Annotated in this window: 56 protein-coding genes, 1 pseudogene and 1 other annotated feature (2 of these 58 cut by a window edge); of the genes and pseudogenes, 28 read left to right on the top strand and 29 right to left on the bottom strand. The window is 42.3% G+C overall.

The genetic code is table 11. The features are described from left to right. From PR833_RS03125 to metG, 3 genes are all read right to left on the bottom strand, one after another. Positions 1–490: the 5' portion of a CidB/LrgB family autolysis modulator gene (locus PR833_RS03125; protein WP_004917940.1), read on the bottom strand. The gene continues 206 nt to the left of window position 1, outside the view; the window shows 490 of its 696 coding nt (coding positions 1–490); the start codon lies at positions 488–490; the stop codon falls past the left edge of the window. Next, a complete protein-coding gene (locus tag PR833_RS03120; RefSeq protein ID WP_014657800.1) occupies positions 484–957 on the bottom strand; it encodes a CidA/LrgA family protein in 474 nt (157 codons plus the stop codon). Before PR833_RS03120 ends, PR833_RS03125 begins: the two co-directional genes overlap by 7 nt. Positions 958–1,112: 155 nt before the next feature. Beyond that, on the bottom strand, positions 1,113–3,140 hold the full coding sequence (metG, locus tag PR833_RS03115; protein WP_004917944.1) for a methionine--tRNA ligase: 2,028 nt from the start codon (positions 3,138–3,140) through the stop codon (positions 1,113–1,115). Between the two features lie 225 nt (positions 3,141–3,365). On the opposite strand from metG, the gene apbC reads away from it, so the two are divergent. The 3 genes from apbC to htpX all read left to right on the top strand — a co-directional run bounded on the left by apbC (position 3,366) and on the right by htpX (position 6,303). Continuing rightward, complete coding sequence (gene apbC, locus PR833_RS03110; RefSeq protein ID WP_004917946.1) at positions 3,366–4,478, top strand: iron-sulfur cluster carrier protein ApbC; 1,113 nt, start codon at positions 3,366–3,368, stop codon at positions 4,476–4,478. 238 nt (positions 4,479–4,716) lie between these two features. After that, positions 4,717–5,277, top strand: a complete 561-nt coding sequence (locus tag PR833_RS03105) for a LemA family protein (protein ID WP_272525873.1) — start codon at positions 4,717–4,719, stop codon at positions 5,275–5,277. A 69-nt stretch (positions 5,278–5,346) separates the two neighbouring features. Beyond that, entirely contained in the window at positions 5,347–6,303 is a 957-nt protein-coding gene (gene htpX / locus PR833_RS03100) for a zinc metalloprotease HtpX (protein WP_053110312.1), read from the top strand. 311 nt (positions 6,304–6,614) lie between these two features. On the opposite strand, the gene PR833_RS03095 is transcribed toward htpX, so the two are convergent. Then, positions 6,615–7,400: an AraC family transcriptional regulator gene (locus PR833_RS03095; protein ID WP_004917951.1), complete on the bottom strand. Its 786-nt coding sequence runs from the start codon at positions 7,398–7,400 to the stop codon at positions 6,615–6,617. 386 nt (positions 7,401–7,786) lie between these two features. Between PR833_RS03095 and PR833_RS03090 the strand changes: the two genes are divergently transcribed. From PR833_RS03090 to asmA, 9 genes are all read left to right on the top strand, one after another. Continuing rightward, entirely contained in the window at positions 7,787–10,207 is a 2,421-nt protein-coding gene (locus tag PR833_RS03090) for a DMSO/selenate family reductase complex A subunit (RefSeq protein ID WP_272525872.1), read from the top strand. Further along, the gene (locus tag PR833_RS03085; protein WP_014657804.1) at positions 10,204–10,845 is read left to right on the top strand and encodes a DMSO/selenate family reductase complex B subunit; all 642 of its coding nucleotides are present in this window, start codon (positions 10,204–10,206) and stop codon (positions 10,843–10,845) included. Before PR833_RS03090 ends, PR833_RS03085 begins: the two co-directional genes overlap by 4 nt. Next, complete coding sequence (locus PR833_RS03080; protein WP_272525871.1) at positions 10,842–11,744, top strand: dimethyl sulfoxide reductase anchor subunit family protein; 903 nt, start codon at positions 10,842–10,844, stop codon at positions 11,742–11,744. Before PR833_RS03085 ends, PR833_RS03080 begins: the two co-directional genes overlap by 4 nt. Positions 11,745–11,755: 11 nt before the next feature. Further along, positions 11,756–12,328, top strand: coding sequence for a molecular chaperone TorD family protein (locus PR833_RS03075; RefSeq protein WP_040132939.1), 573 nt, complete (start codon positions 11,756–11,758; stop codon positions 12,326–12,328). 218 nt (positions 12,329–12,546) lie between these two features. After that, positions 12,547–12,798, top strand: a complete 252-nt coding sequence (locus PR833_RS03070) for a uridine kinase (RefSeq protein ID WP_225829591.1) — start codon at positions 12,547–12,549, stop codon at positions 12,796–12,798. A 277-nt stretch (positions 12,799–13,075) separates the two neighbouring features. After that, positions 13,076–13,231, top strand: coding sequence for a hypothetical protein (locus PR833_RS03065; protein ID WP_174822166.1), 156 nt, complete (start codon positions 13,076–13,078; stop codon positions 13,229–13,231). A gap of 399 nt (positions 13,232–13,630) precedes the next feature. Next, positions 13,631–14,275 (top strand): uridine kinase, encoded by a 645-nt coding sequence (udk, locus tag PR833_RS03060; protein ID WP_004917981.1) that lies wholly within the window; start codon positions 13,631–13,633, stop codon positions 14,273–14,275. Between the two features lie 51 nt (positions 14,276–14,326). Next, complete coding sequence (dcd, locus tag PR833_RS03055; RefSeq protein WP_014657808.1) at positions 14,327–14,908, top strand: dCTP deaminase; 582 nt, start codon at positions 14,327–14,329, stop codon at positions 14,906–14,908. 123 nt (positions 14,909–15,031) lie between these two features. Next, positions 15,032–16,879, top strand: a complete 1,848-nt coding sequence (asmA, locus tag PR833_RS03050) for an outer membrane assembly protein AsmA (RefSeq protein WP_004917985.1) — start codon at positions 15,032–15,034, stop codon at positions 16,877–16,879. A gap of 73 nt (positions 16,880–16,952) precedes the next feature. Here the strand turns inward: asmA and PR833_RS03045 are convergent, their stop codons facing one another. Next, on the bottom strand, positions 16,953–17,501 hold the full coding sequence (locus PR833_RS03045; RefSeq protein WP_053110310.1) for a hypothetical protein: 549 nt from the start codon (positions 17,499–17,501) through the stop codon (positions 16,953–16,955). A gap of 173 nt (positions 17,502–17,674) precedes the next feature. Beyond that, the gene (locus PR833_RS03040; protein ID WP_004917989.1) at positions 17,675–19,249 is read right to left on the bottom strand and encodes a TerC family protein; all 1,575 of its coding nucleotides are present in this window, start codon (positions 19,247–19,249) and stop codon (positions 17,675–17,677) included. Positions 19,250–19,493: 244 nt separating this feature from the next. Here PR833_RS03040 and gndA point away from each other — a divergent pair, with 244 nt between their 5' ends. Further along, positions 19,494–20,900, top strand: a complete 1,407-nt coding sequence (gene gndA / locus PR833_RS03035) for an NADP-dependent phosphogluconate dehydrogenase (RefSeq protein WP_014657811.1) — start codon at positions 19,494–19,496, stop codon at positions 20,898–20,900. 136 nt (positions 20,901–21,036) lie between these two features. On the opposite strand, the gene PR833_RS03030 is transcribed toward gndA, so the two are convergent. Further along, a complete protein-coding gene (locus PR833_RS03030; protein ID WP_004917993.1) occupies positions 21,037–21,321 on the bottom strand; it encodes an Imm53 family immunity protein in 285 nt (94 codons plus the stop codon). A 703-nt stretch (positions 21,322–22,024) separates the two neighbouring features. Between PR833_RS03030 and PR833_RS03025 the strand changes: the two genes are divergently transcribed. Together PR833_RS03025 and PR833_RS03020 are read left to right on the top strand one after the other, a co-directional pair. Beyond that, positions 22,025–23,215 carry a multidrug effflux MFS transporter gene (locus tag PR833_RS03025; protein WP_014657812.1) on the top strand — a complete coding sequence of 397 codons (1,191 nt, stop codon included), beginning with the start codon at positions 22,025–22,027 and terminating at the stop codon, positions 23,213–23,215. Positions 23,216–23,335: 120 nt separating this feature from the next. Next, a complete protein-coding gene (locus tag PR833_RS03020) occupies positions 23,336–23,971 on the top strand; it encodes a CatB-related O-acetyltransferase (RefSeq protein ID WP_036943574.1) in 636 nt (211 codons plus the stop codon). Between the two features lie 53 nt (positions 23,972–24,024). Here the strand turns inward: PR833_RS03020 and PR833_RS03015 are convergent, their stop codons facing one another. The 10 genes from PR833_RS03015 to hisG all read right to left on the bottom strand — a co-directional run bounded on the left by PR833_RS03015 (position 24,025) and on the right by hisG (position 32,238). Beyond that, positions 24,025–24,267, bottom strand: a complete 243-nt coding sequence (locus PR833_RS03015; RefSeq protein WP_014657814.1) for a glycine zipper domain-containing protein — start codon at positions 24,265–24,267, stop codon at positions 24,025–24,027. Between the two features lie 90 nt (positions 24,268–24,357). Then, a complete protein-coding gene (locus PR833_RS03010) occupies positions 24,358–24,789 on the bottom strand; it encodes a YbaK/EbsC family protein (RefSeq protein WP_223854886.1) in 432 nt (143 codons plus the stop codon). Positions 24,790–25,154: 365 nt separating this feature from the next. Next, complete coding sequence (hisIE, locus tag PR833_RS03005; RefSeq protein WP_004918003.1) at positions 25,155–25,766, bottom strand: bifunctional phosphoribosyl-AMP cyclohydrolase/phosphoribosyl-ATP diphosphatase HisIE; 612 nt, start codon at positions 25,764–25,766, stop codon at positions 25,155–25,157. Next, positions 25,760–26,536, bottom strand: coding sequence for an imidazole glycerol phosphate synthase subunit HisF (hisF, locus tag PR833_RS03000; protein ID WP_004918004.1), 777 nt, complete (start codon positions 26,534–26,536; stop codon positions 25,760–25,762). The genes hisIE and hisF overlap by 7 nt, the downstream gene beginning before the upstream one ends. Further along, positions 26,518–27,255, bottom strand: coding sequence for a 1-(5-phosphoribosyl)-5-[(5-phosphoribosylamino)methylideneamino]imidazole-4-carboxamide isomerase (gene hisA / locus PR833_RS02995; protein WP_272525870.1), 738 nt, complete (start codon positions 27,253–27,255; stop codon positions 26,518–26,520). The genes hisF and hisA overlap by 19 nt, the downstream gene beginning before the upstream one ends. 5 nt (positions 27,256–27,260) lie before the next feature. Next, positions 27,261–27,854, bottom strand: coding sequence for an imidazole glycerol phosphate synthase subunit HisH (gene hisH / locus PR833_RS02990; RefSeq protein WP_004918008.1), 594 nt, complete (start codon positions 27,852–27,854; stop codon positions 27,261–27,263). After that, positions 27,854–28,921, bottom strand: coding sequence for a bifunctional histidinol-phosphatase/imidazoleglycerol-phosphate dehydratase HisB (gene hisB, locus PR833_RS02985; RefSeq protein WP_004918009.1), 1,068 nt, complete (start codon positions 28,919–28,921; stop codon positions 27,854–27,856). Before hisB ends, hisH begins: the two co-directional genes overlap by 1 nt. A 21-nt stretch (positions 28,922–28,942) precedes the next feature. Further along, positions 28,943–30,013 (bottom strand): histidinol-phosphate transaminase, encoded by a 1,071-nt coding sequence (gene hisC / locus PR833_RS02980; protein ID WP_004918010.1) that lies wholly within the window; start codon positions 30,011–30,013, stop codon positions 28,943–28,945. Between the two features lie 9 nt (positions 30,014–30,022). Further along, positions 30,023–31,333 (bottom strand): histidinol dehydrogenase, encoded by a 1,311-nt coding sequence (gene hisD / locus PR833_RS02975; RefSeq protein ID WP_272525869.1) that lies wholly within the window; start codon positions 31,331–31,333, stop codon positions 30,023–30,025. Positions 31,334–31,338: 5 nt separating this feature from the next. Next, the gene (gene hisG, locus PR833_RS02970) at positions 31,339–32,238 is read right to left on the bottom strand and encodes an ATP phosphoribosyltransferase (protein ID WP_004918014.1); all 900 of its coding nucleotides are present in this window, start codon (positions 32,236–32,238) and stop codon (positions 31,339–31,341) included. A 41-nt stretch (positions 32,239–32,279) separates the two neighbouring features. Continuing rightward, positions 32,280–32,408, bottom strand: a sequence feature (His leader region). A gap of 245 nt (positions 32,409–32,653) precedes the next feature. Here hisG and PR833_RS02965 point away from each other — a divergent pair. After that, complete coding sequence (locus tag PR833_RS02965) at positions 32,654–33,481, top strand: SDR family oxidoreductase (protein ID WP_040132945.1); 828 nt, start codon at positions 32,654–32,656, stop codon at positions 33,479–33,481. Here PR833_RS02965 and PR833_RS02960 read toward each other — a convergent pair. Continuing rightward, entirely contained in the window at positions 33,474–34,097 is a 624-nt protein-coding gene (locus PR833_RS02960) for a glutathione S-transferase family protein (protein ID WP_014657819.1), read from the bottom strand. The genes PR833_RS02965 and PR833_RS02960 overlap by 8 nt on opposite strands. A gap of 159 nt (positions 34,098–34,256) precedes the next feature. Here PR833_RS02960 and PR833_RS02955 point away from each other — a divergent pair, with 159 nt between their 5' ends. After that, positions 34,257–35,462: a serine hydrolase gene (locus PR833_RS02955; protein WP_004918021.1), complete on the top strand. Its 1,206-nt coding sequence runs from the start codon at positions 34,257–34,259 to the stop codon at positions 35,460–35,462. Between the two features lie 201 nt (positions 35,463–35,663). On the opposite strand, the pseudogene PR833_RS02950 reads toward PR833_RS02955, so the two are convergent. Beyond that, positions 35,664–35,846 (bottom strand): annotated as a pseudogene (locus PR833_RS02950) (IS256 family transposase); the annotation flags it as partial. 313 nt (positions 35,847–36,159) lie between these two features. Between PR833_RS02950 and PR833_RS02945 the strand changes: the two are divergent. The 3 genes from PR833_RS02945 to PR833_RS02935 all read left to right on the top strand — a co-directional run bounded on the left by PR833_RS02945 (position 36,160) and on the right by PR833_RS02935 (position 38,492). Further along, a complete protein-coding gene (locus PR833_RS02945) occupies positions 36,160–37,581 on the top strand; it encodes a hypothetical protein (protein WP_272525868.1) in 1,422 nt (473 codons plus the stop codon). Between the two features lie 184 nt (positions 37,582–37,765). Beyond that, positions 37,766–38,149 carry a hypothetical protein gene (locus tag PR833_RS02940; protein ID WP_004918027.1) on the top strand — a complete coding sequence of 128 codons (384 nt, stop codon included), beginning with the start codon at positions 37,766–37,768 and terminating at the stop codon, positions 38,147–38,149. Positions 38,150–38,204: 55 nt separating this feature from the next. Then, positions 38,205–38,492 carry a hypothetical protein gene (locus PR833_RS02935; RefSeq protein WP_004918029.1) on the top strand — a complete coding sequence of 96 codons (288 nt, stop codon included), beginning with the start codon at positions 38,205–38,207 and terminating at the stop codon, positions 38,490–38,492. A gap of 249 nt (positions 38,493–38,741) precedes the next feature. Here PR833_RS02935 and PR833_RS02930 read toward each other — a convergent pair whose 3' ends face one another. The 3 genes from PR833_RS02930 to ybjG form a co-directional block, all read right to left on the bottom strand. Further along, complete coding sequence (locus PR833_RS02930) at positions 38,742–40,112, bottom strand: L-serine ammonia-lyase (RefSeq protein WP_036943586.1); 1,371 nt, start codon at positions 40,110–40,112, stop codon at positions 38,742–38,744. A gap of 123 nt (positions 40,113–40,235) precedes the next feature. Continuing rightward, entirely contained in the window at positions 40,236–41,552 is a 1,317-nt protein-coding gene (locus tag PR833_RS02925; RefSeq protein ID WP_014657823.1) for a serine/threonine transporter, read from the bottom strand. Between the two features lie 857 nt (positions 41,553–42,409). After that, a complete protein-coding gene (gene ybjG, locus PR833_RS02920; protein ID WP_004918034.1) occupies positions 42,410–43,018 on the bottom strand; it encodes an undecaprenyl-diphosphate phosphatase in 609 nt (202 codons plus the stop codon). 182 nt (positions 43,019–43,200) lie between these two features. Here ybjG and PR833_RS02915 point away from each other — a divergent pair, with 182 nt between their 5' ends. Next, a complete protein-coding gene (locus tag PR833_RS02915; protein ID WP_004918036.1) occupies positions 43,201–43,620 on the top strand; it encodes a secondary thiamine-phosphate synthase enzyme YjbQ in 420 nt (139 codons plus the stop codon). Between the two features lie 233 nt (positions 43,621–43,853). On the opposite strand, the gene PR833_RS02910 is transcribed toward PR833_RS02915, so the two are convergent. Beyond that, positions 43,854–44,117, bottom strand: coding sequence for a GrxA family glutaredoxin (locus PR833_RS02910; protein WP_004918038.1), 264 nt, complete (start codon positions 44,115–44,117; stop codon positions 43,854–43,856). A gap of 310 nt (positions 44,118–44,427) precedes the next feature. On the opposite strand from PR833_RS02910, the gene PR833_RS02905 reads away from it, so the two are divergent. The 4 genes from PR833_RS02905 to PR833_RS02890 all read left to right on the top strand — a co-directional run bounded on the left by PR833_RS02905 (position 44,428) and on the right by PR833_RS02890 (position 47,157). Further along, positions 44,428–44,760: a DUF1418 family protein gene (locus tag PR833_RS02905; RefSeq protein WP_004918040.1), complete on the top strand. Its 333-nt coding sequence runs from the start codon at positions 44,428–44,430 to the stop codon at positions 44,758–44,760. 129 nt (positions 44,761–44,889) lie between these two features. Continuing rightward, entirely contained in the window at positions 44,890–45,387 is a 498-nt protein-coding gene (locus PR833_RS02900) for a YbjN domain-containing protein (RefSeq protein WP_004918042.1), read from the top strand. A gap of 11 nt (positions 45,388–45,398) precedes the next feature. Next, positions 45,399–46,526: a 23S rRNA (uracil(747)-C(5))-methyltransferase RlmC gene (gene rlmC / locus PR833_RS02895; RefSeq protein ID WP_072502941.1), complete on the top strand. Its 1,128-nt coding sequence runs from the start codon at positions 45,399–45,401 to the stop codon at positions 46,524–46,526. A 322-nt stretch (positions 46,527–46,848) separates the two neighbouring features. Further along, on the top strand, positions 46,849–47,157 hold the full coding sequence (locus tag PR833_RS02890) for a hypothetical protein (protein WP_272525867.1): 309 nt from the start codon (positions 46,849–46,851) through the stop codon (positions 47,155–47,157). Between the two features lie 143 nt (positions 47,158–47,300). Here the strand turns inward: PR833_RS02890 and artM are convergent, their stop codons facing one another. The 6 genes from artM to PR833_RS02860 form a co-directional block, all read right to left on the bottom strand. After that, on the bottom strand, positions 47,301–47,969 hold the full coding sequence (gene artM, locus PR833_RS02885; protein ID WP_004918049.1) for an arginine ABC transporter permease ArtM: 669 nt from the start codon (positions 47,967–47,969) through the stop codon (positions 47,301–47,303). Continuing rightward, on the bottom strand, positions 47,966–48,706 hold the full coding sequence (artQ, locus tag PR833_RS02880) for an arginine ABC transporter permease ArtQ (RefSeq protein ID WP_004918050.1): 741 nt from the start codon (positions 48,704–48,706) through the stop codon (positions 47,966–47,968). Before artQ ends, artM begins: the two co-directional genes overlap by 4 nt. A 12-nt stretch (positions 48,707–48,718) precedes the next feature. Further along, positions 48,719–49,462: an arginine ABC transporter substrate-binding protein gene (artJ, locus tag PR833_RS02875; RefSeq protein WP_004918052.1), complete on the bottom strand. Its 744-nt coding sequence runs from the start codon at positions 49,460–49,462 to the stop codon at positions 48,719–48,721. A gap of 18 nt (positions 49,463–49,480) precedes the next feature. Further along, positions 49,481–50,209 (bottom strand): arginine ABC transporter ATP-binding protein ArtP, encoded by a 729-nt coding sequence (gene artP / locus PR833_RS02870; RefSeq protein WP_004918053.1) that lies wholly within the window; start codon positions 50,207–50,209, stop codon positions 49,481–49,483. A 105-nt stretch (positions 50,210–50,314) separates the two neighbouring features. Then, positions 50,315–51,790 carry a DUF2867 domain-containing protein gene (locus PR833_RS02865; RefSeq protein WP_014657826.1) on the bottom strand — a complete coding sequence of 492 codons (1,476 nt, stop codon included), beginning with the start codon at positions 51,788–51,790 and terminating at the stop codon, positions 50,315–50,317. 142 nt (positions 51,791–51,932) lie between these two features. Continuing rightward, a complete protein-coding gene (locus tag PR833_RS02860; RefSeq protein ID WP_004918058.1) occupies positions 51,933–52,832 on the bottom strand; it encodes a lysine exporter LysO family protein in 900 nt (299 codons plus the stop codon). 397 nt (positions 52,833–53,229) lie between these two features. On the opposite strand from PR833_RS02860, the gene PR833_RS02855 reads away from it, so the two are divergent. The 3 genes from PR833_RS02855 to macB all read left to right on the top strand — a co-directional run. Then, positions 53,230–54,894, top strand: a complete 1,665-nt coding sequence (locus tag PR833_RS02855; protein WP_004918060.1) for a DUF2813 domain-containing protein — start codon at positions 53,230–53,232, stop codon at positions 54,892–54,894. A gap of 81 nt (positions 54,895–54,975) precedes the next feature. Continuing rightward, positions 54,976–56,079: a macrolide transporter subunit MacA gene (gene macA, locus PR833_RS02850; protein WP_004918062.1), complete on the top strand. Its 1,104-nt coding sequence runs from the start codon at positions 54,976–54,978 to the stop codon at positions 56,077–56,079. 1 nt (position 56,080) lies between these two features. Next, positions 56,081–57,671, top strand: the 5' portion of a protein-coding gene (gene macB, locus PR833_RS02845; RefSeq protein ID WP_272525866.1) for a macrolide ABC transporter ATP-binding protein/permease MacB. It continues 353 nt past the right edge of the window; only the first 1,591 of its 1,944 coding nucleotides appear in the window; it begins with the start codon at positions 56,081–56,083; its stop codon lies beyond the right edge, outside the window.

Below are 57,671 nucleotides of genomic sequence, written 5' to 3'. Positions count from 1 at the left end.
CGTGACCAAACATGGCTCCTAGTATCCCGACAAAAATGACACAGGCGGCGCTAATAGCAGGGATCCCACCAATGGAATCAGCAACCGCCATGGCAATCGGCGTTGTGACGGATTTCGGTAAGACAGAGGCGGCGATATCCGGTGTTGCGCCGAGCCATAAAGCAATTGCAGTACCTGTAAACATAGCAACTAGGCTACCTGCTAAACAGATACTCAATAATGACTTCCATTGCGCTCGAATTTGGTGCATCTGCTCGTATAGAGGGAAAGCTAATGCAACAACAGCAGGTTGCAATAAGTCATTTAAGATCTTACTTCCCGCAAAATAGTGTTCATAAGGCGTATTGGTGAAAATCAGTAATGGAACAATGATGGCGATTGCGACTAACAATGGATTCAATAAAGGCAGTTTTAATTTTACTGACAATTTTCTCGCAATATAAAACACAATAATTGTTAGTGGTAACGACCACCAGATATGTTCTAGCATTTGTCATTCCCCTTATTTTGTTCAGTATCGCTAGTCACGCTGATAGTGTCTTCAGGCGGGAGGGGAACTTCATCAGGTTTAACCCCAACAATTTGGCGCTCTTTATGGATATAGTGGGAGCTAAAAGCCACCACAACCATGACGATTAGCGTGCTAATAAAACAAGAAACGAGAATAGGAACCAGTTGCTGACTTAATTGACCATAATAATTCATGATGCCGATACCTATTGGTACAAACAGCAAGGTCATATTTTTGAGAAGAATGGAACAACCAGGTTGCGCCCAGTGGGCTGGGATAATTTGTAGAGCTAGCAACATAAACAGTATTAGCATACCGATGATGCTACCGGGAACAGTAAATGGAAGCAGTGTTGATAACAGGTTCCCAACGATCAGACAGAGATAAAGCAGCGCAAAAGCGCGCAAATACTGCCATCCGGTTATCAGCACATATTTTAATGACATGAGACTCGTCCTATTATGCTAAGTGTATTCATCATACAATTAACTTTATAATTGTGCTATAGATCACAGTTAAAACTGCATAAAAAAAGCGGAGAATTCATCATTCCCCGCTTTTCGCTTAATAATTAACTCTTTCCCGTTTGGGAACCGTTATTTTATTTTACTTGCATACCCGGTTGAGCACCGCTGTCTGGGCTTAGCAGGTAAATATCTTTACCACCAGGGCCTGCAGCCATCACCATACCTTCAGACAGACCAAAACGCATTTTACGTGGTGCCAAGTTTGCCACCATCACGGTCAGTCGACCTTCTAATACTTTTGGATCAGGGTACGCACTGCGAATACCAGAGAACACTTGGCGAGTTTCACCGCCAATATCCAATTGCAGTTTTAATAGCTTGTCAGAGCCTTCAACAAAGTCGGCTTGTTTGATAAGCGCGATGCGTAGATCGATCTTGGCAAAATCATCAAAGGTAATCGTCTCTTGGATTGGATCATCGGCCAGTGGACCTGTTAACACCTTAGCTGGCTTAATGCTCTCTTTAGAGGCTTCCACCATAGCTTCGACTTTCGCCATTTCAATACGCGTAAATAGCGCCTTAAATGGCGCAACATCGTGGTGAGTTAACGGCGTGGTGATAGAATCCCATGTAAGCTCGATATTGAGGAAAGCCTCTGCACGTTTTGCCAGCCCTGGTAAAATAGGTTTCAAGTAAGTCATCAAGACACGGAATAAATTGATGCCCATTGAACAGATATCTTGAAGCTCTTGATCTTTACCTTCTTGTTTAGCGACAACCCAAGGGGCTTTTTCGTCGACATAACGGTTAGCTAGATCGGCGAGAGCCATTATTTCGCGCACCGCTTTACCATATTCACGACTTGTATAGGCGTCACCAATAATTTGTGCCGCGTCAATAAATTGTTGATAGAGCGCAGGATCTGCGATGTTATCGGACAATTTCCCGCCAAAGCGTTTTGCAATAAAGCCCGCATTACGTGATGCTAGGTTAACCACTTTATTGACGATATCGCTGTTAACGCGTTGAACAAAGTCTTCTAAGTTCAAGTCGATATCATCAATGCGCGATGAAAGTTTCGCGGCATAGTAGTAGCGTAGGCAGTCGGCATCTAGGTGATCCAGATAAGAACGCGCTGTGATAAAGGTACCACGAGACTTAGACATTTTGGCGCCGTTAACGGTCACATAGCCATGAACAAATAGGTTAGTTGGCTTACGATAACCACTGCCTTCAAGCATTGCAGGCCAGAATAAGCTGTGGAAATACACAATATCTTTACCGATAAAATGGTAGAGGTCGGTCTTTGAATCTTTATTCCAAAATTCGTCAAAATTGATATTGCCACGTTTGTCACACAGGTTTTTAAATGACCCCATATAACCAATTGGCGCGTCTAGCCACACATAGAAGTATTTACCCGGTGCATCTGGAATTTCAAAACCAAAATAAGGCGCATCACGGGTAATATCCCACTGCTGTAAGCCTGATTCGAACCACTCTTGCATTTTGTTGGCGACTTGCTCTTGCAGGGCACCTGAACGAGTCCACGCTTGTAGCATGTCACTAAATGCAGGCAGGTCGAAGAAGAAGTGTTCAGTATCACGCATCTCTGGTGTCGCACCAGAAACTACGGAACGTGGGTTAATCAGCTCTGTTGGGCTATAGGTCGCACCACAAACCTCACAGTTATCGCCATATTGATCTTCTGCTTTACAGGTTGGGCAAGTACCTTTTACAAAGCGATCGGGTAAGAACATGCCTTTTTCAGGATCGTAAAGCTGTGAAATAGTGCGATTTTTGATAAAACCGTTGTTTTTAAGCTTGTTATAAATGAGCTCGGATAACTGTTTGTTTTCTTCACTGTGTGTTGAGTGATAGTTATCGTAGCTAATCGCAAAACCAGCAAAATCGTCCTGATGCTCTTTGTTCACTGCTGCAATCATATCTTCAGGAGAAACACCTAATTGCTGAGCCTTCAGCATGATTGGTGTGCCGTGCGCATCGTCCGCACAGATAAAGTGAACTTCTTTGCCGCGCATTCGCTGATAACGGACCCAAATATCAGCCTGAATATGTTCCAGAATATGACCGAGATGGATTGAACCGTTAGCATAGGGTAACGCACAGGTTACCAGTAGTTTATTCGCGACTTGAGACATAGTAACTTTCTTACTTCCATTATTGAAAAGGGACTTTGATGTTAACCGATCAATTGTTTCGCGGCTAGGGTAATAAAATATTAATCCGTAATTTATGTGAAAAAGGAATTTTTTACTCTTAGTGGCTTTTCGTTAGTAAGGCGGTCACTATTTTGATGGTTCTCTGTTATGATAAATAGCAGTGAAAGAACGATAGTGTTAAAAATATAAAATAAAGGAGCCGGGATGAACGATAAATCCCCCGAGCAGAACAATCCAGAACTGCTGACTGAAAAAGTCTCCACCGTTTTGGCTTCATTTACACACCCAACACTGAAGCGTAATCTGATTTCTATCAAAGCATTACATCACTGTGCAATGTTGGATAATGTGTTGCATGTTGAACTAGTTATGCCATTCGTATGGAAGGGGCCTTTTCAGACTCTGATCAGCGAAAAAACGGCGGAACTGAAACAAGCGACTGGCGCTCATGCGGTTGAGTGGAAATTGCGTCACGATATTACCACGTTAAAACGGGCAAATGATTTGCCGGGTATTAACGGTGTTCGTAACATTTTGGCCGTCAGTTCCGGTAAAGGTGGGGTCGGTAAATCCAGTACCTCTGTCAACTTAGCGTTGGCACTTGCCCAAGAAGGGGCGAAAGTCGGTATTCTTGATGCGGATATCTATGGCCCATCGATCCCAAATATGTTGGGAACCACCATGGAGCGACCAACTTCACCAGATGGTCAGCACATGGCTCCGATTATGGCCTACGGTCTTGCGACAAACTCTATTGGATACTTAGTCACCGATGATAATGCAATGGTGTGGCGCGGGCCAATGGCAAGTAAGGCGCTAATGCAGATGCTACAAGATACCTTATGGCCTGATTTAGATTATTTGGTTATCGATATGCCACCGGGAACGGGGGATATCCAATTGACACTGTCACAAAACATTCCTGTTACAGGTGCTGTTGTTGTCACTACGCCGCAAGATATTGCGCTGGTGGACGCAATGAAAGGGATTGTGATGTTCAAAAAAGTCAATGTACCCGTTCTTGGTATCGTCGAAAATATGAGTGCACATATCTGTAGCAATTGTGGTCATGTGGAACCTATTTTTGGCACAGGCGGCGCAGAGAGACTCGCTGAGAAATATAACACGCAATTGTTAGGGCAAATTCCTTTACATATTTCTCTACGTGAAGATTTGGATCGTGGTCAACCTACTGTGATGCGTGATCCTGAAGGGGAATTTGCGGATATCTACCGTGAAATTGCCTCAAATATCTCTTCATTGATGTATTGGGAAGGGGAAAAAATCCCGACCGAGATCTCATTCCGAGCAGTTTAATATCGGTCTCTATTTGAAGGGGGTATTTCAGTTTTCTGGGATAGCCCCTTATATTTCAATCTACTAACCATACGCCTTATCGACCAATCCCTTTCCAACTTTTCTTATTTGTTATTTGCGTATTTCTCTATTTCATTATGATAGCGTAGAATGTTTACTATCTGTTTTTTATTAATGCTTACTCGTTAGGGCTTTGATATTGCATTTTTTTCCTATGGCGGATGCCTAAAAGGTGATTATGAAATTTTTAATTTTGATTGTCGTATTAGTATTGATTGTTATCTACTTTTATAACCGAATTGTGGCAATGCGTGAGGCTGTTATATCGAGTGAAACTGAGATTTCGGTACAATTAGACCGCCGTGGAAAAGTATTTGATAGTTTACTAGCAACGGTCAAAAAATATTTAAGCCATGAGTCAGAAGTTTTCAGTAAAATTACTGAATTAAGAACTCTGGCGAAAACAGCAACAGGGGCTCAGGCGAAAGAAGCGGAAGATGCCTTGTCTAAAATGGTCTCTAGTGGTGCGATTAATGTTGCAGTAGAAGCGTATCCTGAGCTGAAATCTGATGCCATCATGGCTAATTTGCAAGAGGAGATCGTCTCCTCTGAAAATAAACTGTCATTTGCCAAACGCGGTTATAACCGAGCATTGGAAGCGTATAAAGCCTATATTGCCTCAATGCCAGCCGTTTTTATCGTTAACCTCATTCCGAGTTTAAAAATTGATAAAGATTATTGGCGTCTTGATGAAGAAGCCATAAAAAGTGAAGAGTCCCGCCGTATTAACTTTGATTAACGATAACAAATCCATTGTATTTATCAGGGGGCCTTATGCTCCCTGAAAAGTTAGGCAGGGTATAGTGTTATGGATTATAGAAACGTCATACGCAAAAACAATATCCGTACACGATTAGTCGTGGTGAGTTATATCTTCATTATGCTGATTGTTGGATTATTAGTGGATACAGCGACACATCCTGATGAGTGGGGTGGTTTTTTTGAAAATATGCTGGCATTTGCGACCTTTAAACGCTTTCCCGTTGCTACATTAATTATTTTAGGACTTACTTTTTTAGGATTAATTTATATTCATTTTCGCGGACACAAAATGATGTTAGCGGGTATGAATGCTAAAGAGATTACTGCGGAAAATGCCAGTACCGCGGAAGAAAAGCAGCTTTATAATATATTAGAAGAGCTAAGTTTAAGTGCGACTTTACGTTATGTGCCGCGTTTGTATATTTTAGATAGCGACGAGCCAAATGCTTTTGCTGCGGGTTGGAGTGCTAAAAATGCGTTGGTTGGTGTTACGCGTGGTTTATTACAAACGCTCAATCGCCATGAAATTCAAGCGGTGATGGCACATGAAGTTGGCCATATTATTCACGGCGATTCTAAATTGACATTGTATGTTGGTATCTTGGCGAATGTGATTTTGACCATCACAAACATAGTTAGCCAAATTTTTATTCGTACGGCAGGACGTAGCCGAAATAGTGCATCCAATAAAGCACAGGTGGTTTTATTAGCGCTTAATTTTATTCTGCCGTGGATAACGCAAATTCTCTATTTTTATCTTTCACGAACGCGCGAATATATGGCAGATGCGGCAGCCGTTGATTTAACAACCGATAACCAAGCAATGATCAGCGCCTTACGAAAAATCTCCGGTCAGCATGAGAAAACAGACTATGATCATTCGAGTATTGGAGATGCTTATCGTAGTGCGGCCTATATTTTTAATAAGGGGGATTCCGTGTTTTCGACCCATCCTTCGATTGAAAATCGTATTGCTGCCTTAGAGGGGCGTAAAACATTTTAATTGTGTCTGCTGTAGGTTGATAAATAACGGCATGCCTACAGCAGGGATCTAATTGCAATTGAATTTTCCTTTCAGGCTATTTCTTCTTAATATTTAGTGTTTTTTTAGTTATCGGGGTTATACCAGAAGAGTGTTCTGCACAAGTTTCCCTGATAACACAGACATATCGCTAACATCCACCGCGCCCAATGGCACAAACCTTAAATAACCGTCTGCGGCTAAAATTGAGCGCATCCTCATTATTATTTAGTTGTAAAAAATCGTGGGGAAAATATCGGCAAAGGTTGAATTTGTATTTGTCAAAAAACAAGTTAAAAATGGTGGATATCCGAATCGTCATTTTTAAAATGAGAAGGGGATTGCCCCATCTGTTTTTTAAACATAATTGAGAATGCTCCTGCACTGTTGTAACCTAACTCATAAGCCACTTCGGTAATCGATTTCCCGGACAAAATATGGGAAAGCGAGTTCAGTAGGCATGCCTGCTGACGCCATTCTGAAAACGACATGCCAGTCTGGGTACGAAAGAAACGGCTGAAGGAGCGCTCGCTTTTGTGCAGCTGTTCTGCCCACTCCCCCGGTTGCGAAGTAATAACCGGTTTGCGCATAAACTCACGGCATAGGCGGCCGAGCTTTTCATCTCGCGGGATCGGGGCGAAAAACGGCAGTGGGGGCATACGTGCCAGTTCGCAAAGAATCAGCTGCATCAGCACCCCGTCACGCCCCTGAATATCATATTCCGCAGGGATGTCCACTGCTTCCAGCAGTAACTGACGCAGCAGCGGAGAGACACTCACCACCTCACAACTGACGGCGTGGCGCGGCTTTGCTGCTGGTTCGATATACAAACTGCGTGTGCTGACATTCAGCATCCGAGTTTCATGGGCGACCTGTTCTGGGATCCACACTCCGCAGGAAGGTGGGATCACCCATTCACCGTCTGCGGTGCTGATTTCAATCAGTCCGGTGGCCGGATATAAAAATTGTGCCCGACGGTGCGCGTGGTATTCCAGTAGGGTATCGGGCAAATAATCTGTACCGAGAGCAATGACATCCCGCGCGATATTATCCACGCTTTTTAACGGAATATTTCTCATGAAGGCCGCGCTCCCTATCTAACGGAAAGAAAAATTAGAGGGTGTTATATCAGATCCTGTTACCGTAAAACAGGTCTTTTATGGCAATAACAGAACTGAGTGCCATATCTGTATTTTTACGGCAACAAATATAAAACGTTCAGTTAACAGGAGCAGGGATCAGGCCGGAATTCAAATGCCGTTGTCTGATTTTCGCATGGCGGCAATATATTAATCCATTACTATTTTGCTGCCGCCATTCTGTTTATACAGACTTTAATTATTACCGGCTATTAAGCGATTGCCGGTGGCGTAATGTTATTTCCGGTCATTTGAAATTAAATAATATTTATTATTTCCTGATTTTTAAATGCCGCACTGTATTTCTCACTCAGGGTAAATCCATTATGAGTCATCAATCCGGTCACGATAATGAAAAATCCGGCACTCTCGGCGAAATAAGCCGACGCCGTTTCATACAGGCCAGTTCTGTATTATCTGCGGTGCCGTTTCTGGCATCCGAAAGTATTGCATCCGTTCCGTCCGATCCTACACAGATTCCTGTTCATCAAACGGATGACGGGGTTCGCATTGTACCGACATGCAGCAGTTTTGACTGCGGTGGGAAATGTGATATCCGGGCACATATCAAAGACGGAAAAGCCATCCGCATCAGTACCCGACCGGATGCGGAACTGAATGAAGATATGCCGATCATGCGGGCTTGTGTGCGCGGACGTGGTTACCGGAAATTTATTTATCACCCAGACCGCCTGAAATACCCGATGAAGCGGGTCGGTAAGCGCGGTGAAGGGCGTTTTGAGCGCATCAGCTGGCAAGAAGCAACCAGCCTGATCGCCGCAGAATGGCAACGTATCAGTGACACATACGGCCCTGCGTCACGGTTTGTTAGCCTGAGTACAGGCGTGACCGGCGGGATTTTTTCCGGTGCGAATATGCTGCGCCGTCTGTTTAATCTGACGGGCGGGTTTCTGGAAAACTACCATTCCGTCAGTAACGGTAACACCATGGCAGCCACGCCGTATACCTACGGCACCGCCGCCAGCGGCAGCACACTTGATACCCTAGAAAATACCCCACTGGTGATCCTGTGGGGGCATAACCCGAACGAAACTATTTTCGGGCACAGTAACCACTATTTTCAGAAGATGAAAAAGAACGGCACTCGGTTTATTGTGGTCGATCCGCGCTATTCCGATACCGCCTCCTCATTGGCTGATCAATGGATCCCGATCCTGCCGACGACAGATAACGCCATGATGGATGCGATGATGTATGTCATCGTCACAGAAAATCTACATGATCAGGCGTTTATTGATAAATACACGCTGGGTTTCAGCGAAGAGCAGATGCCGGAAGGTGTAGCGGATAATGAATCACTGGTGGCCTATCTAACGGGTAAAAAAGACGGCATAGCCAAAACCCCAGAATGGGCAGAGAGAATCACTAAAGTTCCGGCGGAAACTATCCGTCAGCTGGCGCGTGAATATGCCACAACCAAACCGGCGGTGCTGATGCAGGGCTGGGGACCACAGCGTCATATCTGCGGTGAACGCAGTGCGCGCGGTGCAACGCTGCTGGCAACCATCACTGGTAATGTCGGCGTGCGTGGCGGCTGGGCGGCAGGTTACGGCATGGCACTGAATCCGGAACTGCGCAAAACCATCGCCGGACCAAAGCTGTTTGATAACCCAGTAAAAGCCAAAATCAACATCACCAACTGGGTGCAGGCGTGTGAGGACAAAAATCTGGTCACGCCGGGTAACGGACTGAAAAATGCAAACAAACTCGACACCGAAATCAAAATGATTTTCTCAATGGCGGGTAACTATTTGACCAACCAAAATACCGATATTCTCCATGCCGCAAAAGTGCTGGAGGATGAATCGAAAGTCGAATTTATTGTCTGTAGCGATCTCTATCTTACCCCGAGTGCGAAATATGCGGATTTGCTACTGCCGGAAACCAGTTTTTTGGAACGCTGGAATATCGGTGGCACTTGGAGTTACGGCGATTACCTGATCCTATCTGAAAAAGCAATTGAACCGGAATTTGAACGTCGTACCGATTACGACTGGCTGTGCGACGTAGCGGAAAAACTGGGGGTTCGTGATGCATTCACCGAAGGGCATGAGACAGATCGTGACTGGATAGAATTCCTCGTCAATGATGCAGCACAAAAGCGCCCAGAAGATAATATTCCGACGTTTGATGAGCTGCTGATAAAACGCCGTCATTTGTTAACTCATCGTCCACATACCCAAAATGTGGCTTTTGAAAAAAATATTCAGGATTTTGAGAACAACCCGTTCCCGACTCCGTCCGGCAAAATCGAGATTTTCTCCAAACGCCTGTATGACATGCACAATCCGGACATTCCCGCGCTATCTCATTATGTTCCAGCCATCGAAGGACCGGAAGATAGCCTTACCGCGAAATACCCGTTACAGCTGATCACTTGGAAAGGTCGCAACCGCGCGAACTCCACTCAGTTCGCTAACCCGTGGTTGCAAGAAGTGCAGCGGCAGGAGCTGTGGATCAATCCCTTAGATGCGGCGGATCGCGGTATCAGTGACGGTGAAAAAGTGAAAGTACATAACGATCGCGGTATCACCATGATCCCTGTAAAAATCACACAGCGCATTATGCCCGGTGTGGTTGCATTACAAGCCGGAGCTTGGTGGCTGCCGGACAACAATGGCATTGATCAGGGCGGATGTGCCAACGTGCTCACCTCGTCACGCCGTACCGCGCTTGCCCACGGCAATGCGCACCAAACATTATTGGTTGAGGTGGAAAAAGCATGAGCAAATTCATCGTTTATCCGGCAGTCAGCAGCAAACAGTTAGGTTTTTATATTGATTCCGCCCGCTGCTCCGGTTGTAAAGCGTGTCAGGTAGCGTGCAAGGACAAAAATAATCTTGATGTCGGCCGCCGCTTCCGTCGGGTGTATGAAATGACCGGCGGCGGGTATAGCCGCAATCAAAACGGCGCACTGATTAATAACGTGTTCGCCTATACGCTTTCTATTTCCTGTAATCACTGTAAAGACCCGATCTGTGTGCGCAACTGTCCGACAACTGCGATGCATAAACGCGAAGGGGATGGCATTGTGATGGTCAATACTGATAAATGTGTTGGCTGTGGTGCCTGTGCGTGGTCGTGTCCGTACGGCGCGCCGCAGATGAATCCGGAAACAAAGCAGATGTCGAAATGCGATTTTTGTATCGATCTTCAACAAAAAGGTGAACAGCCAGTATGCGTTAGCACCTGTCCACTCGGGGCGATTCAGTTCGGCCCAATAGACGAACTGAGGGCGAAATACGGCGACCTTGATTACGTGACTGGGCTACCAGATCCGTCAATAACTCATCCGAATCTGGTGATTAACCCGCACTGGGGCGCGAACTTTGATGATATGAACAGTGAGAGAAAAGAAAAATGAATGAGTGGTCACTTTTAATTTTCACTTACATGATGAATGCGGCGGTGGGGCTGTGCGTTGTGAGTGGGGTATTTGCCATGCATTTCAGCCATCGCCTCCCGACAGACAGCTTTAAGCGTTTTATGATGCTGATGATTTTTATTATCTGCGGTATTGCGGGTGTGGGATCTGTTGCATCAATTACTCACCTCGGCGTGCCACTCAATGCGCCGAATGCCATTAATAACGTATTCAGTGCTTGGCTTAGCCGTGAAGTAGTGGTTACCGCATCATTTGTTGGCGTATTGGGTATCAGTTTTCTCTGGTTGTGGAAGACGGACAAATTTTCTTTTCTGTTATATGGTGGAGCGATGGCGATCGGGCTGTTCGATATCTTCTGTATGGCATCGATTTACCGTTATACCTCGATTCTGACTTGGAATGATATCAATACCTATCTGATGTTTTACGGTACGACGCTGACACTTGGTGCAGTGCTGTTTATTCTGCTGGTGGTGATAGTTGAGAAAACCGGACACAGAGTTGGGATTGCACTGCCCGCTGATACATTGTCATTATCACAGCTGTGGCTGTTGTGGGGGATGATGGCGGTAAGCCTAGCTGGTCGTCTGCTGTATCAGCCATTTTATGAGCATTACCTGACCCTCACACAGTTGACTCATAAATCCATTACATTTCCGCTGTCACCGATTGATGCGTATGACAGTATCGCCGAGCTGCGGATTGGTGTCCTAGCGGCAGCCACAATTGGTGTGGCACTCTGCTGTATATCTCTTGTTCGAGCGCAGAAAAAAGCACATAACGGCGTACCGGTCTGCGGTGGGTTTATCACCGGCGGTTTACTGACTATTGCGGCAGAATTTATGTTGCGTTATGTGTTCTATTATATTCATATCTGAAGGGAGATGTAATGAATAAGACAGCTCACTATGCGGCCGCGTTTAATGTACTGGGGATCTGCTATCTGTTCCCGCCGGATGATGACAGCAACCGGATGGCGATGCGTCTGTTTACCCTGCCGGGATTTGCCCAGCAGTGGCCGTGTGAGGTGGATAGTACACTCTGCATGCAACTGAGCCGCACGGCCGCTGAGGGGGCGGAGGTACTGAAATCGGCATGGCAATCTCTGTTCGTCGGGCCAGGGTCGTTACAGGCGCCACCTTGGGGCTCGGTGTATCTCGATGCGGAAGGATTGTTGCAGGGGGATTCGACTCTTGCGCTGAGCGCTTTTCTAAAACAGGAACGGCTAAAACTAAATACCCCGTATCCGGAACCCGCAGATCACATCGGGCTGATTTTGTTTCAGGCGGCGGTACTGGCATCTGAAATGCGAGAAGTGGCGGTTAATACACTGCTCAGTCAGCACCTGATGAGTTGGTTGCCGCGTTATTCGCAGCGTCTGGACACGCACGGAAACAGTCCGTTTTACTCCGCACTGACCCGACTGACAGTGACCACCGTGCAATCATTTATAAAAGCATAATCTTCACAGTGATTGATTACATACCCATAATCTGATGCGCCTCTTTCTCTGGGGCGTTTTTTTGTGGCAGCACCAAGTGCCTTTCCTTAAGGTAAATTACCCGCCACGGCATCACTGTGTTTGCGTTTGGTAGCCATTTTATAAACGATACGTTGAGTAACGATGAGACCCAATTGAGCTATTAGCCTTCGAACATAAAGATTAACGAGATAGACCAATTGGAAGAGCGGTTAAAAGTCAATTATAACCGCGCAAATTTCATGGATCACAGCTTGCGGCATCAATACCTCAAAGCACCCAAAAGCGGTAAATCAGTAGAAATTCTTCAATACGACTATGTCGCTTATACATACAAAGAAACCAGCATTTACTTCAAACCTAACAAAGTTGGTATTGAAGGGGCCTTGCTACTGACAGATAAACGTTTATATGAAGAGAGAGATTTTTCGATCTTGTCGGTACTTGTTTGATAAAAGGGATAAAACGGATAACGTACTATAATAAAAAGGAATATATTTTTGTTGTGCAGAAATTAGTATTGTGTGAGTTTTTGTGGTGCGTAGCAGATAAAAAATGAAATGATTTCTGACGGCACTGGTCATCTTGCTAGTCGTGATTGTAGTTAGACCAACAGCGTTGGCATGTCTGGTCGACCCCTAGTATGATGACAGGACTTGCTTCGAACACCGCTCTTAATGCAAGCCAACCTGTTTTGAACGCTGAAAATATGCGTCTTGACGTAGAATTATGGCCTTTGCTTTCTTATCGCTTATCTCTATCGTTTATCCATTGAACAAATTGTTTTTAAACGATGCCGTCGTTCATCATACGCCAGAAAGTGAAACTCAAATGGATGTTAACCCACTGATTGCGCCAATGGGTAACAAACACCAAACTCTATAGAGAAGAGTCAATGGTATTGAAAAAGTTGAAGTATCAAATAGTTTAGCGCTCAGGAAAACTCAGAATGATGAGTATAATATTACGTAACATCAACCTTCCCTTAAAAACGATGAGCGAAAAATAACGGATAATAACTATCTTAGAGGGAGAAGGGCGTAAAACGTTTTAATTGTGCCTGTTGTAGGTTGATAAATAACGGCATGCCGATAACAGGGATCTAACCGCAATCGAATTCCCCTTTTATGGATATTTCTTCTTATTATTTAGTGTTTTTTTAGCGAGTTTGCTTTGTGAAGCTGGAACCTCACGCCATTAACTCCTATAATTCCGGCAACCATAACTTCATCAATATGAAGTCATGCATTTCATTTCAGATTTATTTAACCAGGTTATCATTTTATGACTGACATAGCGCATCACTGTACCATTGTTGGTATATCAGGAGCTTCTGCATCCGGAAAAAGCCTTATCGCGAGTACGTTATATCGAGAGTTACGGGAAAAGGTTGGTGATCATAATATCGGTGTTATACCAGAAGACTGCTACTATAAAGATCAAAGAGATATACCAATGGAAGAGCGGTTAAAAGTCAATTATGACCACCCAAATTCCATGGATCACAGCTTGCTGTATCAACACCTCAAAGCGCTCAAAAGCGGTAAATCAGTAGAAATTCCTCAATACGACTATGTCGCTCACACACGCAAAGAAACCAGCATTCACTTCAAACCTAAAAAAGTTATTATTATCGAAGGGATCTTGCTACTAACAGATAAACGTTTACGTGAAGAGATGGATTTTTCGATCTTTGTCGATACTCCGCTTGATATTTGCTTGATGCGACGGATAAAACGTGATGTAAATGAGAGAGGCAGAACGCTGGATTCTGTGATTGAACAATATAATAGAACCGTTCGTCCGATGTTTTTACAGTTTATTGAACCGTCAAAACAGTATGCCGATATTATTGTGCCTCGTGGCGGTAAAAACCGCGTTGCCATTGATATCTTAAAAGCGAAAATCGGCGAATTTTGCCAAGACTAAACAGCATTAGACAGTCTGGCGATGGAAAATAATGAAAGGGGGGATACCATCATGCGTCTTTGTGACCGCGATATTATTCAATGGATGGATGAGGGAAAATTAGTCATTAGCCCACGTCCACCTATTGAACGGATCAATGGAGCAACGGCGGATGTGCGCCTAGGAAACCAATTCCGCGTTTTCCGTGGGCATACCGCAGCCTTTATTGACCTAAGTGGCCCGAAAGATGAAGTTAATGCGGCGCTTGACCGTGTCATGAGTGATGAAATAATTCTCAAAGACAATGAGCCTTTTTTCCTCCATCCAGGAGAATTAGCACTTGCAGTCACTCTCGAGTCTGTTACCCTGCCTGATAACCTAGTGGGGTGGTTAGATGGGCGTTCATCGTTAGCACGATTGGGGTTAATGGTGCATGTTACTGCTCATCGAATCGACCCCGGTTGGTGTGGGCAAATTGTGTTAGAGTTTTATAATTCAGGTAAACTCCCATTGGCCCTGCGCCCTGGTATGGTGATTGGCGCTTTAAGTTTTGAGCCATTATCTGGCAGCGCAGATCGTCCTTATAATAGCCGACAAGATGCAAAATATAAAAATCAGCAAGGGGCGGTCGGTAGTCGTATCAGTGAAGATTGATAACGAGAAGTATTGCGGAATTATCTTTATGTTTAATTTGAGGTAATTCCGCATATTGTGCAGGGATAGGTGTAGTGTGAGCCTTTTGTGTGGCGTAGCAGACATAACTTGAGTGAGGGAAGAATGAAACGATTTCTGACGACACTGGTCATCTTGCTAGTCGTGATTGTAGTTGGGCTAACAGCGTTGGTCATGTTAGTGAATCCAAACGACTTTAGACAGTATCTTGTGGAGCAAGTCGAGAAAAAGAGCGGCTATCAGCTCGATTTTAAAGGCGATATGCGTTGGCATGTTTGGCCGACCCTTAGCATTATTACAGGACCTGTTTCGGTCACCGCACCTAATGCAAGCCAACCTGTCTTGAGCGCTGAAAATATGCGCCTTGACGTAGAATTGTGGCCTTTGCTTTCTCATCGTTTATCTGTTGAACAAATTGTTTTAGACGGTGCAGTCATTCGTCATACACCAGAAAGCGAAGCTCAAACTGATGCTAACTCACCGATTGCGCCAGCAGGTAACAAGCAAACACCAAGCTCTACGGAGAAGAGCCAATGGCTATTAGATATTGAAAAAGTTGAAGTATCAAATAGTTTAGTGATCTGGAAAACTCAGAATGATGAGTACAACTTACGCAATATCAACCTTTCCTTAAAGAAAAATGATGAGCGAAAAATTACGGCTAAATTCAGCGGTAATTTAAATAAAAACCAGCAAGAGCTGCGCTTTGATGCGCGAGCAGAGCTTGATCTCTCCCAGCTTTCACATCAAATTAGTGGGCAATTAACTCAATTTGATTACACCTTTACAGGTGTTGATTTGCCTGAAGGTGGCATAACGGGTCAATTCACCAGTGATTTTGCTTACATTAAAGAGAATGTTGCGACAGCCAGTTTAAATAATATTGTCATTAAGGCGAATGAAAGTGAATTAACCGGTAAAATCGCAGCACAATTAGGCAATATCCCTGATGTTCGTGTTCAGTTATCTTCTCATCGCTTAAATTTAGATAAATTACTGGGTACACCGCATACAAATGCAGGCTCCCATAATGCGAATGAATCCGATAATCCTGCTCGAGTGGGGGTTAAACCTGTTATTTCTGGGAAAGAAACCCAAAAATATGATTTATCGAATTTAAAATCCTTTACTGCCAATATTGATCTCAATATCGATAATTTGATTTATCGTGGAATGGAGGTAAGCGCAGTAAAACTTGCAGCACAAAATCAAGCGCCTCAATTAGTCATTTCTCAGTTAGAAGGGAAGGCGTTTGGGGGACTATTCTCACTGCCTGTGACCATTAATTATGCTGCGATCCCCGCGCAAGTCATGGCGAAGCCTAATATCCAAAATATTAATTTAACGCCGTTATTAAAGGCATTTAATATGCCCGAAAAATTGAGCGGTATTGTGACTATCAATGCGGATTTATCGGGGCCTGGTTATGATGATTATGCCGTGAAACATTTATGGCAAGGTCCTGTGAGTTTCAGTTTACAAAATGCACGTTTAGCGGGCTTAAATATTCCGTTATTGATCCAACAATCTATTTCACGGGTGACCAATAAAATTAATGCGCCGGTCAATACGGGAAATTATACGGAAGTTGAATTGTTCACCGTTAATGGTCGTTTAAATAAAGGAACCGTCAATATTGCTTCAATGAATGCAACGTCTCCACTCATCTCGATTACCGGACAAGGTTGGGCAAATGTACCAGCCGAAACCCTAGATGTGAACTTGGGCGTACAAATCACTAAAGGTTGGGGCGGTGATTCTCGCTTTATCCAGCAGTTACAAGCGATGACTATTCCACTGCGTATTTATGGTGGATGGAGCAATCTGCAATACCAATTGAATGTCGAAAAATTGCTACGTAACGAATTAAAGACACAAGCAAAAGAGGCATTAGGTAACTTTTTGAAGAAGGAAGAACAAAAAGGGCTAAGTGATTTGTTGAACGCATTATAGTTTATAAATCAGAAGAACTCCGGCTATAAGCGGGAGCTCTTCTTTATCTATTATTGACTATCAATAAGTTACATTAATATTCATACTTTGATCTGCTAGCTTCTTGGGTTATTCTTTCATTAATTTTTTCTTGGCTATCTAATCCAATAGTATTGTTTTGTCGGCGTTCAAATTGGAATTTACTTTCCGCCAGATGAATTTTACCTTCAGTGCTTTTTACTAAATTATTCAGCTTGGTTATTGTTTCTTTCTTACTTGTATGATGTTTGTAAGAAGAACTATCTAATTTAGTTTGGTAAGATTTAATCTCATTTTTTAATGAAGACAATGTTGTTGAAATATCTTTCATATTGACACCATTTCGACTAAAAACATCGCCGCTTTGAGCGGTTTTTAGCTGGCTCACAATTTTTTTAATACTATTTTTAATTTTCGTATTAAGTTGTTTAACATCTTTTACATGTACAGTTTTCTCTGCTGTGACAATTTTAGGTTGTTGGTTTGATGTATTACTAACATTTGATGTAGAGCTGGCAATAGAAGAATTATTCGCTTTAATTGGGGGCGATTGAATATTTTGTTGCGATTGAACATTATGGATGCTTTGACTAGATACTTTCATCTCTAACCTCGAATAACATTATTAAGTTGCCTAAATTATTGAACAACTCAATAATTAATTCTTTTAAAAAACGCTACCATTTTTGTGTTTTAAGACATCGGATAAAGCAACTTTAAATATTTATGTAAAAAAATACCGGCTCACTGGCCGGTATGGTTCTAAATGAAGCTTAATTACTCTTCTTCATCTTCTTCAGGCTGTTTAGGTGGAATAATCAGCACCTTGCTAATACGGTGGTTCTTGACCTCAAGCGGTTGGAAAATACAACCGTTCACCTCAATTTGTTCACCTTCTTCAGGAACACGTTGAAGATGTTCCATCAATAGGCCTGCAATGGTTTCGTATTCACGTTTTTCATCCAATTCCATTGGAACAAATAAGATCAGGTCTTCTAATGGCATAAAACCATTGGCAATCCAGTGACCATCCTCCAACTTTTGGATGTCATGACGCGAATCATTTTCTTCTTCCCCATCTGGTAAGTTACCAGCAATGGTTTCCATTACATCGGTTAAGGTGACGACACCCTCAACAGTACCAAACTCATCGACAACAAAGGCAAAGTGTGTTTGAGCTTTACGGAACTGCTCTAGCGCTTTTAGCAGCGAAAGGCCTTCAGGGAAGATCAGGGGTTGAGTAATAAGAGCACGTAAATCAAGAGGTTGACCACTGAGCTGCTGTTTAACTAAATCAAGCACATGGATAACACCAACAGGCTCATCACTGATGTTCTCATCAATCACCACAAAGCGTGAATGCGGATTTTTTTCCAGCAATTGTAGTAATTCACTGGCTGATTTATTGATATCTAAATATTCCACATCATGGCGTGATGTCATGATACTTTCGACATTACGTTCCGCCATTCCCAAAACTCGGGCAATCATTTGACGCTCTTGTGGATCAAAAACAGATTGGTTATCCGCTATCAAGTCCGATGTATGAGCATCCAATTCCGCACGTTCATGGTTACCGCTTAGAATACGTAGCACCGCTTCTGCTGTGCGCTCACGTAATGGGCGACTACCTTTTAGGAATTTGCGACGGTTAAATTGTGCGAACTGATTTAAGACTTCAATCATGATAGAGAAACCAATCGCAGCATATAGATAGCCTTTCGGTATCGAGTAACCGAAGCCTTCAGCAACCAAGCTAAAGCCTATCATCAACAAGAAACTGAGACACAGGATAACGATAGTAGGGTGGTTGTTAACAAAACCAGTTAGTGGCTTACTTGCCCATATCATCAACATCATGGCAATCGTCACAGCAGCAACCATAACACCAATATGGTCAACCATCCCAACGGCGGTAATTACCGAATCGAGTGAGAAAACTGCATCAAGGACGATGATTTGTGCCACAACAGCCCAGAAATTCGATGTTTTCCGCTGGGTATGCGCGTGTTCATCCCCACCTTCTAGCCGTTCATTAAGCTCCATTGTTGCCTTAAATAGCAAAAAGAGACCGCCGACCAACATGATCAGATCTCTGGCACTAAATGGATGATCGAATAGTGTAATTAAAGGCTTGGTGAGCGTGATTAGCCAAGACAAGCTAAATAGCAGAATGACTCGCATCACTAGTGCTAGCATCAGACCCGTTACACGAGCCCTATCACGCAATTTTTGCGGAAGCTTATCTGCCAAAATGGCAATAAAGACGAGGTTATCAATACCAAGAACGATTTCTAGAACGATAAGGGTGGCAAGCCCCGCCCAAATCGAAGGATCTGCGATCCATTCCATACAGTTTGTTTTACCTTCTGATATGACGGCATATGCCGACTGGTGAATAATGCGGTTTGTTTACTCAAATTTCAATAAAAATTCACGTTAATGAGACGATAATCTACAAATAATATTCCGTTTGCGTCATCGATTGCATCAATAACTACCCACCAGAACAAACCTGAGTTAACATGTGATCCTGTTAACAGAATTGCCAGCAAGTAAAATGCTGGCTTAGGTCCTAATCAGACAGGAGTTTTTCATGTCAAAGCAACAGATTGGCGTTGTCGGTATGGCTGTCATGGGGCGCAACCTTGCGCTGAATATTGAAAGCCGTGGTTATTCCGTCTCTATTTTCAACCGTTCTAAAGATAAAACGGATGAAGTTATTGCTGAAAATCCAGGGAAAAAATTAGTTCCCAGCTACACTATTGAAGAGTTTGTCGACTCTCTGGAAAAACCACGCCGTATCCTGCTAATGGTGAAAGCAGGTGAAGCGACAGATAAAACGATTGCTGCATTGACTCCGCATTTGGACAAAGGCGATATCCTGATTGATGGTGGCAATACGCTATATAAAGACACAATCCGTCGTAATCGCGAGCTATCAGAGCAAGGCTTTAACTTTATCGGTACAGGGGTTTCTGGTGGTGAAGAGGGTGCACTAAAAGGCCCATCGATCATGCCGGGTGGACAAAAAGAGGCTTATGAACTGGTTGCACCAATTCTAAAAGAAATCGCCGCTAAAGCAGAAGGTGAGCCTTGCGTGACTTATATTGGCCCAGATGGTGCTGGTCATTATGTTAAAATGGTTCACAATGGTATTGAATATGGTGATATGCAACTTATCGCTGAGGCCTATTCATTATTAAAAGGTGCTTTAAACCTAAGCAATGAAGCGCTTGCAGAGATTTTTGCAGATTGGAACCAAGGTGAACTAAGTAGCTATCTGATTGAAATCACCGCTGATATCTTTAAGAAAAAAGATGAAGATGGCAAATATCTTGTTGATGTTATTTTGGATGAAGCGGCAAACAAGGGCACAGGTAAGTGGACTAGCCAAAGCTCTTTAGATTTAGGTATTCCAGTAACACTTATCACTGAATCGGTATTCGCACGTTATATCTCTTTCCTAAAAGATCAACGTGTTGCTGCTTCTAAAGTGTTAACTGGTCCGGCATTAAAAGCGGTTGAAGGTGATAAAAAACAGTTTATCGAAAAAGTACGCCGTGCGTTATACCTAGGTAAAATCGTCTCTTATGCTCAAGGCTTCCAGCAATTAAAAGCGGCTTCTGACGAATATAACTGGGATCTTAACTACGGTGAAATCGCGAAGATTTTCCGTGCTGGTTGTATTATTCGTGCTCAGTTCTTGCAAAAGATTACAGATGCCTACAATGAAAACGCACAGATTGCGAACTTGTTATTAGCGCCATACTTTAAGCAAATCGCAGATGAATATCAGCAAGCGTTACGTGATGTGGTTTGTTATGGTGTACAAAACGGTATTCCAACACCCACATTCTCAGCCGCAATTTCTTATTATGATAGCTATCGTTCAGCGGTATTGCCTGCTAACTTAATTCAGGCGCAGCGCGATTATTTCGGTGCTCATACTTATAAACGTACTGATAAAGAAGGCGTATTTCATACCGAATGGATGGAGTAATTCATTAAAACAATGAGTTACATAAGTGAAGGGTGCTGGTGATCCAGCCCCTTTTTTTATGCATACAACTCCCCCTATTAGGCAGGGGAAGTCATGAATATTAAAAACATTATGCTAGGCTGAAGGAGATATACTGTTATGACCCATTAAGCCATTTAATAGCGTAATCTAAGATGATATTTAAATTTTGTGGGCTTCCATAGCCTTTAAATTCTTTATCAGTTGTAATGATATTTAACCAATCATCATTGCTATTATTAACAATAAGGTTCGATTTATTTTTTCCACTCTCACCATTAATATGAACTCGCCAGCCTGGATTGTCTAACGTACTGATGTCTAATCCATATTCATGCTCCCAAATTCCATCGCATTGAGATTTATACCAATTTTGTAATTGAGTAATTAGATTATTATTCATTTTTTAAGTATTTATTTCTCAGTTCGCTCTCTTATTACGCTAATACTCGTCAGAACTCAAAGTTGATAATGTCATAAATGTAGGTAAATCAACTGGGGTTGTCAGCTAAAACAAATTAGACAAGAACTCGCAAGAGACAGCGTAAGGGGAATAGAAGGCTTATGCAAATTATGGTGTGACTTCATGGATTGCCATTACTCGAGAATATCGCCTTATTGAATTGATGATAATACTATTTTTATTGAAGTGAGCTTACCCTACGATAGGGTGAGAAAATAGGCTTCGACTAGGAATAATACATAGCGATTATTTACCTGATGGATCCGCAAGAGAAGAGTTTTGAATAACAAATCATAACTAATAACACTATAAAAAATGAACTGGTATTCATCAATTGGCTATTACGTTGCGGGGAGTGACTGATACGACGCTGTTCATTCGCTTAGTCTAAAATACTCGTTTACTTAGTGATAGTTAGAGGATCATAAGCTGCCTAACAGAGCATCTGTACTCTGCATTCAAGCGTTAAATTTACTTAACGGTGAGTTTTTTATGCTGAAAGATATTCGGACAAGAAAATCGGGTATCGCTTTGATTGATTCTACTGATAGAATTATCAGTTCATTTTTATTATTAGGCTGAGAAAGCTTCACTGCAAAGCCTAGATTGATCATTTGATGATTGTTCACTAAGAATTCTATTTATGCGAAAGTTCCTTGTCCTGTTACTGTTACTCGTACTACTTAGCCCACTGGCGATTGACCTATATTTACCGACAATCCCTGCTATTGCGATTGCCCTTGGCTCCCCAGAGTCACTGATACAATCAACAATCGCGCTGTTTATTTTAATTTTTGGTATAGGGCAGTTGGTCTCAGGGCCTTTAATTGATCGATATGGACGTAAACCTATCGCCATCATAGGGATCTTAATTTATATCATCGGGTCGACAGTTGCAGCATTATCAACTGCGGTGGAGATCTTTATTGCTGCGCGAGTGCTGCAAGGTGTCGCGGTCTGCTGCACAGGTGTAGTTGCTTTTAGTGGGGTGCGAGACCGTTTAAATGGTACAGAAGCGGCGCGTGCATTTGGCTTCCTGAATGGCACATTAAACATTGTGCCAGCGCTTGCTCCGCTATTAGGTGGCTTTTTGGCAGAATATTGGGGATGGCGCGCACCTTTTTGGTTCCTTGCCCTCTATGCATTACTGCTCTTAGTATTGGTGATAGCTTTTTTACCTGAAACTCGCCCTGCAAGTTTGCAACATGTGAAAAAACTGCAACTTAACCATTATCTGCACATTTTGCGTAATAAGTATTTTATGATTTTTGCATTGGTTAATGCGGGTAGTATGGGAATGGTACTGACTTATGTCTCCTTTGCACCGAGCGTGTTAATGGGGGATTCAAAGCTAACCCCGCTAGAATTTTCGCTTGTGTTTGGGGCAAATGGTTTTTGGATCATGTTTGCTAGCTATATTGCTAACCACTATATCCCGAAAATTGGTCGCCCTAATTGCTTAAAAGCAGGTAGCTTATTTATGGGGATCGGGTGTTTAGGCCTCGTATTAGGCTTAATGTTACTGCCCTATGCGTTACAAAACCATTGGTTAGTCTATATGTTACCTGTTGCTTGTGCCTGTACAGGACTCGCTTTTATGATGGGAACCGCAACCAGTTACGCGTTAGAACCTTTTGAAAAAGAGGCTGGAACAGCCTCTGCACTGGTCGGGTTTATTCAAATGGCGGTTGGTGCGGGGTTAAGTTTATTGGCGATTAATGCCTTCTTACCAGCAAAGTGGGCGCTAGCTATTTTAATGTTGTTAGGCTGTATCATTGCGCTGGTGGCAAGGAATGTCAGCTTAAAATTAGCCGCACAGAATGAGGCAGCATAAATGATAAATCCCTTATTAAAACAGCCAAGGGTTGCTAAAGGTGATGTGTTTTTGAGCGCGAATACATCACCATAGACAGCGTTCTATGGTAATAATAATTTTACGACGAGGATTGTTACCATGAATCAAAAGCATTGGTCAAAATATCAACTATTACACGAAGTTGTCCAAAACCCCAATATCCATATTAAAGGGCGTCACAGTTATTACAGTGACTGTTGGGATAATGGCTTTGAAGCCTCCGTTGTTCGTTACCTACAAGGAGATGAAGGGAGTCGTGACTGGCAACTTCCTTGGCAAGTCGATCAACTCTATATTGGCGATTATGTCTGTATCGGCAGTGAAGCCGTGATTTTGATGGGAGGAAATCACACTCATCGAATGGACTGGTTTTGCCTGTATCCTTTTATTGAGCATATTAATGAAGCCTATGTAGGGAAGGGAGATACGATAATTGGTGATGGCGCATGGATTGGTATGCGAGCATTCATCATGCCCGGCGTTCATATCGGTGAAGGCGCTGTTATTGCCGCCAATAGTGTTGTGGTAAAAAATGTGGCGCCATATAGCATTGTTGGGGGCAATCCAGCGAAACAGATTGGATACCGTTTTTCGCCTGAAATTATTAGTGAGCTGCTCGCATTGAGAATTTATGATTGGCCTGAAGAGCAATTCAATGCGTTAAAACCTCATTTATGTCATTCTGATTTGGCCGCATTAAAAGCGGCATTGTTGGAATATCAAAACAAATCATAACAATGACCGATAGGGAATGATGATATGTCATTCCCTTTATCGCATATATAAATTTACTTCTTGCTGGCTAAGTAACCAAATATAAAGCCGACTCCGGCAGCGATAGTGGCTGCGGCAAGTGGATGGCTTTTTACGCTATCCACAGCGGAATTTAAGGTATCACAGCCTTGAGCCGCACATTTTTTAACGGCACCTTTAATTTGATGTTCTGTAGAGTCGGTGACTTCACCATAGGCTTGCTGCGCCGTGCCAGCGGCTTCTCTTGCTCTGTTTTCTGCTTTGTCGAATAAACTCATGATATTCTCCTTTATACTGAACAACAGTTATTACTAAGTGTAGCAGCCGCATAAAAGCGCGAGACCTATTTTACTTAAAATCAAGTTATTTTACGTTGTTTCACTATCACGAATAAAACTAACTAGAGTGGGATTAGCAATACGCCGATAGTCTTCGGTATTGAGGATAACTGAGCGTTCAAGTGTGCCAGCATTAAAGGCTAATTCTTCAAAACGGGCAAATAAATAAGGATCAGCAATTAATTTTAGCGAGGGGTGGAAGCTAAAAGGAGGAATGGCGCCAAATACACATTGGGTTAAATCATCCACTTCTTTTGGACTCGCTAATGAGGCTCGCGTTCCGCCAATGGCATGGGCTATTTTGCTTAAATCAGCCTGTTTATCCGCAGGAAGAATAGCTAAAACATGTTGGCGGATCCCATTTCCTTTGACATGGCATACCAGACCTTTTGCACCTTGACCTAATTGGGTTCCTCGTACTTTAGCGACTTCCTCAGATTTACCTGCGGTTGGGTGTTCCATCACACGGTATCTGGCATTATGTTTATCAAGTAACTGGGTTAATTGAATAAAAATAGGGCTTTCTGACACGACGGTTCCTTTTTTATAAAAATAAACAGTTGAGATAGTAGCAAAATTAGATAACAAGCTAAATACCATGGATATTATCTGAAAATTGAAAGAAGCAATGAGCGTGTTTTTAAGTTAATAGCGAAATCATTGTCCAAATAGCATTTTTATTAAAATAGGCTTTCACTTGAATTAATTGACTCAATTAGCTAAACAGTCATTTATAGGTAAGATAATAGGAGGGCTTAGGTCGACGAACAATAATCAGTTCACCTTTTTTATATTGGGTAGCCCACCTTAAGCAGGCTACCGTATTATTATTGATGGCGCTCTTTCAGTCGTTTGATGATAGTGCTTAAATCAAGATCTTGGTCTTGTAAGAGTACCAGCAAGTGATACATCAGATCTGCGGCTTCATTCGTGAGTTCAGCACGATCATTCACGGTGGCAGCTAGTGCGGTCTCAACCCCTTCTTCTCCCACTTTTTGAGCGATACGTTTAGTTCCACTAGCATATAAACGCGCGGTGTAAGAGCTTTCAGGATCTGCTGTTTTACGTGATTTTAGTAAGGTTTCCAGTTCAAATAAGAAGCCCCAATCACTTTGGGCTGGAGCAAAACAGCTTTCAGTGCCCTTGTGACAAGTTGGTCCAATAGGTTGTACTAAGGCGAGCAGGGTATCGCTGTCACAGTCTGGATAGATATCTACCAAATTGAGAAAATGGCCAGACGTTTCCCCTTTGGTCCATAGGCGCTGTTTGGTTCTTGAATAAAAAGTGACCTTGCCACTCTCTAAGGTGGTTTGTAAGGCTTCAGGGTTCATATAACCCAACATTAGTACATCACCAGAGGTGGCGTGTTGTACAACAACAGGCATTAGCCCATCGACTTTTTGCCAAGCAAGTTGGTGACATTGTTCTGTGGTTAACATACTCTAATTTGAACTCCATTTTCTGCAAGGTATTGCTTTAATTCACCGATATTGATGATTTGCTTATGGAACACAGAAGCAGCAAGTGCGCCATCAACGTTTGCATCGCAAAAAGCATCAAGGAAGTGTACTTTTTCACCCGCGCCACCAGAGGCAATTAAAGGCACTTGGCAGATTTCGCGGACTTTTTTCAGTTGTAGCAGATCATAGCCTTGGCGTACACCGTCTTGGTTCATCATGTTTAGAACGATTTCGCCAGCACCGCGTTGTTGAACCTCTTTAACCCAATCTAAGGTTTTCCAGCGGGTTTGTGTGGTGCGCTTTTCATCCCCAGTAAATTGATAAACCAGATAATCTCCGCTGTCATGGTCAAACCAAGTGTCGATACCAACCACAATACATTGAACACCAAAGCGCTCAGCGAGACGGCTAATTAAGGTTGGATCAGACAATGCAGGTGAGTTAATGGAAATTTTATCTGCGCCAAATGACAGGATTTGTGCTGCATCTTCGACACTTTTAATACCACCGGCCACGCAAAACGGGATATCAATGACTTCGGCGACTTTGGAAACCCAACTCTTATCGACCACACGGCCGTCAGATGATGCAGTAATATCATAAAAAACTAATTCATCTGCCCCTTCTTGGGCATAACGCTGGGCGAGCGGCACGATATCACCAATAATTTCATGATTACGGAATTGAACACCTTTAACCACTTGCCCATCACGAACATCCAGACAAGGAATTATGCGTTTTGCCAACATGCGATTGCCTCCGCGACAGTGAATTTACCTTCAAGTAGGGCGCGGCCAACAATCACGCCTGCCGCTCCTGATGATGGAATAGCGGCGATATCAGCTAAAGAGCCAATACCCCCTGAAGCTTGAAAAGCAATATCAGGGTATTTTTGACTGATTTCACGATATAAGTTGACATTGGAACCCGCCAAAGTGCCATCTTTCGAAATATCGGTACATAAAACGTGTTTTAGCCCGTATGGCTGATACATCTCAATGGCCTGTTCCAGAGAAAGGTTTGAATTCTCTTGCCAGCCACTGATGGCAATTTCTTTAACGCCTTGTTGATTGATACGAACATCCAGAGCAAGCACGATAGCTTCACCGCCGTAACGTTCAAACCAAGTTTTCACTAATCCGGGTTGCTTGACCGCGGTTGAGCCAATAACCACTCGCGTCGCTCCCGCGTCTAACAGCGCTTTTACGTCTTCTTCAGTGCGGATACCACCGCCAACTTGTACAGGAACACAAACGCCAGCTAATAATTTTTTGAGTAGGGAAATTTGGCGTTTTTGTGGGTCTTTGGCTCCCGTTAAATCGACTAAATGCAGTAATTTCGCCCCTTCTTGCTCATATTGTTGCAGGCGAGGGAGAGGATCATTACCGTATGCCGTTTGCTTGGCATAGTCTCCTTGGTGTAGGCGAACAACATTACCATCAATTAAATCTAAAGCAGGAATGATCATCTCAATTACATCTCCAAAAAGTTTTGGATCAGACGGGAACCTGCGGCACCCGAACGTTCAGGGTGGAATTGAACCCCGTAAAAGTTATCCTGATTGACAGCACTACTAAATGGGTTCCCATATAAGGTTTGAGCTAGGGTATTACCTGAAATTGGCATCGAATAGCTATGCACAAAATAGAAGTAGGCATCCTCACGGATCCCTTTGAATAAAGGGTGGCCTGCTAATGCTTTAACTTGGTTCCAGCCACTGTGCGGAACAGGCAAACCGTTAGCATCCATTTTTTGGACCGGGCTATCAATGAGGCCCAGTAATGGGATCAATTCTTTACCTTCTTCACTCACACTGCCCATTAATTGCATACCTAAGCAGATGCCTAAAACAGGTTGAGTCAGCGTTTTAATTAACGGAATGAGTTCACGCTCATTCAGTTGTTCCATGGCGGCACTTGCTGTGCCGACTCCCGGTAGAAACACTTTATCAGCCTGTAAAATCGTCTTAGTATCACGGCTAATTTTTGGGGTGTAACCCAAACGCTTAACAGCGTAAGCGACCGATGACAAATTAGCGCACCCCGTATCAAGGATCACAACATTCATTAGAGAACCCCTTTCGAGCTAGGCAAAGTATCCCCTTCAACACGGATCGCTTGGCGTAAGGTGCGACCAAACACTTTAAATAGGCTCTCTGCTTTATGGTGATCGTTTTTCCCTTTAGTTTTCAGGTGTAACGTACAACCCATCGCATAAGAGAGTGAACTGAAAAAGTGTTCGATCATTTCAGTGCTCAAATCACCAACGCGTTGGTATTTAAATTCTGCTTTGTATTCAAGGTGTGGGCGGCCTGAGATATCTAATGCACAGCGTGCTTGGCACTCATCCATCGGTAGCACAAAGCCAAAACGTGCAATACCACGTTTGTCACCTAGCGCAACACGCAGTGCCTCACCAAGGGCTAAACCTGTATCCTCAACGGTGTGATGGTCGTCTATAAATAGGTCACCTTTAACGTCGATATTTAAACGGAAACCACCGTGAGTCGCGATTTGGTCAAGCATGTGATCAAAGAAGCCAACGCCGGTGTTGATTTGGCTACCGCCTTCGCGATCAAGCCAGACTTCGACGCGAATATGGGTCTCTTTTGTGACTCGTTCGACCAAGGCATGACGATCGCGTTTGGTTAACTTATCAGTGATAGCGACCCAATCGAGTGATTCAGGGCTATAACGTAGGCCTTGAATACCCATATTTTCAGCTAATTGGATGTCGGTTTCACGGTCGCCAATCACATAGCTGTTTGCTTTGTCTAATTTACCTTCAACAAGATAATTTTCGACTAAGCCTAACTTTGGCTTGCGGCAGTTGCAGTTATCCGCAGGTTTGTGAGGGCAGATCAGCACTTCATCAAATTGGATACCCTGAGATTCAAAAACCTGCATCATTAAATTATGAGGTGGCTCAAAGTCAGCCGTTGGAAAGCTATCCGTTCCCAAGCCATCTTGGTTAGTGACCATGACTAAACGGTAGTTGGCTTTTTGGAGCGCGAGTAAGCTCGGGATCACCGCTTTTTCAAATGCTAATTTGCTTAGGCTATCGACCTGAAAATCAGTAGGTGGCTCAGTGATTAATGTTCCGTCACGGTCAATAAAAAGTATTTTTTGGCTCATGAATGTTTCCTATTTTCAGGTTTAGCAAAGGGCTTCAATAGCGTCAATAACACGTACATTTTCGGTTTCTGTGCCGATAGTGATACGTAAACAGTTGGCAAGTCCTGGCTGTTTACTTTGATCACGTAAAATAATGCCTTGATCCCACAGGGCTTTAAACACCTTATTGCCGTCAGTAAAGCGCACTAAAATATAGTTAGTTTCGCTTGGGTAAACCTTTTCTACGATAGGCAATGCCTGTAAAGCTTCTGAAAGCGCAATGCGGTTATTGGTGATTGTCGTAACACGGTGTTTCATGGTCGCTATCCCCTCCATATTCAGCGCTTGAGCCGCTATCATCGCCACAGGGGTAGAAAGCGGATAAGGAGCGATCACTTTTAGCAAAACTTCAATAACATCGGGGGCGGCTAATGTGAAGCCACAACGCAGGCCTGCTAGTGCAAATGCTTTTGATAAAGTTCTCAGTACGACTAGGTTAGGGTAGTTGTTGAGCCAACTGGCTACGCTATATTGAGGGCAAAATTCAATATAAGCTTCATCAACAACCACTAACGCTCGACCTGCCGCCATTTCAAGGACTTCAACCAGTGCCTTGTTATCAATAATATTGCCGGTTGGATTATTGGGGCTGCAAATATAGATCAGCTTAGTGTTGCTCAAGTTTTCACGAATAGCATCCACATTGAGTGACCAGTCTGGCAGAGCAGGGATCTTCTTCTGTTCGATACCAAAAGTTTCAGCGCTGACACTGTACATGCCATAGGTAGGTGGACAAAACATCACCGCATCTTTACCGGGTTCACAGAAGGCCCGGATCAGCAGCTCGATTGACTCGTCAGCGCCGCGGCAAACTAACACTTGCTCAGGAGAAACCCCTGCATACGCCGCGTAATTGAGGATCACATCGGTAGGCTGGCATTCAGGATAGCGGTTTAAATTACGTTCATTAAACTGAAACTCTGGCGCAATTGGGTATTCATTCGCATTTAACCAAACATCACCACGACCGCCTAAACGGCGAGCAGACATATAGGGTGTCATCTCTTTGACATTGTTACGTGCAAGGCTAGCGGCTTTAAAGGTTTCGCTCATCACTCACTCCTATTTTTGTTTGTTCAGTTCAGTGACACGTAAGGTCACGGCATTTTTGTGAGCCGTTAGGCTTTCTGCTTGCGCTAACGTTTCAATGGTAGTCGCTAACCCTAGAAGCCCTTGAGGCGAGAGTTTTTGCACTGTCATACGTTTCATAAAATCAGCAAGGCCAAGACTTGAATAGGTTGATGTATAACCGTAAGTCGGCAACACGTGGTTAGTTCCAGATGCATAATCTCCCGCGGATTCAGGTGACCAGTCACCAACAAAAATCGATCCCGCACTGGTGATGTTTTCGACTAATTCGTCGGCATTACGTGTTTGTAGAATTAAATGTTCTGGACCGTAGCGGTTACTTATTTCAATGCACTGTGCAATGGAATCAGCAATAATGACACGACTGGCACTCAATGCTGCTCTTGCAATATCAGCACGTGATAGCTCTGCAAGCTGTTTTTCCGTTTCATCAATAACACGTTGAGCAAATGTTTGGCTGTCGGTTAACAATATGACTTGTGAATCAGGGCCATGCTCTGCTTGCGATAATAGATCCGCCGCTGTAAAAGCAGGGTTGGCTTGGCTGTCAGCAATGACTAACACTTCTGATGGCCCCGCTGGCATATCAATTGCGGCCCCTTCGTGATCTTGGCTGACTTGGCGTTTGGCCTCTGTCACGTAGGCATTGCCCGGGCCAAAAATTTTATCAACGGCGGGAATACTTTCGGTTCCAAATGCCATAGCGGCAATTGCTTGTGCTCCCCCAACTTGGAAAATATCGGTAATACCGCACAATTTAGCGGCATAGAGTATTTCATCTGCAATAGGTGGCGGTGAGCAAAGGATCACTTGCCGGCAGCCTGCAATATTTGCGGGTGTGCCTAACATCATTACCGTTGAGAGAAGGGGGGCCGAGCCTCCAGGAATATAGAGACCCACGGAATCGATCGGGCGTGTAATTTGTTGGCACACAACCCCAGGTTGAGTTTCAACTTGAATAGCCGCCGGTTTCTGAGCCTCATGAAAACGACGGATATTGCCGATGGCCGTTTGCATCGCAATTTTGATGTTGTCATCAAGGCGTGTTGCGGCTTGTTCAACGGCATCTTGTGAAACACGAATAGTTGAAATAGCTGTTTTATCAAAACGTTGGCTAAATTCGATTAATGCACTATCACCGCGGGCTTTGACCTGTTCAATGATCTGGGTGACAGCAGCGCTAATGTTTGTAGACGCAGCGATGGCAGGGCGTGTCAGTAGCGCTTTTTGTTCATTAGCATGACATGATGACCAGCGAATCGGTTGATTAAATCCCATTTCCATCGGTATTACTCCATCATTTTTTCAATCGGTAGAACCAAAATGGAGCTTGCGCCTAATGCCTTGAGTTTTTCCATGGTTTCCCAGAACAGGGTTTCACTGCTGACCATGTGCATTGCAACACGGTTTTTATCTCCCGCTAAAGGCAACAAAGTAGGGCGCTCTGCACCCGGCAGTAATGCGATAATCTCTTCTAAGCGCTCACTTGGAGCGTGTAGCATAATGTATTTGGATTCGCGGGCTTGGATAACACCTTGAATGCGTGTCATCATGCGATCAATCAGTTGCTGCTTGTCTGCTGAAATTTCCCCGTCTCGTTGGATCAAACAAGCTTTAGAACGATAAATCACTTCGACTTCTTTTAGGCCGTTGGCCTCTAATGTTGCCCCTGTTGAAACAAGGTCACAGATAGCATCGGCAAGACCTGCCCGAGGGGCGACTTCGACAGAGCCGTTTAATAAACAAGATTTAAATTGAATGCCTTTTTCATCGAAGTAACGTTTTAATAAGTTCGGGTAAGAGGTGGCAATACGAGAGCCATTTAAGCACTCTGCACCTGTGTAGTTAAAGTCAAGAGGCGCGGCTAATGATAAGCGACAAGCACCAAAATCAAGGCGACGCAGTGTCTTATAAGCGGGATTATCGCCTTGAGCACGGCGGCTTAATAGCTCCTCTTCAAGGACGTTTTCACCAATGATACCAAGGTCAACGACACCATCCATAACTAGCCCTGGGATATCGTCATCGCGTACACGAAGTAAATCAATAGGCATATTTTCTGCATAAGCAATCAATCGCTGCTGTTGTAAATTGATTTTAATTCCGCAGCGGGCAAGCAGTTCTCGTGAGTCTTCACTTAAACGACCTGATTTTTGAATAGCAATTCTTAACCGTGATTTATCCAACATAATTTTACCCTGCTTATTCTGTAATATATTTTTGATTAATAATAAAAAAACCCTCGGAAGATATTCTTCCGAGGGTTTTCTCTATTTCGCATTTCAGCCACCGGAAGAGTTATTGAACGTCTTCCAGCACACATCGCCCGAAAGACTAATCAGGATGATGGTGATGATGATGGTTGCGAGAAATACGAGTCATAATAGCTTCCGATAATAATATTGTTAGTTGCTTAAACATTCACTACTCATCAACCTATCCGATTTCATCACTAGAATGCAACTCTTTTTTTAAAAATAATCGATAATAATTGGATAGTGCCGTTTTATAGTGAATAATCGCCTGAATAATATATTCGGAAGTTAAAAGGTTTTTCGATAAGCTAAGCAGAATTAAGTTATTGTCGGTATGTAGGGGGGAATGATGAAAAAGGTCGCAATTGTTGGATTAGGGTGGTTAGGGTTACCCCTTGCGAGAGCGTTGTTGGCTGAGGGGATTGAAGTCTCTGGCACAAAAACGACCACGGATGGTATCGCTGCCGCTCGTGCTGTAGGAATTGATTGTTATCATTTGCAGCTCACTCCCGAATTAGTGTGTGATGGTGATGACTTACAGCAATTAATGGAAGAGGCTCAGGCGTTAATTATTTTACTACCGCCTTCAAAAGTGAATGTACCAGCTTATGTCAATGCCATCGAACAGCTTGTTGATACGGCAATAACCTTTCAAATTCCTCGTGTGATTTTTACCTCATCGACTTCTGTTTACGGTAATGCGATTGGTGAAATTGATGAAAATAGCCAGCGACATGCAGAAACCGCGTCAGGGCAAGCCTTGATTGAGGTTGAAAACTGGCTTCATGCACTGCCGAACATTTCAGTGGATATTTTACGGCTAGCGGGGTTGGTAGGAGAAAATCGTCACGCAGGGCGTTTCCTTGCGGGCAAAAAATCCCTAAAAGGAGCAACACAGCCTGTTAATCTTGTTCATCAGGATGATGTGATTGCTGCCATCCTATTATTACTCAGGCAGCCCAAAGGAGGACATATCTATAATTTATGTGCTCCTCAACATCCTCAACGCGCGGATTTCTACCGCCAAGCGTCTCAATCATTAAATTTGGAGGCACCTGAATTTTGCACTGAACCGGCAGAAAATGCAGGGAAAATCGTTAAAGGTGAACGTATCTGTCAAGAACTTGGGTTTGAGTATCAATACCCAAACCCAATGCAGATGCCGATGACTATTTAAGCGGGATCATCACAATTTTTTGGAAAGCAGGACGGGTTGTTAACTGAGAGTACCAACGTTCTAAGTGAGGGAATTCAGGGCGTTCTGTGACGATTTCGTGCCATGGGTAAAACAGTGGAGCAATAGCGATATCAGCGATCCCAAATTGTTGACCGCTAAAATAGGGCTGAGTCGCTAGGGCTTCATCGGCAATTTTGAGCAACTTTTCAATATTGTGATAAATGGTACGTACTGTTTCTGGATCTCGTTCGTCAGGGGAAACGCGGACAATTTTATTCATCATCTGTTTGATATTATCGAACAAACTTCCACATCCCCAATCTAACCATTTGTCGGCAGCAGCCTTTTCTTGAAGGTTTTGTGGGACCAATAAGTGAGAATGATCAAACTTTTCCGTAAGGTATCGTAAAATGGTATTTGATTCCCACAGGGTAAAGTCATCATCCTGTAAAGTTGGAATGGTGCTGTTTGGATTCATTTTTTTATATTCAGGTGTATCAAGCCCCCCAAAAGGGCCGCCAACATCTTTTTGATGATAAGCAACGTTCAATTCTTCAAGGCACCAAAGTACTTTTTTGACGTTTGATGAGTTTTTACGACCCCATACAGTTAACATAGTTTTCCCCATGATTTGATGTTTCGTTGTTTACCCTAATTAAGATAGATGAAATCGTATTATGGGAACAATCTTTATTTGTTGTGTGTAGCTTAATTGTGTAAAAAGCCCTACATTAATAATGAATTAACCGTTTTAGTATTTGTAAAGGAGTAACCGATGAACAAAAAATTTTTCACCTTAAAGGCGCGATACCTAGGAACTGGATTAGGCCTTTTAGTTGCGGTAAGTCATTTTGCTTACGCGGCAGGAACACCGGTTGCTCCACAGGTTGATGCAAAAGCTTTTGTATTGATGGACTACGACAGCGGTAAAATTTTGGCGTCAGGTAATCCAGATGAGCGTTTAGATCCTGCTAGTTTGACGAAAATGATGACCAGCTATGTGGTCGGTCAAGCAATTAAAGCGGGTAAAATCACGCCACAGGATATGGTCACGGTAGGTGTAGATGCGTGGGCAACGGGCAATCCCGTCCTAAAAGGCTCATCACTGATGTTTTTAAAGCCTAAAGATCGTGTCTCGGTATTGGATCTAAATAAAGGGGTCGTTATTCAGTCAGGGAATGATGCCAGTATCGCGCTCGCGGATTATGTCGCTGGTAGCCAAGACTCGTTCGTCAGCTTGATGAATGAATATGTGAAGCAGTTAGGGTTAAAAAATACCCATTTTAAAACAGTGCATGGCCTAGATTCTGAAGGGCAATACAGCACTGCTCGTGATATGGCAATTTTAGCCCAAGCGATGATCCGTGATGTGCCTGATGAGTACGCTTTACATAAAGAAAAAGAGTTTACTTTTAACAAAATCCGTCAACCTAACCGTAACCGTCTGTTATGGAGCCAAAATCTCAATGTTGATGGTGTGAAAACGGGTCACACAAGTGGCGCAGGGCATAATTTAGTTGCTTCCGCGACGGATGGCCCAATGCGTCTGATTTCTGTGGTGCTTGGTGCTCCGAGTGACCGAGTACGTTTTTCGGAAAGTGAAAAATTACTGACATGGGGGTTCCGTTTCTTTGAAACGGTGACTCCAATCAAAGCCGATCAAACATTGCAAACACAGCGCGTTTGGTTTGGTGATAAATCAGAGGTAGCACTTGGCGTTGAAAAAGACACTGCTATCACGATACCAAAAGGCCAGTTACAGAATTTGAAAGTGAGTTATACGCTGACGAATCCATCAATTGAAGCACCACTGGCTAAAAATCAAGCGGTTGGAACAGTCAATTTTATCTTAAACGATCAAATTGTTGAACAGCGTCCACTCGTGGTCAAAGAATCAGTTGAAGAAGCGGGCTTCTTTGGGCGTATTTGGGACTATATCGTAAAAACGGTCAGTGGCTGGTGGAATGCTATTTTTGGTTAAATTCTGATTAAAAGCACGCTTGAGGTGGCGCTGTTGCAAAGCTCAATTGGCCGATGGTGAACGATTAACGATTGGATTGCTGAGGCTTTTTTGTTAGATGTGTGCAACGGTCACCATATTATTATTTTTGAATGGTGTGCTGGTGCTGTAAATACAGCATCAGCAACTCCCCTGTAACTCATTCTATGTATTCGCCTTTCATTAAATGTGGCCGTTTGGGCCGTTACCGAACGCAATAATAAAATGACTTAATGCTTGTTTCCCGTATTGGATCAGCATGCTCCATTTTTTAGAGGCCGACTCAATCACTAAATAAATCACTCTACGTACAGAATCATCGTTCAGGAAGAGTTTGCGTTTCTGAATTGCATGGCGGGTGAACGATATAATACGAGGATGTGAGGGTCTTAAGGCACTTAGGTATAATCTTGGATTGAAAAACGCTATTTTACAAATGAAAGATTATTAACTTATCGTAATTTTGAATATTTAAATAGAGTTAGTCTTAATTTATAATTATTTTTTACAGATAAACTTCAATTGCAATATTTTATTTTTAATTCAATAATTATATTAATCGTTTGGTGTTTAATTATTTTTATGAATGTAATTTATTCAATGGAATTGCCAAACCGATATGAAGTATTTTATTTATAAATGGATTTAATTAGTGTATTTAATACGGAGAATGATATTTATGGCTATGACAATTGAAGAAAGAAAAGCACAGCTAGAAAGAAAACAAACAACACAAGGATTGGGTGAGAACACGACAATAGGCGGAGATGCTACTAATCATGGCCGTAATAAAGGCATTATTGAAGGTGGCTTAGCTCACGATGGTGGGTTAGGTAATGGTAGAATTAAAGGTGGTAGCTCAATTAATAATAACCATAATGAAGATATTATTGAAGCTGGAGCCGCCATTAATCATGGTAAAAACAATGGTGATATCGGTGGGGGTCATAGCAGTAATTATGGTATAAACAAAAATACGTTAAAAGGCGGTTTAGCGAATAACGAATTTGGTTCGGTTAATACAAAATACTCTTATTTAAAAGGGGGGGATGCCGTCAGGGAACTACAGCGCTGTGTAGAAACTTATGATGGAAATCAAAAGCAGCTTAAAGCGATGAAAGACGATTTTGCCAAAATAAAAGAAAGTTTCAGTGATATGCAAGCTGACGGTAGCACGCTATCTCAATCGGAAAAAGATAGATATGAGACATTACTAAGAGAAAAAAATGAGGAAATTAAAAAATTAAATGAAGTTATAAGTAGTGACCTTGAGAAAATTGATAATTTGGTATCTCAATTGTCTGATAAAGATCAAGAGATAAAATCGATGGCAATAAAAATAAAACAAGCTATCGAAGATAAAAATAAACTTGAAGAGAGACTTGTTGATATCAATAAAAAAATAATTAAAGCAAATGACCGTATTGAAGCATTACAGTCGGATATCCATAATAAGGAATCTAAAATTGCTGAGTTAGAGCAGCAATTAAATGACGATTGTGCTAATAAAGAAGAGCTCAATAAAGCGATTGTATCATTGAAAAAAGAACTTAATGATACACAAGACAAATTAGAAAATAACCAATCCTTAATTTCAAAAAGAGAAGAAACCATTTCTCGTTTGAATATTAAAATCACCAAAATGGAAACAGAATACAGCCAAAAACAGCAGGAGTTTGGTAAAAAACTGGAAGTTCTTTTAGAGCAAATAGCTTCACTGGCTAATGAAGGTAAAGAAGAGCTATCGGATTCTATAGTGACGACGAGCAGCAAAACTACCACAGTGACAATTTCAAATACTGCCGATCCATTGGGAGATATTAAAGAGCAAATGGCTCCTGCTGTGACGGGCGGTAATGCTGAAAACCTAGGTATAAACTCAGGTACTATTAAAGCAGGCGATAGCAATAGCCAATCTATGGTGATGAAGAATGAGATAAATATTAATGTAGATGGTAAGGCGGACACGGTTGTAAGTACATTGAGAGAGTCAATCAGTTCAATGGGGAGTAGAATCGAAGGCGTTGCAAACGGCATTGTAAATGAGGTGAAGCAAAGAGCACAATCGGTATCGATGCTGGTTAAATCAGATATCGCGTAATCATAATAAAATTAACGAAACACAGGAGTCAGTATATTGCTGACTCCTGTTTTTTTATGACTTTAGCCAGTTTAAGTCGCGTTAACGTCTTAAACATAAAACCACCCGCTTTGCGGGTGGTTATGATTGCCTGAAACCTGCATCTATCCTAGTATTTACGTACTTAACTAAAATATGGTGATGTATGAAAAAGGGGTTGGTGTTAGGAATTTTTGCTGTCTCATTGGCTGGCTGCGGTGGGAAAGATGTAACGTATGATGGAGAATACGTCTGTATTATAGATCAGGATATAAACCGTGCTGCGGATCTAACGGGTAATGAATATGAATTCCCTAGTAATTTGTCAGAAGCCGTCATTGTGATTGACAATAGAGTAGTTACAGTAAAGGGAATGAATCTTGGAGATTATGTAACTCCAAGGCTTGAAGAGAAAAAAGGGAAAGAGGGTGATGAACTGTTCTATGATAAAGATGATGTTCATATTGGTTATATGAAAAGGTTAGGGATACTTTCATTCAGACTTCCTGACGGAAGCGGTCAAGTTTTAACAGGATGTAAAAGTAAATAACCTGAACTCGGGATAAGAAAAACAGAAAAGAAAGGAACTAAAAGCGGGAGTAAAAGTGGTTATTGATGCAGGGGGCGAATTAACCTTACAGGCAGCAGGGAACTTTGTTAAGATTGATGCTGGCGGAATTACATCTAGTAAAATGATTAATTTTGGTACTGGGGCACCTTCAAGTGGTGGGGGGGAAGGACAATTACCTGATGTTGTGAAAATATTAGGGACTTCAATCCCACAAAGTTCATTACCTGATATTCCTTTTATTCCTGAGAAAATATGTATTAGCTGTTTGATAAAAGCGGAAGAATATGGTGAAATTCTTGTGAAAAGGGAAAATAATGTATGATACCTAGAACTATGCATTTTTATTCTTTTTTTAAAGAATATCCTCAATATTGTAATGAGGATACAATTATACTTTTTTCTCTCACAACACGACAAAGTTGAACGGGTATGTTAAGTCAAAACGATTGGGGATTTAAAGGGGAAATAGTTACGTTTTTGTTCATCCATACTATGCCTGCTTTATGATAAGATTTCTCATATTAAAAGCAGGCATATAAAGTGACATTACTGTCGATTAAAAACAGGGTAATTATTCACAATGCGCCAATTTAATTGCTAGACCACCTTGTGACGTTTCACGATATTTGGCATTAATATCTTTACCCGTTTCATACATGGTTTCGATAACCTTATCTAAGCAAACTCGCGGGTCACTCACACGGCGTAATGCCATGCGTGCCGCGTTGACCGCTTTTACTGCGGCTATTGCATTACGTTCGATACAAGGCACTTGAACTTGTCCGCCAACAGGGTCACAAGTCAAGCCAAGGTTATGCTCCATCGCGATTTCTGCTGCTACACAAACTTGTTCTGGACTTCCTCCCATCAACTCGGCAAGGCCTGCTGCTGCCATTGAACAAGCGACACCGACCTCACCTTGGCAACCAACTTCTGCACCAGAGATAGAGGCATTCATTTTGTATAATGAGCCGATAACACCTGATACTAAGAAATAGCGAGTATAGGAGTTCTCATTTACAGGACGAATAAATTTGTCATAGTAAGCTAAAACGGCAGGGATAATGCCACATGCGCCATTAGTTGGCGCGGTGACAACACGGCCTCCCGCAGCATTCTCTTCGTTGACGGCTAAGGCGAACATATTGATCCAGTCAATTACTGCCATTGGGTCAATATTGGTATTATCGCTAGTCACAAGTTGACGGCGTAATGCTGCGGCACGACGAGGTACTCGTAGTGGCCCCGGTAATAACCCTTCGGTGGTGACGCCACGCTCAATACCCGCCTTCATGACATCCCAGACAGCCGCTAAATATTGATGGATTTCTTCTTTACTGTGTATGGCTAACTCATTTTGCATCACGAGAGCAGAAAGGGATAGGCCTGTCTCTTTACAATGCTTTTGTAAATCTGCTGCATATTTATAGGGATAGGGAACTTGTACTGATTGTTCAGTCGATTGACCAAAATGCTCCTCATCGACAATAAAACCCCCACCGATAGAGTAGTAGGTCTTTTTGTAGATCACGTTATTATCGGCATTAAATGCACTAATGGTCATGCCATTTTCATGTAAAGGTAAATTGGTTGAATGGAAATTCATCCCGCCTTCAATGGGGAAGTCAACCTCATGCTGCCCTTGAGCCAACAGCAATTTACCACTTTGCTCAACGTGACGGATAAAGTTGGGTATGGCATCAATATCAACAGTATCAGGTAAGTTACCAGCGAGACCCATAATAATCGCGATATCAGTTGCGTGTCCTTTCCCTGTCAATGATAAAGAACCATAGACATCAACCGCAATTCGTGAGGTGGCTGTCAGAAGGTTTTGTTGGATTAAATCCTCAACAAATTGTTTACCCGCTTTCATCGGGCCGACGGTGTGGGAGCTAGATGGACCAATACCAATCTTGAAGATATCAAATACGCTAATCATATTCAGCGCTTCCTATATAAAGTCTTAATTTCTTAGGCATGTGATGCCGTATCTTCCGGCATCTTATTTGAGAAGGGGAGGCATACCCGCCGGAGTGGATCCCGCCTCCCGATAAAGGCTGACTTAGAAGAACAACTTATAAGTTGCGGCTGAGATAGCAATCAAACCCATGATAACGATAAATGCATTGCTTAACTTACCTGAGTACTTACGCATTGCTGGAACTTTACTGATAGCATACATAGGCATTAAGAACAGTAAGATAGCAATGATTGGGCCACCTAGACTTTCGATGATATCCAGTACGCCAGGGTTTAATGTTGCCACTAACCAAGTGGTGACTAACATGAAGATAGCTGTACCACGATTCAATTTACGAACGTCAATTGTTTTGCCTTTCGCACGATAAGCGCGCTCAACGAGGCCATTAAAGCCTTCTCGTGCACCTAAATAGTGTCCGAGGAATGATTTAATTATAGCAACGAAAGCGATAATTGCGGCAGCAAATTTGATGAAAGGTTGATCAAAGTAACCAGATAAGTAGTCAAGGATACTAATGTTCAGTTTTTTTGCTTGAGCCAAATCTGCCGAAGACAGGGTGAACACGCAGCTAAACACAAAGAACATAACAGTGAATACCATTAAGATGTGTGCAGATGCGAGGATACGTGAGCATTTTTGTTCAGCCTGTGCACCATATTCTTCACGCTTCGCTACAGAGAACGCTGAAATGATAGGTGAATGGTTGAATGCGAACACCATAACAGGAATGGTTAACCAGATAGTCACCCAGATACTCTGACCGCCACTGTGTTTTGCCGCTTCTGTGATGCCCTCTATGGTTAAGGTATCAAGTACCGCACCATTCCAATGGGGGATCATATATAAAGAGAAAGCGAGTAGCACGGCGATAAATGGGAACACCAGCATACTCATCACTTTAACAATATATTTTTCACCGAATGCCACAATGGCCATGATGCCACCCACCAAAACCAACGCTAGCAACCAACGTGGTGGTGCGGTAAAGCCCATGAGTTCTGTCAGGAATTTGTGCACATTATTGGTGATAGAAACACCATACACCAAGAGGATTGGATAAATTGCAAAGAAATAGAGCAGGGTGATCCAGTTACCCGCAGTACGTCCAAAATGTTCTTCAACCACTTCAGTGATATCACCTTCAGGCTTTGAACCTGAAAGAACAAAGCGTGTTAAACCACGGTGAGCGAAGAAGGTCATTGGAAAAGCGAGTACTAACATCAACAGGACGGGAAGTAGGCCGCTCATTCCTGCATTAATAGGTAGGAACAAGACTCCAGCACCGATAGCTGTACCATATAAACCAAGCATCCATACAGTATCTGTTTTACGCCAAGCAAGGGCATTTCCAATTTGCGAGGCTGTTTTATCGATGGAACCAACTCGAGTTGTATCCATAATAGTCTCCGAAATAAAAGTCAAAAAATAGGCATCTCGGTGAAGGCATAAGCCATCACTGATGTTTTAATCTTTTGGTACGAACAAATTATCGCCAAATATAATGTGCAGTTTTGTTTCTACCTAACAATCTGATTGGAAATAAATATAAAACTGATAGTAAATTTATTTTCAATCAGTTTTGTTAGTTTTGTAGGTAGATTTGATAAACCACTTTTGATGGTGCAAATGTACCTATTTTTAGTATAAATCACCGTGATCATACTCTCAAAAGAGAAAAATGTCTTTAACGTGATTATTTTTCGATTTTTATAAAATTGTTAAGAAATTTACCTTAAGATTAATAAGGGGAGGGAGGCTTTTAATATCGGAGAATAACCAATGGGGAGTAGTTATGTGTCAATTTATATTTGTGTGGAGGAATATTATTATATTAATGAATAGAATGGATTTATTGAAGTAGTAGGAAAATGAATTAAATCCAGAAATTAATATTGAATCAAAACCAATTATACACTGTTTTTGAGTTATTTAACTTGTTGTTTTCAGTGTGTTTATTTTTTTTGTTATAGTTGTTTACTTAGTGATTAATTATTATTTTTTTAGTTTTTTTATTCTAAAGACATTAATGAATAATAAGATGGTTTAAAGAGCAGTTGAATACTTATTTTTCGAAGGAAAAAATAATTAAAAAGCGTAACAAAATATTTGTTAATTAAATGTTGTTTATTCTGGTGGTGAAAAGGCTTTTTTATTCATTTTTAGAATGGAAAAATAAAACTAAATATTGATTCAACGCAAAATTTAAATTGTTTAAGTACTGGCGTAAATAACGCCAGTACTGATTAATGAAAAAATTAGGGTTGTACCCAGCCTTTGCGAATAAGAACTGAAAATATGATTTGGTAAAGATGTGTGAGCGGGGCTTGGATTTTATGGCCGATAAGTCCCCAAAGAATTTGGGCTAAACCACACGCGATAAGACCCAAGATAAATGCCCCTATCATATCTAAAGGCCAGTGGACGCCTAAATAGATACGTGACCATGCAATTGCAATAGCGGGAACGAGCATCAATAAACCAACCCATGTTCTTAGCCAGAACAAAAATGCGAAAACAAAGGTAAAGACGATAGTACCGTGATTGCTAGGGAAAGAAGCGGTTGGCTCGTGCTCAAGGAAATTGGTGCCTATTCCCATAACAAAAGGGCGTTCATGAGGTGCAACTAAGCCAATCAACCATGAAATAAACAGACCGATCACTAAGGCGTATGCTGTTTTGCAGACGAATGCTCTTTGGCGGGTCATATCCTGTTTGGCACCCCATAACCAGCATGCCGCAGTAAACAGAGGGAAAAGGAGAATTAAGCGTTTAGCGATAACGGTTGCAAGTGCGATAGTACCACTTGCAGACGCTGGGGCCGCATTAATGAGATTAAAGAGATCTTGATTAAGTTGTTCCAGCACGGGTGTATACCTCAGAAAATGGGTGATAAATAAGACGATAAAGCGAGAGAGTAAAGTCTCTTACATGGCAGGTAAAGTGCCTTTATCTTAATATTACTTAAATAGAGCGATAAGTTGACGTTTTGTTGATGATTTACTCAATAGCGATAAGACAAATTTAAGGCGCGATAAAGGAATAGCTTATGTGGTTTCAAAAAGAGATAAGATTAACAGCAAAAAGCAGAGGGTTTCATCTAGTGACCGATGAGTTGTTACAACAGCTTCCTGAGTTGAAACAGATCCAAGTTGGGCTGCTGAATATCTTTATTCAACATACATCGGCTTCACTGACAATCAATGAAAATGCAGACTATACGGTAAGACAGGATTTTGAAAGCTTCTTTAACCATGCTGTTCCTGAAGATGAGCCTTATTATCAGCATAACTATGAAGGAAGTGATGATATGCCTGCCCATCTTAAAGCGAGTATTTTAGGCGCGAGTTTGGTTATTCCTGTGAGTCGAGGACGTCTGAACATGGGGACATGGCAAGGAATTTACCTATGTGAACATCGAAATTATGGTGGGGAACGCAAAATAGTTCTGACATTGCAAGGGGAATAGAACGGTTAAGCAATAAAAAACCCGATAGCGATAAAACGTAAGTTGGCTATCGGGCTCCTCAATATGGGGACATCAAAGAAAAGCAGTGGCATAAATTAAGACCCCCCCTAAATAAGAAAGTTCGCATAGAGAAAAAAAATTTGCTTTATTTTTTAGCAATAGGAAGGAAATAGCACAAATTGAGAAAGGAAGCGACTCGGATTAGAGACTGAGCCGCCCATGGGGATTATTGCTTATTTATAGAGATCGAGGTGCTCTTTTGCGTAAGCTTCGAAATCAGTGCAGCCGCCGATGTGTTTCTCATCGATAAAAATTTGTGGCACAGTCAGCACTTCTTTACCGACTGTTTTAGATAGATCTTCTTTGGTGAGGCCTTCTGCTTGAATATCGACGTAGCGGTAGTCAAAGTCATCGCGGTCATTTTTCAGTTTTTCAGCTAACTCTTTAGCACGAACACAGTATGGGCAGCCAGGGCGACCAAAAATCACAGTGTACATAGTATCTCCTATAAGACTAACACAGTTTTTTTATCCACAATGCCCAATACTATGCCTCCATACTCGTCATACTTCAAGATGCAGCTTTGTTGATTTGTCTTTGTCACCGTGCACTTATTGAGGGGAATAATAAGGTGAATGATTTGCCAGACAATAAGCTAGAAATAAATGGTGATTTTACCTTTTGCTAGTATAGCTCTGATGCAGAATCCGCTAGTATATGGGGTATACTGCATCGCTAAACAATACCCCGTTGTAGTGCTGTTTATTCGGTAGGGGGTATATAGTTATTGTTCTAGAAGGGGACTTGATGAATAAGAAACCACAGCGAGAAATGCGTTCGCTATCCGATCTTCCTAAGCCGATTCTCATCTTAGAAGCAGTAGGGATTTTACTGCTTATTGTTGTCTTACTTGCGATGAATGGCTATCTGACCTTACCTGAGCCATTGATGCAGAAAAATGTTTTAGTCGCGATTGTTATGGTTGGGATTGGTTGTTTGATACCAGCCACTATCAATATTGTTTGGCGAGCGATACATGGATTAAGCTTTCTTGGTATTGATAATCAAAACTCATCTAGGCCGGGAAGAAAGAAAAAGCAAGATGACGATGATGATAAAGAGGAGAAAAAGGGGGAGTGAGCATGGTTTTACTGGTGTTTTCACCACCAATGTGTGAAAATTATCCGCTTTTCTAGCCAAAAAAATTCGGTTTGGTTAGGTAAGTGTTATTCTATTAGTTTTTATTTGAGTTGAAGAAGGTTATTACCCATGGATTCTATTTGTTACCCTGACATATCACAGCTTCGTGAATGGCTTGATCAACTCAAAACCTCTTATTTCGAGTGTGATTCTTGTGCTGCTCTACATTTGCCGCATATGCAAAATATAGAGGGCATTTTTGATGCCAAACTCGACATTATTAATAATGTTCTTGTCCTTTCCGCTCTGGCGGAGCTTAAGCCAACGGCGATCGTGACTTTAGTGGCCAATATCAGCCAAATCAACGCTAGCTCACTGACAGCGAAAGTCTTTCTTGAAATTAATAATGAAAACTTACCTAAGTTAATCGTCAGCCAATCCTTCTCGCTTGAAGCTGGGATGACTTATCGCCAATTTTGCCATTTCTTACAGCAAGCAGAAGATCAAATATCATCGATCATTTTTGAAATTTATAGCAATAATTTGTTGTATTCGAACCAAGATGAGTTTGATGAAGAAACTGTTGACCTTGATATTGATGATAACCCTTCCGTAACGCTCCATTAAATTTTTATATTATGCATTGTGAGAAATATGAGGCAGGCGAATGTCGTTCCTGTCAATGGCTTGAACTACCAGCTGATCAACAACTCAAACTAAAACAGGAAAACCTAGTTTCTTTATTACCAATGGTGACTGCCGACGCATTTCAATCGCCAGTTGCCAGCCCTTTATCAGGGTTTCGTAATAAAGCCAAAATGGTGGTGAGTGGAAGTGTCGAAAAACCAATATTGGGCATTGTGAATTCACAAGGGCAGGCAATTAGTTTAACGGATTGTCCGCTTTATCCTGAGCCATTTTCAGCCGTTTTTGATGTCATTAAACCTTTTATTGCGCGAGCAGGTTTAACGCCTTATAACATTGAACGTAAACGTGGCGAATTAAAATACCTATTATTAACGCAAAGCCAGCATACGGGTGAGTTTCTGTTGCGATTTGTCTTGCGTTCAGAAAAAAAAGTTGAGCAGCTAAAAAATGCGTTACCGTGGTTGCAGCAGCAATTACCCCAATTGGCGGTGATCACGGTTAATTTGCAGCCTGTCCATATGGCGATATTAGAAGGCGAACAAGAAATTTATCTCACTGAGCAGCAGGTTTTACGGGAACAGCTAAATCAAGTGCCACTGTTTATACGGCCGCACAGTTTTTTTCAAACGAACCCTGTTGTGGCTGCTCGGTTATATCAAACAGCGCGTGAGTGGGTTAAAAAGCTTAATATCACTAGCTTATGGGATCTTTTCTGCGGTGTTGGCGGATTTGGCTTACATTGTGCGGAAAAGCAAACTCAGTTAACGGGAATTGAAATTAGTGCTCCTGCGATCGCTTGTGCCAAGCAATCAGCGCAAGAGCTTGGACTACAACATGTTGAGTTTCAAGCATTAGATTCAACGAAGTTTGCAACGGCTAAAGGAAATATTCCTCAATTGGTATTAGTCAATCCACCTAGGAGAGGCATAGGTAAAGAGTTATGTGAATATCTTTCGACTATGCGGCCTAACTATATTTTATATTCAAGCTGTAATGCTCAGACCATGGCAAAAGATATTGAGCAATTGGAAGGCTATGCTGTGAGTAAGGTGCAGTTGTTTGATATGTTCCCACATACTGCGCACTACGAAGTGATTGCATTATTAGTCAAAAACTAAACAACTTACCTAGCGAATTATTTAGAACATTTTTATTAATCGAATAGTGTGATAATTAAAGCAGCTTATTAAAAGATAAGCTGCCGGATAATGTTAATTAGAAATGATAGGTGACACCCAATAAAATATCATTAGACTGAGCTTTAATTTTGGATTTAAAGGTGCAGCCATCTTCGATAGCGGTAACTCAAATCCATTGACAGATTGTCATTAACGGCATATTGAACCTCTAAACCTAAGCGCCAAGCAAAATTGTTTTTCGTTTTAGATTTAGACAATGAACATCATCCGTTAATCTCCCTTCGGGATCCCATTCTCTATATTGATAGCTGGAATTATATTTAAGGTTGGTCAAGCCGATACCTGCACGAATATACGGGGTAATTTTCGCTATTTACCTGTTGATTGCTATCAACAACAATCAAGCAGGAACACAACGTGGTTTGTGGAGAACGTCATCAAGTACCATCGTACGGTGGAAAATTATGTCTCAACCTTACTTGATTGTGGTTTTACCCTTGAAGGGTTGAAAGAGCCTAAACCGCTTGCTAGTGCGCTAAAAGAGCCTCCTGATCTTGAACGCTATACCCGTTATGCACCATTTTTAGTGTTAAAAGCGGTAAAACGCTAGCCCTGATGGTGAATCAAACAGACTGCTGATAACACGAAGAGGGAAAAACTAGGGTTTTATCCCTGTTTATCAGCAAGCCTCAAGGGCTTATTTTCATAAGCCCTTTTATGACTGCGATAGGTTAAATTCAAAAATAAAATGGGTTAGTTCCTTTGCTCAAATGCAAGAGCGTGACGTTCAATAAATCGCATGATGATCGTCAAAATTGCGTTAACAACGAGGTAGATGATCCCCGCAGCCACAAATGCCATTACATCCCAACTTTGACCAAATACTTGGCTACTGTAACCCATAATATCCATCATCGTGATCGTACTGGCGAGTGAGGTACTTTTAAAGATTAATACCACTTCGTTCGAATAAGATGATAAAGAGCGTTTAAACGCATAGGGAAGAATAATCCGCATGGTCTGGGCTTTAGACATACCTAATGCTTGGCATGATTGCCATTGCCCAGATGGAATTGCTTTTACGGCACCATGAAAGAGTAATGTTGAGTAAGCAGCACTATTGAGGGCTAATGCAATCATCGCACATACCCAAGGCGTTGAAATAAACTCCCACAGTACAGGATAGTTTTGTAATGATTTAAATTGGCTAGGGCCATTATAAATCAGGAAGAACTGCACCAATAATGGTGTGCCGGTAAATAGGGTAATATAGACTTTGACGGCTTGCGAAATAATTGGCGTTTTTAATGACAAAATGAGCGTAAATAATACGGCCAATATAAATGCCACAAATAATGCGCTGAAGGTTAACGATAAGCTCGTTGGTAAGCCAGGTAAAATATCGAGAATTAAATCAATCATTGCGATTCACCTCTTTCAAAGCGAGTTGTACGCAATTCAATTCGTTTCAAAATAACTTGGCTTAATAAGGTAATCGCAAGATAGATAAGCCCTACAATAGCGTACCATGTAAAAGGTTCATGGGTACGGTTAACAATGGTCTTAGTCTGTAACATAAGATCATTAACACTGATTAAAGAAACCAGTGCGGTATCTTTGAGTAATACCAGCCATTGGTTGCCCAAGCCGGGCAGCGCATGACGCCACATTTGTGGCATGATAAAACGAAAGAATATGGTTCGTTTGGTTAATCCAAGCGCTAAACCTGCTTCCCACTGCCCATAAGGTACCGCTTTTAAGGCACCGCGTAGGGTTTGTGATGCGTAGGACGCATAGAGAAGGGCTAATGCAACCACACCGCAAGCGAAGGGGGTAAAGTCAAACTCACCGCTGTCTGCAAAGAAAATGCTCGGATCAATCTGTAAGGTGGTTTGCCAGAAACCCAGATTGATCTCTATCCCATCACCTAAAATATTAATCAGTTGCAGTGTGCCGAAATAGACAAATAACACAACCAGCAGTTCAGGTAGACCGCGGATCAAGGTGACCCAGCACGTTCCTAAAAAAGCGATAGGTTTAAAACGCACGGACTCCCATGCCGTAAATAACATGGCGAGGATCAGGCCCAATATGAGAGCAGAAACAGCAAGGCCGACGGTGATACCGGCGGCACTTGTTAGAAAAAGAAAATTGTTCATTAACAGTATCGATTATTGTTCAAACCATTTTTTATAGATAACGTCATAAGTTCCATCAGCTTTTACTTCTGCCAATGCCTTATTCATTTTATCTAACAACTCTTTATTACCTTTACGAACCGCGATACCTAAGCCGATACCAAAGTACTGTGGATCAGTGACTTTTTCACCAACAGGCGCTAAGTTTTCGTTGCCTTTGGCTTTTAGCCATTCGTCAGCAACAGCAGTATCACCGAACACAGCATCAATACGACCATTTTGCAGATCAAGGATAGCTGATTGGTAGTTATCATAAGGAACGGTCGTCATATCCTTATGCTGTTCCATGATATATTTTTGGTGAGTTGTGCCATTTTGAACGCCAATTTTTTTCCCTTTTAACTGATCAACAGAAGAGACTTTCTCTTTAATGGCAATAAACTCAGCCGAATTAGGGTAATAAGTGTCGGTGAAGTCCACTTGTTTTTGGCGATCAGGCGTAATATCAATACCTGCCATCAATGCTTCAAAACGACGGAATTTCAAACTTGGGATCAAGCTATCGAAAGATTGATGGGTGAATGTGCAAGTTGCATTCATTTTTTCACACATCGCATTGGCAAGGTCGACGTCAAAACCCACGATTTGGTTGTTTTTGTCAAACATTTCAAATGGGGCATAAGTCGCTTCTGTTGCAAAACGGATGGTCTCTTTTTCCGCCGCAGTTGCAGATAGGGTTACAGCGCCAAGTAGTGCAGCTAATATAATTTTTTTCATTGCTTAATCCTATATCTATTAGTGTGACAGATAATTTGCAAATGCTTCAGTTTGAGGTGCTGTGAAATGGCTGGCATCCCCTTGTTCAACAATATGACCGTTTTCCATATACACCACACGGCTAGCGGCTTTACGGGCAATCTCAACTTCATGAGTCACGATTACCTGTGTAATTCCTGTTGCAGACAACTCGCGAATGATATCGACGACTTGTGCTGTAATCTCGGGGTCAAGGGCTGCCGTTGGTTCATCAAATAGCAGAACTTGTGGTTCCATCATCAATGCACGAGCAATGGCAACACGTTGCTGTTGGCCGCCAGATAAATGCAAAGGGAAACGCGTTGCAAATTGTGTTAATCGCAAACGTTCTAATAATTTTTCCGCTTTTGCTTTTGCTTCTTGACGTGACAGCTTTAAAACTCGGCACGGCGCTTCAATTAAATTATCCATGACGGTGAGATGAGGCCATAGATTGTATTGTTGAAAAACCATTCCGACATTTTGACGTAATGCACGGATAGCTTTGGCATCAGGGGTTGAGGCAAAATCAAAATTTTGACCTGCAATGTTAAGTACACCTGAACGTGGCATCTCCAACAAATTCAGTACACGTAGCAAAGAGCTTTTGCCTGCACCGCTAGGCCCGAGTAATACCATGGTTTCTCCGGCAGGGCACTCTAAGTTGATATCAAAGAGCGCCTGATGAGAGCCGTAAAAACAGTTTATATTTTTTAATTGAATGCTCATGCTTACCAATAATACCTTGTTTAACTGACACAGATATTAATCCTGTAAGCATATTTATGCAATAATATATGCATAAAAATTTGGTTTTTTGTTATTAAGCAATCATCATTTTGGCGGCTGTTGCCCAGTTGATGACTTGCCTGCAAGTTGTTTATCCCGCTCAAACGCCAATTCACTAATACGTTTAGCCATGCCTTTAAAAATAAATAGATGGGCAGGCATCATGGCAAACCAATAGAGCAACCCACTAAATCCTGCGGGGTGCCACCATGCACGTACATCAATTGAACGGCGGCTACCGCTATCGTGAATGGTGAAAGTCAGGCGGCCTAGCCCAGGCGCTTTCATCCCAAAGAGCAGGCTAAGCTGTTTATTAGGCTCCAGATTAATGACGCGCCAACCATCAATCTCATCACCTAATTGCAGCTCTTCACGAGCGGGGCGACCATATTTCACTTTGTTTAACATCATGTCATCCATAATGGCACGGGTTTTCCAAAGTGCGTTGGCATAAAAATAGCCGTTTTTACCCCCGATTTGCTGCACAACATGCCATAGCGACTCTGTACTTGCCGAAGTACCGAGTGTGGCACCGGCCTGTTTAGGGTAAAAACCATAACCCGGTCGCCAGCGTTTTTTGACTTCAGGATCATAACCCCAATCTGCATTGTCGATAGCATCGGCTTCTTGAGCTAAGGTGGTTTTGACCGCCTCATCAAATGAAACCAACGTTTGTGGGATCAGTTCGCGTAAGGCTTTATCGTCGGCAGGCAGGTCATGCTGCAATCCTTGGATCAACTCTTTAGCAATTGCCGGAGGAACTGAGGTGATCAAACTGATGAAGTGGACGGAGATCATGCTAATAGGAATAGGGATAGGGATCAGCAATCTACGCTTACCGCTGATTTTTATAAAGCGCTTGAATAGCTCTTGGTAGCTCATGTACTCAGGGCCACCCGCATCGTAAATTTTACTTTCAGTCACAGGGCGTTTTGCTAATTCAGTTAAGTAATGCAGTATGTTACTCAGCGCAATAGGTGAAGACTTTGAACGTACCCAACGCGGTGGGGTTAAGATAGCGAGGTTGTAAACCATATCACGCATGATCTCAAAAGCCGCCGATCCTGAGCCAACGATGATTGCTGAGCGGATCTCTGTGACTGGCACCTGACTCTCACGTAAAATCTCCCCTGTTAATCGACGAGAGATCAAATGTTGAGAATAGCTGTGACCATGTTGTAGTGAACTGAGATAAATAACATGCTTAACATTCGATTGATCAAGTGCTTGCTGAACATGGCGAGCCGCCGTGCGCTCACGTTCAATCAGGTTGGCATGATCAGCCATGCTATGAACGAGGAAATAGACAATATCGATCTCCTTCATCACGTCTTTGAGTGTTTCAGGGTCTTGCAGATCAACATAAACACATTGTGTATCTTGCCAGCCTTGTGAGAGCATCCAATCCACCCGCCTAGCAGCGGCTGTCACTTGATAGCCTTGCTTAATTAATTCGGGGATTAAATTTTGCCCAATATAGCCACTGGCGCCCAATACTAAAACACGTTGCTTTTCGTTCATCTTGGTTTCCTGTTTCACTCTCATCTGTCGCTATTGTGACTGAAATTCTACTTATGTAAAGTGCTGTTAATTATAGTCATTTTAGGACTTGCCACTTATCTATCATGTTATAAATAAGTGGCAATCTGTGAGTGAAATATAGCTAAGTGAAAAATGCCATTAAGATCGGGGTAACGAGGCTGAGCACGAAACCATGCACAATAGCGGCCGGTACGATAGAGACGCCACCACTTCGCTGGAGGACTGGGAGGGTAAAATCCATTGATGTTGAGCCGCAAATACCTAATGCGGTTGAGCGGTAGCGGTTAATAATTAAAGGGATCAACATAATCGCAGCGAGTTCACGGGCGAGGTCATTAAAGAACGCGGCGCTCCCCATGACAGGGCCATAGGCATCGGTTAATACAATCCCTGTTAATGAGTACCAGCCAAACCCAGAGGCCAATGCTAGCCCCATTTTTACGGGTAAACCTAGTAATAATGCGGCAATTGCGCCACCAGCTAGCGCGCTGATTGCCATCACAAAGGCGATTGTGGTTCCTCGGCGGTTAACTAAGATTTGTTTAATACTCATGCCACTATTGCGAAGTTGCAGGCCGACAAGAAGCAGTAACATCATTAACGCAATTTGGCTGCCTTTATCGGCATAGTGCAGGAAATCAAATCCAGTTAAGCCAACTAAGAAACCAATCAATAGCACACCACACAGTTGCAATGATTCAAATACCATTTTTAAACGTGATGGAGGCTTTTCTTGTTTATGCTTAGGGATTTTCCAAGGATCTAACTTATCTAATAGCAGTAGTGAGATAAGGTTAAGTGAAAATATACAACCAAAGAATGTGAGTGCGTAGATTAAAATTGAAAATAGGTGAACACTTAAGTTTTCAAGTAAAGCGAGTGTAATCCCCATTAAAAAGAGAATGATATAAACCATTGAATTTAACGCTCGATGTATAATATCTAAAATCTTTTTATTTTTTATAGGGATAAGATAACCTAGCGTTAACGGTAGTAAAATAATGAGTAGTCCTGAATACATTTTGCATCCTTATAATTATCCCATTAACAAGGGGTTATATATTAATTATTATATTTGATATTAATTTCATTTATTTGCTGTTTTATCAGTCTGGCAGATGGTTCTAAGATAGCGTCTTTTTCTCCAGTTATGGCTAAAAAATAGGATAAAAAGACTAAAAAATAAAGTTTAACTATTTTATAACACTATAAATGGAGGCTCAACTTAGTCAGCTCTATTGTTATCTGCCGTTGATACGTCGTCAAGTGGCTTTACGGACGAGCCAGCCGCGTCTGTTGCCGAAATACAACTTTAGTTATTGAGTGTAAAAATATATTTAATTTTCGAGCTGTCTTATAGTCATACCAGCAGTTAAGAGGTAAGCTCTAAAAATAGATTAATAGCAAGGAGAGGGTGTATGTATCTGGAACGAGTGGAAATCTACGGTTTTAGAGGGATTAACCGGCTCTCATTAGCTTTAAATAACAATACGGTGTTAATTGGTGAAAACTCATGGGGAAAGTCGAGCCTTTTGGATGCACTGACGATTTTACTTTCGCCTGAACAAGAAAATTACCAATTTAATAAGCATGATTTTCATCATCCAACAGGGGATGATGCCTCTCGATTTCGCTCATTGCAGATAGTGTTGAAATTTTGTGAAAACCGCCCAGGCCGACATCGCTCATTTCGCTTTCGTAATCTTACCTCCGTTTGGGTCGATAACGGTGATGATCTTAAGCATATCTTTTACCGCGTTAGTGCTGAACTAAAAGAAGACGGCAGCATTAGCGTTGACCGCAGTTTCCTCAATGCAGGGGGAAATAAGTTGTCATTGGATAATGTCGGTAAATATATCAAAGAAATTATTCGCTTATATCCAGTGATCCGTTTGCGTGATGCCCGTTTTTTGCGCACATTAAATACTGAGACGATTGTTGCGGGTGAAAAAGAGGTACGCGATATTTTTAACTCGCGAATGGAAGAGCTGACTCGTGCATTAATCAATAATCCGCAACGCTTGAGCGACGAGGAGTTGGTTGAAGGGGTGGATGCGATGCAGCAACTGCTCAGTCATTATTTTGCGGGGCAAAGTAACCATCTGTTTCAAGAGCATAAAGCAGCAATTAAGTTTGAACCACGCAAAAGAGGCTGGCATGCTTTAGATAATATTAGCCGTATTATTGCAAAACCAAATCAGCGTAATATCCGTTTAATTATCTTAGGCATGTTTTCTTCTTTATTGCAGTCAAAAGGCAATATCCAACTCGATAAATATGCACGCCCTTTGGTTATTGTAGAAGACCCCGAAACACGCCTGCATCCAATTATGTTGTCGATTGCTTGGGGCCTACTCAATCTCTTTTCTTTACAACGCTTGACCACAACGAACTCCGGGGAGCTTCTGTCGCAAGTGCCGATTGAAAATCTTTGCCGCTTGGTGCGCGATTCCGGCAAAGTTTCGGCTTATCGCTTAGGTGAGAATGAGCTATCTGCGGAGGAAATTCGGAAAATCTCCTTTCACATCCGCTTTAACCGGCCATCAGCGATGTTTGCGCGTTGTTGGTTATTGGTTGAAGGCGAGACTGAAATTTGGTTAATGAATGAGTTAGCGCGGCAGTGTAACTATTACTTTGAAACAGAAGGCATCAAAGTGATTGAGTTTGCACAAAGCGGTCTTAAGCCTTTGTTAAAGTTTGCCAGCAAAATGGGTATAGAATGGCATACACTTGTTGATGGCGATGAGGCTGGTAAGAAGTATGCCGCCACCGCGCTGAGTTACGCTGAAAAAATGCATGACACGGAACGAGACCGATTAACTCGATTGCCGGCACCGGATATGGAGCATTTTTTATATCGCGAAGGATTTAAACATCTTTATCATGAGATATCAGGGATACCGGATAACGCGAAAGTTTCGACTCGACGTGTGATTATTAAAGCAATTTCCAAAACATCCAAACCTGATCTTGCTATCGCTATTGTCAATCGAGCAGCAGAATTAGGGCCAGATTCTATCCCATCACAACTCAAAAATATGTTTTCTCGGGTAGCGTGGTTAGCAAGAGGTAAAGCTTACTAAATTATTCACGAATGCTCGGCTAAATAGGTAAATTTTATGAGGGGGCGTAGCCCTCTCTTTATTGGTATAGGTATAGATTGAATGAGAGCAAATTCACGTAAGAAGTGGCTGGTTTCTTTACTGGTTATTTTAATTGCGATTGGTATCGCATTCTTTTTTTTCACGGAAGATAAAAAAGAGGCTTTTCAAACAGTCGCAGTGGCCCGAGGTGATCTCAATAAACAAGTTCAAGCAACAGGTAAACTGGATGCTGTGCGCAAAGTTGATGTCGGTGCGCAGGTCAGTGGGCAGCTACAAACTCTGTATGTTCAAGAGGGAGATAAAGTCAAAAAAGGTGATTTGCTGGCGGTCATTGATCCACAAAAAGCACAAAACGACGTGACAGAATCTCAAGAAACGATCCATGAGCTGGAATCACATTTGGCGTTAGCGAAAGCAGAGTTACGCTTAGCTGAAGTGACTTATCAACGCCAATTGAGTTTATCTAAGCTCCAAGCCGTCTCAAAACAAGATTTAGATAAAGCGCAAACGGATGTCGCTGTGAAAAAGGCGCAGGTGGCAACATATCAGGCGCAAATTAAGCGCAACCAAGCGACCTTAGATACGGCAAAAACAAACTTGAAATATACACAAATTACCGCGCCAATGGATGGTATTGTCACGTTTATCAAAACATTACAAGGTCAAACAGTGATAGCGGCTCAGGAAGCGCCAACCATTCTGACATTAGCTGATTTGAATACAATGTTAGTTAAAGCTGAAGTGTCAGAGGCGGATGTTATTCATCTTAAACCGGGTCAGGCAGCGTCATTTACTGTATTGGGCGCGCCAGATAAACGCTTCTCAGGGGTGTTGAAAGATATTTTACCGACTCCTGAAAAAATCAACGATGCTATTTTTTATTATGCACGTTTTGAAGTGCCCAACCCCCAGCATTTACTGAAATTACAAATGACGGCACAGGTCAAAATTGATCTTGAATCGCATAAAAATGTATTACTTTTACCGCTCTCTGCTTTAGGGGATGAAGTTTCCCCGCAAATTTATGAGGTAGAAGTGTTGCAGGGAGAACAGGCTGAAAAACGGCAAATAAAAATCGGTAGCCGTAATGATGTATATGTTGAAGTCACTGATGGACTAAAAGAAGGCGAACAGGTGATCACCGGCCGTAACGCGGAGAGTTAATATGTCAGCCTTATTAGAACTTAGAGGGATCACGCGACGTTATCCTGCTGGTGAAACAGAAATTACGGTATTGAAAAATATTTCATTAACTGTTGATACTGGGGAAATGGTGGCCATTATTGGTGCATCTGGCTCGGGGAAATCAACTTTAATGAATATCATCGGCTGTTTGGATAAACCTAGCTCAGGGGAATACTTTGTTGCTCAGCAAAATATTTCTCAGCTTGATAACGATCAGCTAGCTGAGTTACGCCGTGAACACTTTGGCTTTATTTTCCAGCGCTACCATCTACTTAGCCATTTAACGGCTGAGCAAAATGTTGAAGTTCCCGCCATTTACGCGGGGGCAGGTAAGACTCAACGCCGTAAAAAAGCCATTGAATTATTAGCGAAACTCGGGCTTGGTGAACGAACAGAATACCGACCAAGTCAGTTATCGGGAGGGCAACAACAGCGGGTAAGTATCGCGCGTGCGTTGATGAATGGTGGTCAAGTTATCCTTGCTGATGAGCCAACTGGTGCCCTTGATAGCCACTCTGGTGAAGAGGTAATGAAAATCCTCAAAGAATTATGTGCGCAGGGGCACACCGTTATTATTGTTACCCATGACCCCAAAGTCGCTCAGCAGGCTGAACGCATTATTGAAATTAAAGATGGCGAAATTATTAGTGACTCAGGCTCTGCTAAAGCTCCAAACGTACCTTCATTGGAGAAAACATCACCTAGGAAAATGTCGTTAGGGCAAATCTATGGACGGTTTAGCGAAGCACTGTTAATGGCTTGGCGCGCCATGGTGGTTAATAAAATGCGCACACTACTCACCATGTTAGGCATTATCATCGGTATTGCGTCAGTCGTCTCTATTATGGTGATCGGTGATGCCGCTCAAAGCATGGTTCTCAATGATATAAAATCAATCGGCACGAATACCATTTCGGTTTACCCTGGGGAGGATTTTGGTAGTGATGATGCAGAGAATCGGCAATCTTTAAAGCCATCCGATGTTGACGCCATTGCCAAGCAACCTTATGTGCAAGCCGTATCGGGGGAGTTATCTAAATCAACTCGATTGCGTAAGGGGAATTTAGATGCTTCAGCCCAGTTATTAGGGGTTGGGCGTGATTATTTTCAGGTCTACGCTGAAAAGTTTTCCGAAGGGATGAACTTTACTGCAGATATGGTAGAGCGTAGGGCGCAAGTGGTTGTGATTGATGCGAACACAAAACGTCGCTTTTTTCCTAACCAAAAGCAAGTGGTAGGAGAAACCATCTTGATTGGGAATATGCCAGCTACCGTCATTGGTGTTCTCGCGGAGCAAAAATCAATTTTTGGTTCAAGTAATTCGCTGTCAGTGTGGCTGCCGGATACGACGGTAAATAGCAAAATCTTAAATCGACCTTACTTGGATAGTATTGTCGTAAGGGTTAAAGAGGGGGTTGATGCCAAAACAGCGGAGCAACAGATCACCCGCTTATTGACATTGCGACACGGTAAGAAGGACGTTTTTACTTACAATATTGATACGCTTGTGAAAACAGCGGAGAAAACCACTCGTACCATGCAACTGTTTCTAACCTTGGTCGCTGTTATTT

Source organism: Providencia sp. PROV189 (assembly GCF_028480065.1).
Taxonomy (GTDB): domain Bacteria; phylum Pseudomonadota; class Gammaproteobacteria; order Enterobacterales; family Enterobacteriaceae; genus Providencia; species Providencia stuartii.
The sequence above is the reverse complement of the archived record's forward strand: the minus strand, read 5'-3'. Positions and strand labels throughout refer to the sequence as shown.

Coding starts and splice junctions, on each gene's coding strand:
- PR833_RS03045 (WP_053110310.1), bottom strand. CDS start 17,501: ATGAAAGTATCTAGTCAAAGCATCCATAATGTTCAATCGCAACAAAAT.
- PR833_RS02930 (WP_036943586.1), bottom strand. CDS start 40,112: ATGATTAGCGTATTTGATATCTTCAAGATTGGTATTGGTCCATCTAGC.
- artM (WP_004918049.1), bottom strand. CDS start 47,969: ATGATTGATTTAATTCTCGATATTTTACCTGGCTTACCAACGAGCTTA.
- PR833_RS02855 (WP_004918060.1), top strand. CDS start 53,230: ATGTATCTGGAACGAGTGGAAATCTACGGTTTTAGAGGGATTAACCGG.
- PR833_RS02925 (WP_014657823.1), bottom strand. CDS start 41,552: ATGGATACAACTCGAGTTGGTTCCATCGATAAAACAGCCTCGCAAATT.
- hisH (WP_004918008.1), bottom strand. CDS start 27,854: ATGAATGTTGTGATCCTTGATACGGGGTGCGCTAATTTGTCATCGGTC.
- apbC (WP_004917946.1), top strand. CDS start 3,366: ATGAACGATAAATCCCCCGAGCAGAACAATCCAGAACTGCTGACTGAA.
- PR833_RS03040 (WP_004917989.1), bottom strand. CDS start 19,249: ATGGAATGGATCGCAGATCCTTCGATTTGGGCGGGGCTTGCCACCCTT.
- artJ (WP_004918052.1), bottom strand. CDS start 49,462: ATGAAAAAAATTATATTAGCTGCACTACTTGGCGCTGTAACCCTATCT.
- hisIE (WP_004918003.1), bottom strand. CDS start 25,766: ATGTTAACCACAGAACAATGTCACCAACTTGCTTGGCAAAAAGTCGAT.
- PR833_RS02945 (WP_272525868.1), top strand. CDS start 36,160: ATGGCTATGACAATTGAAGAAAGAAAAGCACAGCTAGAAAGAAAACAA.
- PR833_RS03065 (WP_174822166.1), top strand. CDS start 13,076: ATGGCCTTTGCTTTCTTATCGCTTATCTCTATCGTTTATCCATTGAAC.
- PR833_RS02965 (WP_040132945.1), top strand. CDS start 32,654: ATGAAAAAGGTCGCAATTGTTGGATTAGGGTGGTTAGGGTTACCCCTT.
- artQ (WP_004918050.1), bottom strand. CDS start 48,706: ATGAACAATTTTCTTTTTCTAACAAGTGCCGCCGGTATCACCGTCGGC.
- PR833_RS03105 (WP_272525873.1), top strand. CDS start 4,717: ATGAAATTTTTAATTTTGATTGTCGTATTAGTATTGATTGTTATCTAC.
- hisA (WP_272525870.1), bottom strand. CDS start 27,255: ATGATCATTCCTGCTTTAGATTTAATTGATGGTAATGTTGTTCGCCTA.
- PR833_RS02905 (WP_004918040.1), top strand. CDS start 44,428: ATGAATAAGAAACCACAGCGAGAAATGCGTTCGCTATCCGATCTTCCT.
- PR833_RS03015 (WP_014657814.1), bottom strand. CDS start 24,267: ATGAGTTTATTCGACAAAGCAGAAAACAGAGCAAGAGAAGCCGCTGGC.
- dcd (WP_014657808.1), top strand. CDS start 14,327: ATGCGTCTTTGTGACCGCGATATTATTCAATGGATGGATGAGGGAAAA.
- asmA (WP_004917985.1), top strand. CDS start 15,032: ATGAAACGATTTCTGACGACACTGGTCATCTTGCTAGTCGTGATTGTA.
- PR833_RS03120 (WP_014657800.1), bottom strand. CDS start 957: ATGTCATTAAAATATGTGCTGATAACCGGATGGCAGTATTTGCGCGCT.
- PR833_RS02865 (WP_014657826.1), bottom strand. CDS start 51,790: ATGAACGAAAAGCAACGTGTTTTAGTATTGGGCGCCAGTGGCTATATT.
- PR833_RS02940 (WP_004918027.1), top strand. CDS start 37,766: ATGAAAAAGGGGTTGGTGTTAGGAATTTTTGCTGTCTCATTGGCTGGC.
- PR833_RS03075 (WP_040132939.1), top strand. CDS start 11,756: ATGAATAAGACAGCTCACTATGCGGCCGCGTTTAATGTACTGGGGATC.
- gndA (WP_014657811.1), top strand. CDS start 19,494: ATGTCAAAGCAACAGATTGGCGTTGTCGGTATGGCTGTCATGGGGCGC.
- htpX (WP_053110312.1), top strand. CDS start 5,347: ATGGATTATAGAAACGTCATACGCAAAAACAATATCCGTACACGATTA.
- rlmC (WP_072502941.1), top strand. CDS start 45,399: ATGCATTGTGAGAAATATGAGGCAGGCGAATGTCGTTCCTGTCAATGG.
- PR833_RS03085 (WP_014657804.1), top strand. CDS start 10,204: ATGAGCAAATTCATCGTTTATCCGGCAGTCAGCAGCAAACAGTTAGGT.
- PR833_RS03030 (WP_004917993.1), bottom strand. CDS start 21,321: ATGAATAATAATCTAATTACTCAATTACAAAATTGGTATAAATCTCAA.
- PR833_RS03020 (WP_036943574.1), top strand. CDS start 23,336: ATGAATCAAAAGCATTGGTCAAAATATCAACTATTACACGAAGTTGTC.
- udk (WP_004917981.1), top strand. CDS start 13,631: ATGACTGACATAGCGCATCACTGTACCATTGTTGGTATATCAGGAGCT.
- hisF (WP_004918004.1), bottom strand. CDS start 26,536: ATGTTGGCAAAACGCATAATTCCTTGTCTGGATGTTCGTGATGGGCAA.
- PR833_RS03080 (WP_272525871.1), top strand. CDS start 10,842: ATGAATGAGTGGTCACTTTTAATTTTCACTTACATGATGAATGCGGCG.
- hisD (WP_272525869.1), bottom strand. CDS start 31,333: ATGGAAATGGGATTTAATCAACCGATTCGCTGGTCATCATGTCATGCT.
- artP (WP_004918053.1), bottom strand. CDS start 50,209: ATGAGCATTCAATTAAAAAATATAAACTGTTTTTACGGCTCTCATCAG.
- PR833_RS02955 (WP_004918021.1), top strand. CDS start 34,257: ATGAACAAAAAATTTTTCACCTTAAAGGCGCGATACCTAGGAACTGGA.
- PR833_RS02960 (WP_014657819.1), bottom strand. CDS start 34,097: ATGTTAACTGTATGGGGTCGTAAAAACTCATCAAACGTCAAAAAAGTA.
- macA (WP_004918062.1), top strand. CDS start 54,976: ATGAGAGCAAATTCACGTAAGAAGTGGCTGGTTTCTTTACTGGTTATT.
- PR833_RS03095 (WP_004917951.1), bottom strand. CDS start 7,400: ATGAGAAATATTCCGTTAAAAAGCGTGGATAATATCGCGCGGGATGTC.
- PR833_RS03090 (WP_272525872.1), top strand. CDS start 7,787: ATGAGTCATCAATCCGGTCACGATAATGAAAAATCCGGCACTCTCGGC.
- PR833_RS02860 (WP_004918058.1), bottom strand. CDS start 52,832: ATGTATTCAGGACTACTCATTATTTTACTACCGTTAACGCTAGGTTAT.
- PR833_RS03025 (WP_014657812.1), top strand. CDS start 22,025: ATGCGAAAGTTCCTTGTCCTGTTACTGTTACTCGTACTACTTAGCCCA.
- hisC (WP_004918010.1), bottom strand. CDS start 30,013: ATGAGCGAAACCTTTAAAGCCGCTAGCCTTGCACGTAACAATGTCAAA.
- PR833_RS02900 (WP_004918042.1), top strand. CDS start 44,890: ATGGATTCTATTTGTTACCCTGACATATCACAGCTTCGTGAATGGCTT.
- hisG (WP_004918014.1), bottom strand. CDS start 32,238: ATGTTGGATAAATCACGGTTAAGAATTGCTATTCAAAAATCAGGTCGT.
- metG (WP_004917944.1), bottom strand. CDS start 3,140: ATGTCTCAAGTCGCGAATAAACTACTGGTAACCTGTGCGTTACCCTAT.
- PR833_RS03010 (WP_223854886.1), bottom strand. CDS start 24,789: ATGGAACACCCAACCGCAGGTAAATCTGAGGAAGTCGCTAAAGTACGA.
- PR833_RS02915 (WP_004918036.1), top strand. CDS start 43,201: ATGTGGTTTCAAAAAGAGATAAGATTAACAGCAAAAAGCAGAGGGTTT.
- hisB (WP_004918009.1), bottom strand. CDS start 28,921: ATGAGCCAAAAAATACTTTTTATTGACCGTGACGGAACATTAATCACT.
- PR833_RS02910 (WP_004918038.1), bottom strand. CDS start 44,117: ATGTACACTGTGATTTTTGGTCGCCCTGGCTGCCCATACTGTGTTCGT.